The sequence below is a fragment of the Staphylococcus intermedius NCTC 11048 genome (assembly GCF_002902385.1).
Classification (GTDB): Bacteria; Bacillota; Bacilli; order Staphylococcales; family Staphylococcaceae; genus Staphylococcus; species Staphylococcus intermedius.
The window spans coordinates 73,472-131,142 of sequence record NZ_PPQH01000040.1; the positions used below are offsets into that span (position 1 = coordinate 73,472).

The 57,671-nt window shown below is 37.1% G+C and carries 50 protein-coding genes, 1 pseudogene, 1 riboswitch and 1 other annotated feature (1 of these 53 cut by a window edge); of the genes and pseudogenes, 45 read left to right on the top strand and 6 right to left on the bottom strand.

Annotation, left to right across the window (positions count from 1 at the left end):
* The 4 genes and pseudogenes from CD138_RS14675 to CD138_RS14680 form a co-directional block, all read left to right on the top strand.
* Nucleotides 1–247: pseudogene (locus tag CD138_RS14675) on the top strand (minor capsid protein); the annotation flags it as partial.
* Nucleotides 248–251: 4 nt separating this feature from the next.
* On the top strand, nt 252–395 hold the full coding sequence (locus CD138_RS14230) for a hypothetical protein (RefSeq protein WP_019167926.1): 144 nt from the start codon (nt 252–254) through the stop codon (nt 393–395).
* Between the two features lie 184 nt (nt 396–579).
* Nucleotides 580–1,170 carry a DUF4355 domain-containing protein gene (locus CD138_RS09090; RefSeq protein WP_096559676.1) on the top strand — a complete coding sequence of 197 codons (591 nt, stop codon included), beginning with the start codon at nt 580–582 and terminating at the stop codon, nt 1,168–1,170.
* A complete protein-coding gene (locus CD138_RS14680; protein WP_258026501.1) occupies nt 1,149–1,853 on the top strand; it encodes a hypothetical protein in 705 nt (234 codons plus the stop codon). Before CD138_RS09090 ends, CD138_RS14680 begins: the two co-directional genes overlap by 22 nt.
* Nucleotides 1,854–1,982: 129 nt before the next feature.
* Here CD138_RS14680 and rpsD read toward each other — a convergent pair whose 3' ends face one another.
* Nucleotides 1,983–2,585 (bottom strand): 30S ribosomal protein S4, encoded by a 603-nt coding sequence (rpsD, locus tag CD138_RS09100; RefSeq protein ID WP_019169431.1) that lies wholly within the window; start codon nt 2,583–2,585, stop codon nt 1,983–1,985.
* A 231-nt stretch (nt 2,586–2,816) separates the two neighbouring features.
* Nucleotides 2,817–3,272 carry a free L-methionine (R)-S-oxide reductase MsrC gene (gene msrC, locus CD138_RS09105; protein WP_019169432.1) on the bottom strand — a complete coding sequence of 152 codons (456 nt, stop codon included), beginning with the start codon at nt 3,270–3,272 and terminating at the stop codon, nt 2,817–2,819.
* A gap of 182 nt (nt 3,273–3,454) precedes the next feature.
* Between msrC and ezrA the strand changes: the two genes are divergently transcribed.
* From ezrA to CD138_RS09150, 9 genes are all read left to right on the top strand, one after another.
* Nucleotides 3,455–5,155, top strand: a complete 1,701-nt coding sequence (ezrA, locus tag CD138_RS09110; protein WP_026066915.1) for a septation ring formation regulator EzrA — start codon at nt 3,455–3,457, stop codon at nt 5,153–5,155.
* A 225-nt stretch (nt 5,156–5,380) separates the two neighbouring features.
* The gene (locus tag CD138_RS09115; protein ID WP_019169434.1) at nt 5,381–6,517 is read left to right on the top strand and encodes a cysteine desulfurase family protein; all 1,137 of its coding nucleotides are present in this window, start codon (nt 5,381–5,383) and stop codon (nt 6,515–6,517) included.
* Nucleotides 6,514–7,734, top strand: a complete 1,221-nt coding sequence (gene thiI / locus CD138_RS09120; protein WP_019169435.1) for a tRNA uracil 4-sulfurtransferase ThiI — start codon at nt 6,514–6,516, stop codon at nt 7,732–7,734. Before CD138_RS09115 ends, thiI begins: the two co-directional genes overlap by 4 nt.
* A gap of 13 nt (nt 7,735–7,747) precedes the next feature.
* Entirely contained in the window at nt 7,748–8,521 is a 774-nt protein-coding gene (locus tag CD138_RS09125) for a sulfite exporter TauE/SafE family protein (protein WP_096559678.1), read from the top strand.
* A 127-nt stretch (nt 8,522–8,648) separates the two neighbouring features.
* A complete protein-coding gene (gene sppA, locus CD138_RS09130; protein ID WP_019169438.1) occupies nt 8,649–9,641 on the top strand; it encodes a signal peptide peptidase SppA in 993 nt (330 codons plus the stop codon).
* Between the two features lie 9 nt (nt 9,642–9,650).
* Nucleotides 9,651–10,235, top strand: coding sequence for an RDD family protein (locus CD138_RS09135; RefSeq protein ID WP_019169439.1), 585 nt, complete (start codon nt 9,651–9,653; stop codon nt 10,233–10,235).
* Between the two features lie 63 nt (nt 10,236–10,298).
* Nucleotides 10,299–10,793 carry a thiol peroxidase gene (tpx, locus tag CD138_RS09140; RefSeq protein ID WP_019169440.1) on the top strand — a complete coding sequence of 165 codons (495 nt, stop codon included), beginning with the start codon at nt 10,299–10,301 and terminating at the stop codon, nt 10,791–10,793.
* 204 nt (nt 10,794–10,997) lie between these two features.
* A complete protein-coding gene (locus CD138_RS09145) occupies nt 10,998–11,927 on the top strand; it encodes a class I SAM-dependent methyltransferase (protein ID WP_026066917.1) in 930 nt (309 codons plus the stop codon).
* 97 nt (nt 11,928–12,024) lie between these two features.
* Nucleotides 12,025–13,227 (top strand): acetate kinase, encoded by a 1,203-nt coding sequence (locus CD138_RS09150; RefSeq protein ID WP_019169442.1) that lies wholly within the window; start codon nt 12,025–12,027, stop codon nt 13,225–13,227.
* A 225-nt stretch (nt 13,228–13,452) separates the two neighbouring features.
* On the opposite strand, the gene CD138_RS09155 is transcribed toward CD138_RS09150, so the two are convergent.
* The gene (locus tag CD138_RS09155; RefSeq protein WP_019169443.1) at nt 13,453–13,956 is read right to left on the bottom strand and encodes a universal stress protein; all 504 of its coding nucleotides are present in this window, start codon (nt 13,954–13,956) and stop codon (nt 13,453–13,455) included.
* Nucleotides 13,957–14,103: 147 nt separating this feature from the next.
* Here CD138_RS09155 and ald point away from each other — a divergent pair, with 147 nt between their 5' ends.
* Nucleotides 14,104–15,225, top strand: a complete 1,122-nt coding sequence (gene ald / locus CD138_RS09160; RefSeq protein WP_019169444.1) for an alanine dehydrogenase — start codon at nt 14,104–14,106, stop codon at nt 15,223–15,225.
* A gap of 92 nt (nt 15,226–15,317) precedes the next feature.
* Here ald and CD138_RS09165 read toward each other — a convergent pair whose 3' ends face one another.
* Both CD138_RS09165 and CD138_RS09170 read right to left on the bottom strand, forming a co-directional pair.
* On the bottom strand, nt 15,318–15,953 hold the full coding sequence (locus tag CD138_RS09165; protein WP_019169445.1) for a copper homeostasis protein CutC: 636 nt from the start codon (nt 15,951–15,953) through the stop codon (nt 15,318–15,320).
* Nucleotides 15,950–17,005: a M24 family metallopeptidase gene (locus CD138_RS09170; RefSeq protein WP_019169446.1), complete on the bottom strand. Its 1,056-nt coding sequence runs from the start codon at nt 17,003–17,005 to the stop codon at nt 15,950–15,952. The genes CD138_RS09165 and CD138_RS09170 overlap by 4 nt, the downstream gene beginning before the upstream one ends.
* Nucleotides 17,006–17,261: 256 nt before the next feature.
* Between CD138_RS09170 and CD138_RS09175 the strand changes: the two genes are divergently transcribed.
* On the top strand, nt 17,262–17,951 hold the full coding sequence (locus tag CD138_RS09175; protein ID WP_019169447.1) for a metal-dependent hydrolase: 690 nt from the start codon (nt 17,262–17,264) through the stop codon (nt 17,949–17,951).
* A gap of 716 nt (nt 17,952–18,667) precedes the next feature.
* Here CD138_RS09175 and CD138_RS09180 read toward each other — a convergent pair.
* On the bottom strand, nt 18,668–19,081 hold the full coding sequence (locus CD138_RS09180) for a universal stress protein (protein ID WP_019169449.1): 414 nt from the start codon (nt 19,079–19,081) through the stop codon (nt 18,668–18,670).
* 319 nt (nt 19,082–19,400) lie between these two features.
* Here CD138_RS09180 and CD138_RS09185 point away from each other — a divergent pair, with 319 nt between their 5' ends.
* The 30 genes from CD138_RS09185 to hemA all read left to right on the top strand — a co-directional run.
* Nucleotides 19,401–20,696 carry a DRTGG domain-containing protein gene (locus CD138_RS09185; protein WP_019169451.1) on the top strand — a complete coding sequence of 432 codons (1,296 nt, stop codon included), beginning with the start codon at nt 19,401–19,403 and terminating at the stop codon, nt 20,694–20,696.
* Nucleotides 20,697–20,708: 12 nt separating this feature from the next.
* Complete coding sequence (locus CD138_RS09190; protein ID WP_019169452.1) at nt 20,709–21,641, top strand: DHH family phosphoesterase; 933 nt, start codon at nt 20,709–20,711, stop codon at nt 21,639–21,641.
* A 24-nt stretch (nt 21,642–21,665) separates the two neighbouring features.
* On the top strand, nt 21,666–24,857 hold the full coding sequence (locus tag CD138_RS09195; RefSeq protein ID WP_019169453.1) for a DNA polymerase III subunit alpha: 3,192 nt from the start codon (nt 21,666–21,668) through the stop codon (nt 24,855–24,857).
* Between the two features lie 142 nt (nt 24,858–24,999).
* A complete protein-coding gene (gene ystJ / locus CD138_RS09200) occupies nt 25,000–26,232 on the top strand; it encodes an NADP-dependent malic enzyme (RefSeq protein ID WP_019169454.1) in 1,233 nt (410 codons plus the stop codon).
* A 44-nt stretch (nt 26,233–26,276) separates the two neighbouring features.
* Nucleotides 26,277–27,137 (top strand): acetyl-CoA carboxylase, carboxyltransferase subunit beta, encoded by an 861-nt coding sequence (accD, locus tag CD138_RS09205; protein WP_019169455.1) that lies wholly within the window; start codon nt 26,277–26,279, stop codon nt 27,135–27,137.
* Entirely contained in the window at nt 27,137–28,081 is a 945-nt protein-coding gene (locus CD138_RS09210) for an acetyl-CoA carboxylase carboxyltransferase subunit alpha (protein ID WP_019169456.1), read from the top strand. Before accD ends, CD138_RS09210 begins: the two co-directional genes overlap by 1 nt.
* A gap of 644 nt (nt 28,082–28,725) precedes the next feature.
* The gene (gene pfkA / locus CD138_RS09215) at nt 28,726–29,694 is read left to right on the top strand and encodes a 6-phosphofructokinase (protein ID WP_019169457.1); all 969 of its coding nucleotides are present in this window, start codon (nt 28,726–28,728) and stop codon (nt 29,692–29,694) included.
* An 18-nt stretch (nt 29,695–29,712) separates the two neighbouring features.
* Nucleotides 29,713–31,473: a pyruvate kinase gene (gene pyk / locus CD138_RS09220; protein ID WP_019169458.1), complete on the top strand. Its 1,761-nt coding sequence runs from the start codon at nt 29,713–29,715 to the stop codon at nt 31,471–31,473.
* Between the two features lie 419 nt (nt 31,474–31,892).
* On the top strand, nt 31,893–33,011 hold the full coding sequence (locus CD138_RS09225; RefSeq protein WP_019169459.1) for a citrate synthase: 1,119 nt from the start codon (nt 31,893–31,895) through the stop codon (nt 33,009–33,011).
* Between the two features lie 4 nt (nt 33,012–33,015).
* Nucleotides 33,016–34,320: an NADP-dependent isocitrate dehydrogenase gene (gene icd / locus CD138_RS09230; protein ID WP_373364647.1), complete on the top strand. Its 1,305-nt coding sequence runs from the start codon at nt 33,016–33,018 to the stop codon at nt 34,318–34,320.
* Nucleotides 34,321–34,763: 443 nt separating this feature from the next.
* Complete coding sequence (locus tag CD138_RS09235; protein WP_019169461.1) at nt 34,764–35,468, top strand: response regulator transcription factor; 705 nt, start codon at nt 34,764–34,766, stop codon at nt 35,466–35,468.
* A complete protein-coding gene (gene pnpS, locus CD138_RS09240; RefSeq protein ID WP_019169462.1) occupies nt 35,469–37,169 on the top strand; it encodes a two-component system histidine kinase PnpS in 1,701 nt (566 codons plus the stop codon).
* Between the two features lie 238 nt (nt 37,170–37,407).
* Nucleotides 37,408–40,035 (top strand): DNA polymerase I, encoded by a 2,628-nt coding sequence (gene polA / locus CD138_RS09245; RefSeq protein ID WP_096559684.1) that lies wholly within the window; start codon nt 37,408–37,410, stop codon nt 40,033–40,035.
* A gap of 19 nt (nt 40,036–40,054) precedes the next feature.
* Complete coding sequence (gene mutM / locus CD138_RS09250; protein ID WP_019169465.1) at nt 40,055–40,936, top strand: bifunctional DNA-formamidopyrimidine glycosylase/DNA-(apurinic or apyrimidinic site) lyase; 882 nt, start codon at nt 40,055–40,057, stop codon at nt 40,934–40,936.
* Between the two features lie 4 nt (nt 40,937–40,940).
* A complete protein-coding gene (gene coaE / locus CD138_RS09255) occupies nt 40,941–41,564 on the top strand; it encodes a dephospho-CoA kinase (protein ID WP_019169466.1) in 624 nt (207 codons plus the stop codon).
* Between the two features lie 205 nt (nt 41,565–41,769).
* Nucleotides 41,770–42,786: a glyceraldehyde-3-phosphate dehydrogenase gene (locus tag CD138_RS09260; RefSeq protein ID WP_019169467.1), complete on the top strand. Its 1,017-nt coding sequence runs from the start codon at nt 41,770–41,772 to the stop codon at nt 42,784–42,786.
* Between the two features lie 233 nt (nt 42,787–43,019).
* Entirely contained in the window at nt 43,020–43,487 is a 468-nt protein-coding gene (nrdR, locus tag CD138_RS09265; RefSeq protein WP_019165113.1) for a transcriptional regulator NrdR, read from the top strand.
* A 3-nt stretch (nt 43,488–43,490) separates the two neighbouring features.
* Nucleotides 43,491–44,864 carry a replicative helicase loading/DNA remodeling protein DnaB gene (gene dnaB, locus CD138_RS09270; RefSeq protein WP_019169468.1) on the top strand — a complete coding sequence of 458 codons (1,374 nt, stop codon included), beginning with the start codon at nt 43,491–43,493 and terminating at the stop codon, nt 44,862–44,864.
* Entirely contained in the window at nt 44,864–45,787 is a 924-nt protein-coding gene (gene dnaI / locus CD138_RS09275; RefSeq protein WP_019169469.1) for a primosomal protein DnaI, read from the top strand. The genes dnaB and dnaI overlap by 1 nt, the downstream gene beginning before the upstream one ends.
* A 320-nt stretch (nt 45,788–46,107) precedes the next feature.
* The gene (gene thrS / locus CD138_RS09280) at nt 46,108–48,045 is read left to right on the top strand and encodes a threonine--tRNA ligase (RefSeq protein WP_019169470.1); all 1,938 of its coding nucleotides are present in this window, start codon (nt 46,108–46,110) and stop codon (nt 48,043–48,045) included.
* A gap of 60 nt (nt 48,046–48,105) precedes the next feature.
* Nucleotides 48,106–48,277: riboswitch (Lysine riboswitch) on the top strand.
* 135 nt (nt 48,278–48,412) lie between these two features.
* The gene (locus CD138_RS09285) at nt 48,413–49,921 is read left to right on the top strand and encodes an amino acid permease (RefSeq protein WP_019169471.1); all 1,509 of its coding nucleotides are present in this window, start codon (nt 48,413–48,415) and stop codon (nt 49,919–49,921) included.
* A 41-nt stretch (nt 49,922–49,962) separates the two neighbouring features.
* Nucleotides 49,963–50,099 (top strand) — a sequence feature (ribosomal protein L20 leader region).
* Between the two features lie 24 nt (nt 50,100–50,123).
* The gene (gene infC, locus CD138_RS09290; RefSeq protein WP_033193871.1) at nt 50,124–50,651 is read left to right on the top strand and encodes a translation initiation factor IF-3; all 528 of its coding nucleotides are present in this window, start codon (nt 50,124–50,126) and stop codon (nt 50,649–50,651) included.
* Between the two features lie 26 nt (nt 50,652–50,677).
* Nucleotides 50,678–50,878 carry a 50S ribosomal protein L35 gene (rpmI, locus tag CD138_RS09295; protein ID WP_014613694.1) on the top strand — a complete coding sequence of 67 codons (201 nt, stop codon included), beginning with the start codon at nt 50,678–50,680 and terminating at the stop codon, nt 50,876–50,878.
* A gap of 74 nt (nt 50,879–50,952) precedes the next feature.
* Nucleotides 50,953–51,309 carry a 50S ribosomal protein L20 gene (gene rplT / locus CD138_RS09300; RefSeq protein WP_016425302.1) on the top strand — a complete coding sequence of 119 codons (357 nt, stop codon included), beginning with the start codon at nt 50,953–50,955 and terminating at the stop codon, nt 51,307–51,309.
* A 109-nt stretch (nt 51,310–51,418) separates the two neighbouring features.
* The gene (locus tag CD138_RS09305; RefSeq protein ID WP_019169473.1) at nt 51,419–52,030 is read left to right on the top strand and encodes an NUDIX domain-containing protein; all 612 of its coding nucleotides are present in this window, start codon (nt 51,419–51,421) and stop codon (nt 52,028–52,030) included.
* A gap of 9 nt (nt 52,031–52,039) precedes the next feature.
* Nucleotides 52,040–52,963, top strand: coding sequence for a hypothetical protein (locus CD138_RS09310; protein WP_019169474.1), 924 nt, complete (start codon nt 52,040–52,042; stop codon nt 52,961–52,963).
* Nucleotides 52,964–53,050: 87 nt separating this feature from the next.
* Nucleotides 53,051–54,367, top strand: a complete 1,317-nt coding sequence (tig, locus tag CD138_RS09315) for a trigger factor (RefSeq protein WP_019169475.1) — start codon at nt 53,051–53,053, stop codon at nt 54,365–54,367.
* Between the two features lie 580 nt (nt 54,368–54,947).
* Nucleotides 54,948–56,210, top strand: a complete 1,263-nt coding sequence (clpX, locus tag CD138_RS09320; protein WP_019169476.1) for an ATP-dependent Clp protease ATP-binding subunit ClpX — start codon at nt 54,948–54,950, stop codon at nt 56,208–56,210.
* A 236-nt stretch (nt 56,211–56,446) separates the two neighbouring features.
* Entirely contained in the window at nt 56,447–57,043 is a 597-nt protein-coding gene (gene yihA / locus CD138_RS09325; RefSeq protein ID WP_019169477.1) for a ribosome biogenesis GTP-binding protein YihA/YsxC, read from the top strand.
* Nucleotides 57,044–57,196: 153 nt separating this feature from the next.
* A protein-coding gene (gene hemA, locus CD138_RS09330; RefSeq protein ID WP_019169478.1) for a glutamyl-tRNA reductase crosses the window boundary here: on the top strand, nt 57,197–57,671 show its 5' end (the start). The gene runs 866 nt beyond the window's last position; 475 of the gene's 1,341 nt are visible here — the first part of the coding sequence; its start codon is at nt 57,197–57,199; its stop codon lies off the right edge, out of view.

A 57,671-nucleotide genomic window follows, 5' to 3' on the forward strand; every position in this document is an offset into this window, starting at 1 on the left:
CAGTTTTTCAACTTATGATTTGATTATGTTTAATGACCGTGAGACTATAAAAACAATGACTATTGTTACAAATACAGGAAAGGTTAAGTTCATTACAAAAACGAATGATTACGATACAAAAATATTTTCTAGAATTTGTGAAAAAGCGTTTAAAAAGACAGGAAATCAGCCTATTAAGGATGTTAATATTGAAAAAGCATTAAGAAAACTATACAATAAAGGTATTATAGAATATAAGGTTAGGTGATTATATGAAAAGGGAAATGCCGCTAGGGTTAGACCTTCCAATTTCTGCTGAAGAGGCAGCTAAGGCGTTCTCTGCGATATTAGAAAGAGAAGAAAAAAAAGAAAAAGCAGAAAAAGAAAAGCAACGAAAACAAAACAAACGGAAATAAGCACCTGATGAAACAGTAAATCATTCATCCAGGTGCTCTTTTTATACGCATTTTTAAGCGACTGTGCTGCAGTGGCTTTTTTTTATTGCCCAAACCGTGCTTATGGCGTTAAAAGATGCAAGTGTAGTCCACACCATGCAATGACATAAAACTTGCAAGAGTAGATTTAAATGAGGTGCGAAATATGAAAGAACAATGGTTAAAGTTAAGCTTACAGTTTTTTAATGATGCGGGTACTGAAGCAAATGCGGAAGCAGATAATACTATAGAAAATAGCGAATCGGTTGATGAAACGAAAGATACGGAACAGTTGACTGAGGCGCAACTTAAATTAGTGAATGATCGTGTGAATGAAGAGATGCAACGACGTACGAAAGCGATGCGTCAACAGATTCAAGATGAGTTGACAGAGAAACAAAAAGAGGCCGATAAGTTGCGTAAGATGAATGCAGAACAAAAGCATCAATATGAGCTTGAGAAAACAGAAAAAGAGCGTGACGAATATAAAAAGCAACTTGAGACATATAAAATGTGCCAAGAAGCGACGTCGATGTTAACGGATGCGGGGATGCACGTACCTGATGCATTGTTGGATTTAGTCGTGAAAGATACGGCTGAAGACACAAAGGCGACTGTTGACAGTTTTGTAGCATTTGTGAATCAAGAAGTACAACGTCAGTTAGAAAGTAAAGCGACACAAAGCCATGTTGTTGGAAATCATGTGACAACACCGAAGCTTGAAACTGATGAAACGTGGAAAACATTTTTAAATTAAGTAAGGTTGATTTGATGATGAAATTTAATTTAAAATTCAATTTACAATTTTTTGCTGATGCGGCAACGTGTGGAAATGCAACGCCTGCAGCTGCTAAAACAAAAGTACCGATGGGTGAGACAAAATTAAAAGAGAAGCATACTGGTATTGTTAAATCGGTGACTGATGCGAAGTCTTATGCGACACCTGCATTGATTACTGATGATGCGATTTACATGGAGGGGCGCTCATTCACTGTCATGAAAGGTGATGTAGCTGAATTACGTGATTATGACCGCACACAAGCGAATCACATGGACAGCCCGAAAATTACTGAACGCACGTACTTCTTAGACCAAGAGAAGTACTGGGGTCGTTTTATCGATAAGCTCGATAAACGTGATACAGAGGGCAATATTGATGTGAATGATGTGGTTGCGCGTCAATCAGCTGAAGTGGTCGCACCGTACTTAGATAATTTACGTTTTAAAAATATTGCTCAGAATGCGAAAGAACACATTGCGGTTGCTGCTAAAAAAGAATACGATGCGATTTTGTCTGTCACTGAAAAAATGACGGATGATATTGCGCCAACAAATGGAACGTTATTCGTATCGCCTGCATTCTACACTAAAATTAAGCAGCTCGTTATTGCATTGCCACAAGGTGATAACAAGCAACAAGTGTTAAGTCAAGGTGTATGATGAGTAATTAAATAAGATAACTAACCAAAATAGGGGGCAGGTGTTTGACTTAACGTTATTCTAACCTGATTTTGAACGCAAAAAAAACACCAAGTATAAATATATACTTGGTGTCCGAAAAATGACAGATTAACGTGAGTAGTACTCAACGATTAATTGTTCATTGATTTCAGCTGGTAATTCGCTACGTTCTGGAAGGCGAACGAAAGTACCTGTTAAGTTATCAGCATCGAAGTCTAAGTAATCAGGAACGAAATTGTTGATTTCTACTGATTCTTCGATGATTGCTAATTTACGTGATTTTTCACGAACAGAAATCACTTGACCTGGTTTTAATGTGTATGATGGAATGTCAACACGTTTACCGTCAACTTCTACGTGACCGTGACCTACTAATTGACGTGCTTGACGACGTGTACGCGCTAAACCTAAAGCGTATACTACAGCGTCTAAACGGCTAGCAAGTAAGATCATGAAGTTTTCACCGTGAACACCGCCTTGTTTACCAGCGTTTTGGAAAGTGTTACGGAATTGACGTTCAGTCATACCATATAAGTAACGTAATTTTTGTTTTTCACGTAATTGTAATCCATACTCAGATAATTTTTTACGTTGAGTTGGACCGTGTTGTCCTGGTGCGTAAGGACGTTTGTCTAATTCTTTACCAGTACCTGATAATGAGATACCTAAACGACGAGATTTTTTCCAGCTTGAACCTCTGAATCGAGCCATAATGTGACTCCTCCTTTTTCTTTTTTGTTGTTATGAAGAAACAAAAAAGAGTGTTGAATGCCCAATAGGATATAATGTTTTATGTATCCTCACCTCATAGCTCCGGTTACACGACACGTCCGCTTTGGGAACATTATAGCGCCTATCAATATTCAACTGCTATTTTCGTTAATTCACACAAAGGTTATTGTATCATGATATACACAAAAGTCAAACCTTATTTAAAAATGATTAAAGATGTGTTTCTAAAACTTTCACGACATCTTCTAATCCCGCTTCGTCTGTTTCTGAAAAACGTGAAGGAATAGGGGCATCAATATCTAATACGCCAATCACTTCACCGTCTTTATGAATTGGAATGACGATTTCAGATTGACTGTTCGCATCACAAGCAATATGTCCAGGGAAAGCATGAACATCTGCGACACGTTGCGTTTGATTTTCTGCAACAGCTGTCCCACATACGCCTTTTCCGACTTCGATATGCACACATGCAGGTTTACCTTGGAAAGGCCCTAAAATCAATGCACCATCTTTCATTAAATAAAAGCCGACCCAATTAATTTGTGCTAAATTTTCATTTAATAACGCAGACGCATTACTTAAATTTGCAATTAAATCTTTTTCACCCTCTAACATCGCATCGAGTTGACGGGATAAGAGATGATAGTCTGTTGATTCTGTCATGCAATTCACTCACTTTCTTGTCATTTTATTCCATATTATAAGCTAACTCTTGAATGCGACGCAATTTTCTGAGATATTTTGATAGAACTGCAAAAAACTGCAATTTATTTTAAGATTTTATTTTAACGCATCCTTAAATTACGTTATAATAGTTTTATGTATTTAGGAGGAGACGAGTGGACATGGCATTATATATTATACTAGCGATTATCATTGTTATTTTGATTGCAATCGGTGTTTTATTTTACATGCGATCAAACAAAAGGTCGATTATTCAATCTGCTGAAGAGAGAAGAGAAAAATTAAATGCATTGTCGTATGATGATAGTTTGGAGAAATTGAAAACATTACACTTATCTGGTGAAACAAAAAATCAATACGATACATTAAACCAATCATGGACGGACACAACGAATAACTATTTGGCACCTGTAGATGAAAAAATCCATGAAGCAGAAATGAATCTAGATAAATTTAAGTTTTCATTAGCACAAACGGATATTAATGATGCACATGCATTAATGGATCAGTACGAAGCGAAACATCAGGAACTCATTAGTAAGGCGGATGAAGTTTTTGATATGCATCAACAGAGTGACGAAATTTATGAAAGAAGTAAAGATGAACACCGTAAATTGAAGCGCGATGTCCTTGCAAATCGTCATCAATATGGTGAAGCTGCAAGTTTACTGGAAAAAGAAATTGAAGGCTTTGAACCAGAATTCGAAGTGTATGAGACATTGAAGGCGGAAGGAAACTACCGAGAGGCCCACACACATATTCAAGGCTTAGATCAAGATATTACTTATTTAAAAGAGGATATGAGTGAGATTCCTGAATTAATGCGTGAAGCACAAAAAGAACTGCCAGGTCAATTTCAAGACATTAAATATGGCGTACGTGATTTGAAAGTAGAAGGTTATGATTTGGATCATGTGAAGGTCGATAGTACATTACAAGATTTGAAGACAGAGTTGAGTTTTGTTGAACCGATGATCAGTCGCCTAGAGTTAGATGAAGCGAACGATAAATTGGTACAAATAAATGACCGACTCGATGAAATGTATGACTTAATTGAACATGAAGTCAAGTCGAAAAATGCCGTAGAGGAATCTAAAGAACGTATCACAAATGATTTGTTCCATGCCAAAGATATGAATTACACGTTACAAACTGAAATAGAATATGTACGTGAAAACTATTATATCAATGAAAGTGATGTACAAAGTGTGCGTCAATTTGAAAATGAGATTCAAAACTTAATTTCAGTGTATGACGAAATTTTATCTGAAATGGCGAAATCATCTGTACGATACAGTGAAGTCCAAGATAACTTGAAATATATTGAAGACCATGTTGAAGTGATTAATGCGAAACAAGAAAAGTTACAAAATCATCTCGTGTCATTAAGAGAAGATGAAGCAGAGGCAGAAGAACATATTTTACGTGTCCAAAGTAAAAAAGAAGAAATTTATCGTCGTCTACTTGCTTCAAACTTAACGAGTGTGCCAGAGCGCTTTATCATCTTGAAAAATGAAATTGATTATGAAGTGCGTGACGTCAATAAACGTTTCAGTGAGCGACCAATTAATGTGCAACAATTGAAAGATAAAGTGAACAAAGTGGTCCTTCAAATGAACAAATTTGAAGATGAAGCGAACGATGTGCTCATTAATGCGGTGTACGCGGAACGTCTCATTCAATATGGGAACCGTTATCGTAAAGACAATCATGATTTAGATAAAAGTTTGAATGAAGCAGAACGTTTATTCAAAAACAACCGCTACAAACGTTCAAGTGAAATTTCTGAGCAGGCACTAGAACAACTTGAGCCAGGCATCGCGCAACACATTGAACGAGAAGTGTTAGAACAACAATCTTAATATACACATGCAATATTGCAATAACCCATGCATCTATCGTAGTACGCGTAACTATGATAGGTGCATTTTTTATTGTTTGAGATAAAAATTAGCGGTGCATTATTTGCATCAATCCGAAAAGTTGACCGAAGTCATAAAATTTTAGAAAATATCGAATGGATATGACATCAACCCCACGACTTGTAGTACAATGTAAAATGATATTTAAAGAGAGGAAGTCTGCACATGTTATATTTTGATAACGCAGCGACGACGAAACCTGATGCATCCGTGTTATCGAGTTTTATGAAAGTGAACGAAAAGTTTTTTTATAATCCGAATAGTCCGCATGAAAAAGGGCAAGAAGTCGAACGTTTGCTACAAAATGCAAGAGACCAAATCAAATCGACTTTGAAGTTAAATGATGAAACACTCATTTTTACGAGCGGGGCAACAGAGTCGAACAATATGGCTTTAAAAGGGGCAGCGCATCAGAAAAAACATTTTGGACGCACCATCATTACGTCATTACTTGAACATCCTTCTGTATTAGAAGTGATGCGTGAATTAGAGCGTGAAGGTTTTATATTGAAATATGTCAATGTCACAGCTGAGGGCGGCATTGATATCGAACATTTAAAGTCACTGTTATCGAATGATGTGATTTTAGTGACGTGCATGCAAGTGAATAATATTATGGGGCAAATCCAACCCATTGAAGAGATTGTGTCATGCTTAAAAGCTTATCCAAAAGTACATTTTCATGTTGATGCGGTTCAGGCTCTTGGGAAATGGCCGATTCAAATGGCAGGCATTGACAGTTTATCGTTGAGTGGTCACAAATTTAATGGTTTGAAAGGTCAAGGTTTACTTATTTTAAAAAACTTGCATCAAATTTATCCGATCATTCAAGGTGGCGGTCAGGAATTTGGTTTACGTAGTGGAACGGTCAATGTTGCCAGTGATGTGGCGTTGGCGAAAGCGATTCGATTAGCTGAAGATCATCGTGAAGCATTAATGCAAACGTTAACAGATTTTACGCGTGCATTGCGTGAGATGATTCAAGACTATCCAGGTGTTGTGATCAATTCGCCTGTGGATGCCTCCCCACATATTTTAAATATGGCGTTTCCGGGTGTCCGTGGTGAAGTGTTAGTCAATGCCTTTTCGAAACAAGGAATTATGATTTCGACGACGAGTGCTTGTTCATCCAAACATTCCAATGTGAATGAAGTATTAAAAGCGATGAATATTTCGGTGTCAAACATATTAGGGAGTATTAGGTTGTCATTTGATCGACATACAACCATGCAAGATATTGAAACGTTTAAAGCAGCGTTTCATCAAGTATATAGAGAAGTTGAGGAGTTGTTAGAAAAATGATTTATGACCATATATTAGTCCGTTACGGAGAATTGACATTAAAAGGTGGCAATCGTAAGACATTTGTCAGCCAGTTACGTTCAAATGTGAAACGTGCACTCATGCCATTAAAAGGATATGAAGTGAAAGCCAATCGTGATCGTATGTACATTCAATTAACACCAGAAGCAGATATTGAAGAAATGATGACACGTATTTCGAAAGTTTTCGGTGTGCATTCAATTAGTCCAGTTTTAAAATTAGAAAAATCGATGGAAGCAGTGTATGACCATGCGAGATTGTTTGCGCAAGATTATGCAGCGGGGGACAGTTTCAAAATCGAAGTGAAGCGTTCAGACAAGACTTTTGAATACGAAACATTTGCGATTCAACGTATGGTCGGTGGAGAGGTGCTTAAAAGTAATGAATCCCTACATGTCGATGTACGTCAACCCGATCATGAAATCAAAGTAGAAGTGCGTTTAGATGCGATTTACATGTATGACCGTATTGTTCCAGCGATTGGGGGCTTACCTGTTGGAACTGGGGGTAAAACACTCCTCATGTTATCAGGTGGTATTGATTCGCCGGTTGCTGGTATGGAAGTGATGCGTCGTGGCGTGACGATTGAAGCCATCCATTTTCACAGTCCGCCATTTACAAGTGAAAAAGCGAAAGAAAAAGTGATTGAATTGACACGCATTATGGCAGAAAGAGTGGGTTCAATTCGTCTCCACATTGTGCCATTTACAGAAGTGCAAAAGCAAATTCATAAAGTCGTACATGAACGCTATACGATGACTTCAACCCGTCGCATGATGTTAAGAATTGCAGATAAAGTGGTGCATCAAATCGGTGCGGACGCCATCGTTAACGGTGAAAATCTAGGACAAGTGGCCAGTCAAACTTTGAAAAGTATGTATGCCATCAACGCTGTAACGAACACGCCGATTTTACGCCCATTATTGTCATTAGATAAAGAAGAAATCGTGAAAAAGGCAAAAGATATCGGAACATTTGAAACATCTATTCAACCTTATGAAGATTGTTGTACGATTTTCACACCGAAAAATCCAGTGACTGAACCGCAATTTGAAAAAGTATTGCAATATGAATCTGGTTTTGATTTTGAAGAGATGATTGACAGAGCAGTAGCCAATATTGAAACGATGGTGATCGATAAAAACTATCAACTCCATCAAGATGAACAAAACGCATGGGATGACGATTTGTTCTAAAGGGGGATAAACAATGATTTTAGAATGGGATGGGACACTAATTTTAATTATCGTTGGTTTAGGTTTTTTAGCGGCATTTATAGATGCTGTCGTTGGTGGGGGTGGCTTAATATCAATTCCTGCATTGCTTGCTATTGGAATGCCACCCGCTGCTGCATTAGGAACAAATAAATTAGCGAGCGCATTTGGGTCTTTGACGAGTGCGATTCGCTTTATTCGTTCAGGCAAAGTGGACTTACCAATCGTTTTCAAACTGTTTCCTTTATCATTTATCGCTTCGATTCTTGGTGCGATTGTTGCGGTTTATTTACCTGCTGAACTCTTGAAGCCGCTCGTGATTGTCATTTTGTCATTGGTGCTCATCTATACATTATTGAAAAAAGACTGGGGAAGTATTCGTACATATTCTACGTTACCTTTGTATAAACTCATTTTATTTACTTGTCTCATCATTGTGATTGGCTTTTATGATGGTTTTCTTGGCGGTGGGACAGGATCATTTCTGCTCTTCGTATTTTTATTACTCGGCTTTGATTTTTTAAGTGCAGCGGGGAATGCGAAAGTATTGAACTTTGCCTCAAACTTAGGCGCATTGCTCTTGTTTATTTATTTAGGCCGTGTCGATTATGTCTATGGACTCATTATGGGTGTCAGTATGATTGCGGGTTCATATGCCGGCGCGATGTTTGCACTCAAAAAAGGTGTCGGGTACGTCAGAATTTTGTTTGTCGTGGTTACAATTGTTCTGATTTTAAAAAACATCTGGGACTTTATATCCACGCATTAATGAGCGTGTTATCGTTACTGTAAGGAATCAATTGCTAAATTCATATGATTTCTTGCAGTAATTTAACGTAAAAATGATATTTTTTTGTTATGATAAATTTGAAAAACCAATCGAAAGGAAGTTGATTATGTCAAAAAGGATCATAGCGATTATATTAGCGAGCGTCATCGTACTGGGCGGTATTTTAATGAGTGCCATGACATCCGTTGTATCCTCTTTTATGAGTGGTGATTTTAACATCACTGAGGGAGCATCAAGTACAGTGCTTGAAGAAGGAGACAGTGGTAAAAGAATAGCCGAAATCGTCGTACAAGGCGAGATTATCGATACTGGTGCAAGCGGCGGATTGTTCGGTGGAGGCGCAGGTTATAATCATCAAGCTGCTTTAAAACAACTTGAAACGATTAAGAATGATGATTCAATTAAAGGCGTGTTGCTTAGCGTCAACAGTCCAGGTGGCGGTACATATGAAAGTGATGAGTTTTATCAAAAAATAAAAGAAGTAAAAGATTCTGGCAAAAAGATTTACGTACAAATGGAAAATTTAGCAGCTTCTGGTGGTTACTACATTTCAGCACCTGCCGATAAAATCTATGCAGGCCCTCAATCGTTAACAGGTTCAATAGGTGTGATCTCTGAGTCAAAAGATTATTCAGAGCTGTTGGACAAATTAGGTATTAAAACAAACACGATTAAATCTGGTGCACATAAAGATATTTTAAGTAGCTCACGTGAAATGACAGATGAAGAAAGAGAGATTTTACAATCAATCAATAAAGACAGTTTCGATCAATTTGTAAATGTCGTTAAAGAAGGACGACATATGTCCGAATCCAAAGTGCGTAAATTAGCAGATGGGCGTATTTATAGTGCCCAACAAGCGAAAAGTAATGGTTTAATTGACGATATTGGTTATAAAGATCAGACTTTAAAAGACTTAAAGAAAGCGATTAAAGTTGACAACCCAGAAATCATTACTTTCGATCCTGAAGAGAGTAGTTTAACGAGTTTCCTAGGTATGAAATCATTCATGAATGGTTTGCGTGCAGATTTGAAAGATGTTAAATCAATCATTAACAATGAATCACAAACACGACCAATGTACAAATACGAAGGGTAGGTGATTGAGATGCAACGTTCGAATGAGTTTAATTATAATCCGTCTCAACCTCGCCCAGAAAATTCACGACCTATACATGGAAATGATTCAGAGGTGCGTGCAACACAAACTTTAGAAAAGCACCGTTATGAACTCGATGGATTTTTCTACGCAGGATTTGGAAGACGATTTTTCAGTTATATTATCGACCTCGCGATTTTATGGGGGTTCACACAAATCGTGTTAAACCCTATTTATGCTTTGACGGGTATCGATAGTTGGAAGTTATGGATTGATTATTTCAGTGTCGGACATTTGGTAGACGCGTTGATATACTTCGCTTATTTTGTATTGTTGACAAAATACTTTCAACAGACTGTCGGCAAAATGATTTTAGGTATTAAAGTGTTTCGCAGTGATTTTGCCACAATGAACTGGTCTGACGTGTTGTTTAGAGAATGGATAGGCCGCATCATTTCGAATGTCTTTTTAGGAATACCTTATTTAGCCGTACTTTTCACGCCTAAACATATCGGTGTCCATGACTATTTTGCGGATACAGTCGTTGTTAAAAATAAATACCTACATTATATTAAAGAATCTGAAGGTGTCTGACGTGATAACGAATGGTTAACACGATATAATAGTAAAGTAATCTTATTAAGGGAGGCACTTTTAATGGCACAAATTACATTTAAACAAAACCCTGTTGAATTATTAGGTCAAGAGGTTAACGTTGGAGACCAAGCTCCAGATTTCACAGTAGTAGACAATAGTTTACAACCCGTGACACTTGCGAAATATGATGGTAAGAAAAAGTTAATCAACGTTGTTCCATCTCTTGACACAGGTGTATGTGATCAACAAACACGAAAATTCAATGTAGAAGCAAGTGCTGAAGATGGTTATGTATTAACATTGTCAATGGACTTACCATTTGCGCAACAAAGATGGTGTGCATCAAGTGGATTAGACAACGTCATTACATTAAGTGATTATCAAAGTCGTTCATTTGGTGAGAACTATGGTCTTATCATGGACGGTTTACAATTATTAGCACGTTCAGTATTTGTATTAGATGAAAATAATAAAGTGGTATATAAAGAGATTGTACCAGAGGGTACGGATTTCCCTAACTTTGAAGCAGCACTTGAAGCTTATCGCAACATTTAATTGATGATCACTGCCAAGTATAGTGGAGATTCGGAATAGCAGAATTAACTTGCATTTAACAAGTTTTTCAGACATGAAATATCTCTGTGAATAGGTGATTGAATCAATCAATGTTGATGAAGCGAACAGAGGGAGATTCAGAAGTCACATCAATGACATGTGCTTCTGAAGTACTCCCTTATTTTTATGAAAGGACGATGAATAATGACTGAAAGTACCTCTATTATGGAAACATTATTTCATCAACTCGATGAAAGAACACAAAAATTAAACGAAGAAAACGGTCAAAGCTTTATTGAAAATTTAGGTTTGGCAATGGAACAATTGTACACGTCTGAGCGTGATTTATTGGAACAAGCCACATTGCAAGATAGAAGAAAAGCATTTCAATTTGCGTATCTGAATCAGCTTCAAAAAGAGGAAGTGCAAGCGAATCATCAAATTACGCCTGACTCAATCGGTCTCATTTTAGGGTTTTTAGTGTCTCAATTTAAAGAAGGTACAGAAGCTTTGCATATTGCGGATTTAGGCAGTGGTACAGGGCATTTAAGTGCAACCGTTCATGAAGTGATGGCAGATTTTACTATCATGCATCATTTAGTTGAGGTTGACCCCGTACTTTCTAGAGTGAGTGTACATCTCGCTAACTTTTTAGAAATCCCATTTGACGTTTATCCTCAAGATGCCATTATGCCATTACCTTTTGATGGTGCGGATGTTGTGATGGGCGATTTACCAATTGGATATTACCCGAATGATGCACGTAGTGAACAGTTACAGTTAGGTTTTGAAGAGGGACACAGTTTTGCACATCACTTGTTTATTGAACAGGCAATCGAAGCGGTAAAGCCGTCGGGGTACGTTTTCCTCGTTGTACCGAGCCAACTATTTGAAGGTGATCATGTGAAACAGTTGGAAAATTTTATTGCAACAGAAACTGAGATGCAAGCATTTCTGAACTTACCGAAAACATTATTTAAAAGTGAACGCGCACAAAAGTCAATTCTAATTTTGCAACGTAAAGAACAGAATGTGACGAAGCCAGTAGAAGTTTTATTAGCCAACATACCAGATTTTAAAAACCCGCAAAACTTCCAACAATTTTTATCTGAACTTAAAACGTGGTTGTCATAAAAATCAACCTAAAAATTAGGCTGTTACACTCTTGAAATGAAACTGTATTAATGGTTAAATAGATGTGAATAAAATATATATATTGGAGGCCGTTGACATGTCAAAGTTAATTTTGGCGATTAACGCTGGTAGTTCATCATTGAAGTTTCAATTAATTGAAATGCCAGAAGAAAAATTAATCACTAAAGGTTTAATTGAACGTATTGGTTTAAAGGATTCGATTTTTACAATTGAAGTGAATGGTGAGAAAATTAAAGAAGTACAAGACATTAAAGATCACGAACAAGCTGTAAACATGATGTTAGACAGCTTACAAAAACATGGTGTGATTAAAGATATTAATGAAATCGATGGAACAGGTCATCGTGTCGTACATGGTGGTGAATTGTTCCCAGAGTCTGCATTAGTGACAGACGAAGTGATTAAAGATATTGAAAAATTAACAGACTTAGCACCACTTCACAACCCAGCAAACTTAATGGGAATTCAAGCATTTAGAAAACTGCTTCCTGAAATTCCACATGTTGCGATATTCGATACATCATTCCATCAAACAATGCCGGAATCAGCATATTTATATAGCTTACCTTATGAATACTATAAAAAATATGGTATCCGCAAATATGGTTTCCACGGTACAAGTCATAAATATGTGTCACAACGTGCAGCTGAAATGTTAGGAAAACCACTTGAAGAATTACGTATTATTTCATGTCATATTGGTAACGGGGCTTCAATTGCTGCAATCGATGGTGGTAAATCAATCGACACGTCAATGGGCTTTACACCATTAGCGGGTGTAACAATGGGGACACGTTCAGGTAATATTGACCCAGCATTAATTCCATTCTTGATGGAGAAAACAGGTAAAACAGCTGACGAAGTTCTTAACATTTTAAATAAAGAATCAGGTTTATTAGGTATCACTGGAACGTCTTCAGACTTACGTGATATTGAAGAAGATGCCAAAGAAGGAGAAGAACGTGCAGAGTTAGCATTAGAAGTGTTTGCTTCACGTATCCATAAATACATGGGTTCATATGCAACACGTATGCACGGTGTCGATGTGATTATCTTCACTGCGGGTGTAGGTGAAAACTCAGATGCAGTTCGTTCACGTGTATTAGAAGGTTTAGAATTTATGGGCGTTTACTGGGATCCACGTAAAAATGAAGGTTTACGCGGTAAAGAAGCTGAGCTCAACTACCCACATTCACCTGTTAAAGTATTAGTGATTCCTACGAATGAAGAAGTGATGATTGCACGTGATGTCATGACTTATGGTAACTTAGAAGGGTAAATTTGATTTTGCATAAAATAAAAAAACAGTATGAGGTATGATTTTATCGTGCTTCGTACTGTTTTTTAATATTTGTATATGTTGAGAAGGCGACTTCTAAATCGGCATGATTCATTAATGATGTAACAAAAAAGAGGCTTGGACATTAATGATATCCCAGCCCCTTCCTTTAATGAACGACCTATAAGACGCATAGGCAGTTCGTGTTTAATTTTAAGGGTTTCATTAAATGCTGAAATCTTTTAATAACGCATCTGTTGCAACTTTTGGTTCAAAGTTTTCTGGAATTTGCTCAGTACGTACAACTAATACATCACATGCTGAATGACGAACAATCGCTTCAGATACAGAACCAACGATGAAACGTTCTACCGCATTTAGTCCTGAAGTACCGCACATCACTAAATCAACTTCTGAATGTTCATCACTTGCTAATTTTGGAAGTACAGATTTAGGTGATCCAAATTCTAAACGTGTTTCTACATTTTGAATTCCTTCATCTTGTGCCACTTGACGGTAGCCATCTAATAATTTTTCTGCAAATGATTTAGATTTTTCTGTGAAGTGAGAATCGTAAACTTCAAAAGATGTGTAAGTTCTTGAGTCGATCACATTCACAATAATCAGTTTGGCATCATTACGCTTTGCAACCGCAACAGCTTTGTTAAATGCCCATTCTGCTTCATGAGAACCATCAACAGCAATTAAAATATTTTTGTACATATACATGGCCAAAACCCCTTTCTTATTTCATCTTTATTATAACATATCATCTCTCAATTTAAGTGAAATTTATATGAATTAAAAATCCAAAAATTGTTATGATTGCGCTTACATTGTGTATGCGTTATCATAAGTTCTGGAGGTGCAAGGAGTATGAGAATTGGAATTCCGAAAGAGATAAAAAATAATGAAAATCGTGTTGGTTTATCCCCAAGTGGTGTACATGCACTTGTAGAAGCTGGACATGAAGTGTTCGTCGAAACAAAAGCAGGTGAGGGCTCTTATTTCGAAGACGCGGATTACGTTCAAGCAGGTGCAAACATCGTAAATCGTCAAGATGAAGTTTGGGATGTCGACATGGTCATTAAAGTTAAAGAACCATTGAAAGAAGAGTATGGATACTTTAGAGAGGGACTCATTTTATTCACATATCTTCACTTGGCAAATGAACCTGAATTAACGAAAGCGCTCATCGATAAAAAAGTTGTAGCCATCGCATATGAAACAGTACAACTTGGTGATCGCTCGTTACCATTACTTACACCTATGAGCGAAGTAGCAGGACGCATGTCTACACAAATTGGGGCGCAATTTTTACAACGCTTTAATGGGGGTATGGGCATATTACTTGGAGGTATTCCAGGTGTCCAAAAAGGTAAAGTGACGATCATTGGTGGGGGACAAGCAGGTACAAATGCGGCGCGTATTGCACTTGGACTTGGTGCGGATGTGACTATTTTAGATGTAAATCCGAAACGTTTACAAGAATTTGAAGACCTTTTTGACGGTCGTGTGCAAACGATTATGTCTAACCCTTTAAATATAGAATCACATGTCGTAGAAAGCGATCTTGTCATTGGTGCTGTATTAATTCCAGGGGCAAAAGCACCGAAGCTTGTCACTGAAGACATGATTAAGAAGATGAAAGCGGGTTCTGTAGTGGTCGACATTGCGATTGACCAAGGCGGTATTTTCGAAACAACAGATAAAATTTCGACACACAATGATCCAACGTATATTAAACATGGTGTCGTTCATTATGCTGTTGCGAACATGCCAGGCGCAGTGCCGCGTACTTCAACGATTGGTTTAAATAATGCGACATTACCTTATGCATTACAAATTGCGAATAAAGGTTATCAACGTGCGTTAACAGAAAACGTGCCACTGTCACACGGTTTAAATGTGTTCAATGGATACGTGACAAACAAAGCTGTTGCTGAAGCGTTCGACTATGATTATACGCCAGTGACTCAAGTATTAACGGAAGTATAACCAAACATTTTTGAAATTATGAAAAGACGAGTCAGGAGATAAAACGTTTCCTGAAACTCGTCTTTTTTTAAACCCATAAATTTAATGAGTGTTTAAGTTTTAACAATATGTGTCCCGTGAACTTCTTGAAATGGGAATAGTTCTAACAATGCATCTAAATTCTCATAATTCAAGCCGCCACCGGGCATAATTTCAATTTGCCCTTTTGATTGTCGGACCCATTTTGCAAGTTGCGGTAAGTTGTCAAAGAGATTCGACTGTGCAGGCCCTCCATGCGTCAGTAATCGTGTCACACCCAAATCCATCAACTGTTGTAAGGCTTTAGATTGGCCAGCAGGATAAATATGATCAAAGGCCATATGACATACAACGCGTATCGGGGCCGCGAGTTGAATGAGTGTTTGCATTTGAAATTGATGTAACGTATCTTCATCTGTTAAACAACCGAATACGAAATAATCAATCGGCAATGTTTTAAGTTGTCGTATGTCGGCTTGCATCGATTCAAATTCATACCAATTGTAGACAAACGAACCGCCACGAGGTCGAATCATGACAGCTAGTTCAGCGCCATACAGTTGGCACATGTCACTCGCAATTTTAACCATGCCATAACTCGGTGTTGTACCGCTGTCATGCATGTTTTCACATAATTCAATTCGATCGGCGCCTGCTTTCAGTTTAGCTTCAACTTCTATTAAAGATGATGCGACCGCTTCCTTAATCATTTTGCATATCCTGACAATGATTCATAGCCATTTTCAGTGACTAAAATATCATCTTCAATGCGGACGCCTGCTACATTTGGTACATAAATACCAGGTTCAATGGTCAACACCATACCCACTTCAAGTGGATTTTCGTTTGTACTTGAAATATCTTGGTATTCGTGTGCCTCAAGACCTAACCCGTGTCCTAAACGGTGAGGGAAGTATTCACCATATCCTGCTTCTGTAATAATACCTCTCGCAATATCGTCAAGTTCACTAATTGTGACACCTGGTTTGATATGTTGGATGGCTTCTTGCTCTGCTTTTAATACGATATTGTAAATTTCTTGTGCCTTAGCATCAGGTTGTCCAAATGCGACAGTACGCGTAATATCACTGCAGTAATGGTTATAAATTACACCTAAGTCAAACAACACATATTCGTTATTTTTAAGTTGTCGATCTCCAGGTGTGCCATGTGGTGCCGCTGCATGGTCTCCGAATAATACCATCGTGTCAAAGCTCATTTCATTGACACCGTATTTTTTGATTTCATTTTCAATATGATTCACGACTTCACGTTCTGTGACGCCTTCTTTTAAAAATGCTACACCAATTTCCATACATTTGTCCGCTAAATTTGCCGCATGTCTTAAAGTTTCGATTTCATCTACTGTCTTAACGTTTCGCAATGTTCGGATTACTGGGTCAGCGGCTTTAAATGTTTGTACAGAAAAGGCTTTTTGAAGTGCGTGATAACGTTGAACGGTTAAATGATTTTCTTCAATCAACAATTTTTCATACGTTTCTTGATGTTTATCGAAAGGATTTTCTGTGTCTAAGTATCCGATGATATCACCTTTAAATGGAGAGGCTTTGACTTCTTCAACTTCCAATTGAGGACAGAATAAAATTTGTTGACCATCTGCACGAACTAACAATGCAAATAATCGTTCATGGGGTTCAGATTTGTAGCCTGTAAAATAAAAAATGTTAATAGGATTGGACACCCACATTGCATCCGCTTCTTGTTCTTTTAACGTTTGTACGAGTTGTTCTATTTTTGACATAAAAACGCCTCCTTTATTTCTTCATATTTATTTTAAGTCAGTTGTTTTGAGAATGCAAAATGCGCATTCATGAATGTTTAATAGGCAGTTGGGACGTGAATGAAAATAAGAGACGTGATGTTGTTTTTTGACATAAGAATTAGGAGGATTGCTTTAATAGGGTGCTTTTCGTAATGTAAATTTTAGATTTATGACGAAGACCCTGATAATATAAAAGTTAGGAATCTGTATTACACATGATGAAGGAGGATGCGACATGAAATTATCTTTTCATGGTCAATCGACTGTATATTTTGAAGCAAATGGCAAATCAGGTATCATTGATCCATTTATCACAGGAAATGGACAATCAGATCTAAATATTGAGGACTTAAAAGTGGACTACGTGATTTTAACACACGGTCACGAAGACCATTTTGGAGATACTGTTGAAATTGCAAAACGTAATAATGCAACAGTCATTGGTTCTGCTGAAATGGCGAACTATTTATCAACAAATCAAGGTATTGAAAATGTGCACCCAATGAATATCGGCGGAAAATGGACGTTTGATTTTGGTGTTGTCAAATTTGTTCAAGCGTTTCATAGTTCAAGTTTAACAGATGACAATGGTATTCCGATGTACTTAGGGATGCCGATGGGTGTGATTTTAGAATTAGAAGGTAAAACCATTTATCATACAGGGGATACAGGCTTATTCAGTGATATGAAGTTAATTGCTGACCGTCATCCTGTAGATGTATGTTTTGTGCCAATTGGTGATAATTTTACGATGGGGATTGAAGATGCAAGTTATGCGATTAATGAATTGATTCAGCCAAAAATTACTGTGCCGATTCATTACAATACGTTCCCATTAATTGAACAAGATCCGGAAGCGTTTAAGCAGCTTGTGAATGTAGGGGAAGTTCAAATTGTAAAACCTGGTGAGACAGTAGAACTTTAGAATTGTTTTTGATTGTTTTTACACAGCTGTATTGATATGGCGTGTTAAATTAAAAGATTGTGGTACTATTCTTCATTAAGGGAATGAATTGTTTGACTTATGGTTTGGCTTATTTGGGCTCCCGTTCCTAGGCGCCTCACTTCAACTAACCAACGCTATGATTTTACTGTTACATTTTTTAGTAGAAGCGTTGGTGGATTTTCAGTTTCGGCTCAATGCCTCAGGAGTGTCGCCCATGCGCCCACCTTAAGTCAAACATTCGATTAAAAGTGAAGAATCGTTCTGACAATCTTTTTTATATGCGGTTTATCGATAAATCATGTTCTAAAAGACTTCAGTTACAAAATACAATTCTAAAATGTGCTAATTTGGATAGGTGGTACTATTAGAAGGGGTTTTAATGGATACAGGTCAATGGTTGGGCTGTGGTGTGATTTTACATGCAATTCCAAAGTATGGCATCATATTTGAGGCTGAAACGCATTGGGTAGTTACAACATATAGGAAGGAGCTGGGACACAGTTGAGTTTCCCAGCTCCTTTGCTACAACGAGCGAAATCGTCATATAGAAATGTATAATCAATAAGGTTAATAGAACTTGAAATGTTTGATTTCCGAGCTCCTTAATTCATGGCGATTTCTATAATCAAAATGAATATGATTCAAATTGTGTCGACTCAGTTGATTTACTTTGTACTTTGTCGACGATTTTTCATTTATTTCACAATGAGTACAGGGATTTTGGCACGTTTTGCTACTTTATGGCTCACGCTACCTAATACGAATTTTTTAGACGCTTCTGCTTTACGGTTACTTAACACGACGATATCGTATTTCCCACTGTTCGCATAGTTTACGATTTTTTCTTTTGGATTGCCCCGTTCGATAATTTCTTCATATTGCAAACCATTTTGTTCTAACGTGTCTCGAGTAGCTTGCATTTGTGTGTGACGAATTTCTTTAAGCTCCTCATAATGCGTACCCATTTTGACAGAAGCTTGGACGTCTTGTTCTCCGATGATATTGAGCAAAGTCACAACGGAGCTGTCGCCAGAAATTTTAACAACTTCTTGGAGCGCTTTTGCATTTTTTAAATCTGTATCCACTGCAAGTAAAATATTTTGATGCATCTCTATCATCCTCCTTAAAACTAGTGTAACAAAAAAATTGGTAAAAGTGATTCAATACATTTTTGATATTTCTTTTGACATCAAATACCTTAAACCGACACTATTTTAACCGGTTTAAAAAGGACTTAAACATTTATGACTTATCACTTCGCATTACAATTTGAAAAACGTTATAATAAAAGAAATAAAATGGATGATATGGGGATTGAAACGAAACTTACCAGACAATCGAGGGGTATTTATTTTAAGTTGAATGGCAAACTTTTACATAAAGGCATCATATATTTTTATGACATGACATAACAATAGAGGGAGATACATGACAAAGCACGAACAAATCATTAAACATATTGAATCATTATCTGTAGGGCAAAAAATTTCGGTCCGTAAAATTGCGAAAGATTTGGACGTCTCAGAAGGTACAGCATATCGCGCGATAAAAGATGCGAGTCAACGTGGGCTAGTAGCAACTATTGATCGTGTCGGTACCGTTCGTATCGAAAAGAAAACGCGTACCAAAATGGATCATCTTACCTTTGGAGAAGTAGCAAAAATCGTGGATGGTCACTTGATTGGCGGTAAAGGAGGGCAATTTAATTCACTCACTAAATTTGCGATAGGGGCGATGGAAGTCGATAATGTCGTTAACTATGTCTCTAAAAATACATTACTGATTGTGGGAAACCGTCTTGATGTACAAAAGGCAGCGCTAGAACGTGGCAGTGCCGTCTTGATTACAGGTGGTTTTGATACCACTGATGAAATTAAGAAAATGGCAGATGAACAAAACCTACCCATCATTTCTTCCAATTATGATACATTTATGGTTGCCAATATTATCAATAGAGCAATGTACAATCAAATGATTAAAAAAGAGATATTAGTTGTTGAAGATATCGTGATTCCAATCGAACAAACGTCTTACTTATACGACGACATGACAGTTGCAGATGTGGGCAAAAAATCACGTGAAACGTCACATTCACGTTTTCCGATTGTGGATCGTGAAAACAAGTTGGCAGGGTTAATCACGAGTAAAGACATTATTGGTAAAGATTTAGACGAAAAACTTTCTCGTGTGATGACGAAACCCGCAATTAATGTCCAGTTAAATACGACAGTCGCAAGTTGTGCGCATTTGATGATTTGGGAAGGCATTGAGTTGTTGCCAGTCACAGGAAATCAAAAGCAACTTGTCGGCGTCATTTCACGTGAAGATGTTTTAAAAGCAATGCAAATAGTAGGGCGCCAACCACAAGTGGGTGAAACGATTAATGATCAAGTGGCGAAACATATTGAGATTCGTAATCAGCACATCATCGTCGAAGTCACACCACAACTAACGAATCAATTCGGGACATTGAGTAAATCTGTATCAGTAGCGATTATCGAAGAAACGATTAAATCAGTGATGCGAAAATATAAAAAATTAGAGGTCATGATTGAAAGCTTAAATATTTTTTATATTCGAACTGTACAAATTGAAAGTGAAGTAGAAGTGGATTACACCATTTTAGATATGGGACGTAATTTTGCGAAGTTAGAAGTAACGATGTTCAGTGGGAAACATCCTGTTGCGAAAGCATTAATTATGTGCCAATTATTAGATCATTAAGGAGCGTTAAGTATGCAATTTATTCAAGAAATTCAAAAACAAATTCAACAATATGACACCATTATTATTCACCGTCATGTACGACCTGACCCGGATGCGTTAGGCTCACAGTTTGGATTAAAAGAATACCTTAAAGTGAAATATCCGACTAAAAATATATATGCTGTTGGAACGGAAGAACCCACGCTTGCATTTATGGGAACATTGGATACGATTGATGATGAGCGATATGATGAGGCACTTGTCATTGTGTGTGACACGGCCAATGCTGCACGTATTGATGATGTCCGTTACGATTTCGGCAAGGCACTCATTAAAATTGACCATCATCCTCCAGTAGATGCGTATGCAGAAATCAATGATGTTGATGTAACGGCTTCATCTACAAGTGAGATGATTTTCGATTTCATACAAGGTTCTAACGACTTGGCGTTAATGAATGAAAAAATCGCGAGTGCATTATATTTAGGAATTGTCGGTGATACTGGACGCTTTTTCTTCAATAATACGTCGCCTAAAACGATGACGATTGCAAGTCAGTTATTACAGTATGACATTCATCACAATCGATTATTGAATCAACTTGGTGAGAAAGATCCAAGGTTAATGCCGTTTCATGGCTATGTACTGCAAAATTTCCAACTTTTTGATGATGGCTTTTGCCAAGTGAAAATTACGCATGATGTATTAAAGCAATTCAACATTAAGCCCAATGAAGCGTCGTTATATGTCAATGCAGTGGCTGATTTGAAAGGCTTGAAAATATGGGTGTTTGCAGTAGATGAAGGTGAAGATATTCGCTGTCGCATTCGTTCAAAAGAAATTACAATTAATGACGTTGCAGCTGATTTTGGTGGTGGGGGTCATCCAAATGCTTCGGGTGTGTCCGTCAGTACATGGGATGAATTTGAATTATTGACCCAAGCACTACGTCAAAAACTATAACAGGTTAAAGAAGGTGACTTAACGATGGTTGCACATTTAAATATTCATACGGCTTATGACCTTTTAAATTCAAGTATTACAATCGAAGGCGCCGTTCAACGTACTATGGAATTAGGATATTCAGCCATCGCGATTACCGACTTGAATGTCATGTATGGGGTACCTCAGTTTTACGATGCGTGTATCGCGCATGGCATGAAACCTTTATTAGGGATGACCGTTTATCTCACTGATCAATTGAATGTATTAGAAGCTGTCGTCATCGCTAAAAATAATGAAGGATTGAAAAATTTATTTAAATTGTCCTCTGACATTAAAGTGAATCGTATGAAACATGTGTCGATTTATGAAAAGAAAGATTTGTTTAATGATACAGTGGTCATTTTTAAAAATATGACGAATCAAGAAAAGCATTGGCAAGATGAGATGCCGAACGGTGCCACGTGTTATATTGATCATCAATCTGCCGTAGATGGTGCATTGCCAAAAGTATTGATGCAAGCAGCTTACTATGAAAAAGCGGAAGACAAAAATACATTAAAAGTACTACATGCGATTCGTGATAATACGAAAGTAAATTTGGTGGATTCATACGAAACACCCACTGAACATATTTATGATATTGATGCCTTATATGAACAACAGTATGCGGAAGAATGGCTCGCACGGACAGATGAAATTGCGAATATGTGTGATGCAAAACTGGAGTATCATCAAGCATTGTTACCTGAATTTGTGACACCAGATGGCAGTTCAGCTAATGCCTACTTATGGGCTGAGTTAGAGCGCGCACTGGTCAATTTTGACTTAACAGAACCACAGTACCGTGAGCGTTTAAAATATGAATACGACGTCATTACACAAATGGGCTATGCGGATTATTTTTTAATCGTTAGTGACTTGATTCGTTATGCAAAATCAAACGGCGTCATGGTCGGTCCTGGACGGGGCTCTTCAGCGGGTTCATTAGTGAGTTATTTATTAAATATCACGACCATTGATCCGCTTCAATATGATTTGCTGTTTGAACGATTTTTGAACCCTGAGCGTGTGACGATGCCGGATATCGATATCGACTTTGAAGATACGCAGCGTGAAAAAGTCATTCAATATGTACAACAAAAATATGGTGATTATCGCGTTGCTGGCATTGTGACGTTTGGCCATTTACTTACGAAAGCTGTTGCACGCGATGTCGGTCGGGTGATGGGTTTTGATGAAGCGACTTTAAGTGAAGCATCTAAATTAATTCCAAGTAAGCTTGGGGTCACATTAGATGAAGCTTATCAAGAGGAACGTTTCAAAGCATTTGTACATCGAAATCATCGTCATGAACGATGGTTTGAATACTGTAAAAAATTAGAAGGGTTACCTCGTAATACGTCGACACATGCGGCAGGTGTGATAGTCAACGACCAACCGCTTTATCGGTCTATTCCGCTCACTGAGGGGGAGACGGGATTACTGACACAATGGACGATGACTGAGGCAGAACGTATTGGTCTATTAAAAATCGACTTTTTAGGCTTGCGGAACTTAACCATCATACATCAAATCATTAAACAAGTGGCACGTGATTTGAAAGTCGACATCGATATTGAACAAATTCCTTTTGATGATGCGCACGTATTTGAGTTGTTGTCTCGTGGTGATACGACAGGTATTTTCCAACTCGAATCTGAAGGGGTACGGCGTGTATTACAAAAATTACAGCCCGAACATTTTGAAGATATTGTTGCGGTGACGTCGCTTTATCGCCCGGGGCCAATGGAAGAAATTCCAACGTACATTCGTCGTTGTCATGATCCAAGCCAAGTGACGTATTTACATCCAGATTTGGAGCCGATTTTAAAACGTACATACGGGGTGATTATTTACCAAGAACAAATCATGCAGATTGCGAGTCAGTTTGCAGGGTTTTCTTATGGTGAAGCGGACATTTTACGTCGTGCGATGAGTAAAAAAAATAGAGAAGTCCTTGAAAATGAGCGTCAACATTTCATTGATGGTGCCAAAGAAAAAGGGTATGCAGAAGCTTTGAGCGGTCAGATTTTTGATTTGATCTTAAAGTTTGCGGACTATGGTTTTCCACGTGCGCATGCAGTCAGTTATTCAAAAATTGCCTACATCATGACTTATTTAAAAGTGCATTATCCTGCTTATTTTTATGCCAATATTTTAAGTAACGTGATCGGTAATGAAACGAAAACGAATATGATGATTCAAGAAGCCAAACAGCAACAGATTACAATTCATGGTCCTCATATTAATAAAAGTCAATGGCGGTATGTCGCAACACGTGAAGGCGTCTATATTTCATTAGGTGCAATTAAAGGTGTTGGTTATCAAACTGTTCAAACAATTATGAGTGAGAGACGTGAACAAGGTCCATTTAAAGACTTTTTTGATTTTTGTGATCGTATTCCTGGACGATTAAGAACACGTCGTACATTAGAAGCACTGATCTTAACGGGGGCAATGGATTGTTTTGGGAAAAATCGTGCAACATTATTACAATCGATTGATAAGGTGTCGGATACAGATTTCAGTATCGATACTGATCTCCTAGCAAGTGTCGCAACGATTAAACAAGAATATGCAGAAACTGAAGAAATGCCAAGTCAACAGTTAAGTGATTATGAAAAACAATATTTAGGCTTTTATGTCACAGCACACCCAGTTGAAAAAGCATTTAACGAAAAGCAATATCTTGGTATTTTTCAACTTCATGCTCAAGCAACGCAGCAACCGATACTCGTTACTTTAGATGCTGTGCGGGTGATTCGAACAAAGCAAGGTCAGCAAATGGCTTTTGTTGAGCTGAATGATGGAATATCAACAATAGATGGTGTCCTATTTCCAAAAACGTATCAGCAGTTAACTGGCACTTTAGAGACATCAAAGTTCTATATCATTTGGGGCAAGTTTGAAAAAAGGCATGATAAACTGCAATTGATTATTGACCGATTGACCACTTTAGAAGCCTTTGAAACAGAGAAAAGACAGCAAACACGTAAAATTGTGATTCGAGAAGGTATGACAGATGTGCTACAACAACAGTTTTTAACTCAAACGCCAATCAACAATGGTGTTGCAGTGTATCAATATCAAGAAAGTGATCATACATTTCTATTTAAAGGATATTTATTACAACCAAATACCCATTTAGATGCACTTTTATCAATGATTGAACCTGAACATATCCGTTTGTTATAATGAGGTGGTATTTTGCGCAGGTAAGCGATAATATAAGGATTAAAGCTGACTTTGATATGCGTATATAATGTGCTATAGTATAATGGCGATTAAAAGAGGACTTAACATAAAGTTGGAATTTGAATATGGGAGATGATTATCAATGTCCTTAAGAGATGATGCACTGCAAATGCATAAAGAAAATCATGGCAAATTAGCCGTTAGTCCAAAAGTTAAGGTAACGAATAAAGAGGAACTAAGCTTAGCCTATTCTCCAGGTGTAGCGGAACCTTGTAAGGACATACATGAAAGACCGAGTCGTGTATACGATTATACAATGAAAAGTAATATGGTTGCTGTTATTTCTGATGGTACTGCCGTTTTAGGGCTTGGAAATATCGGTGCTGAAGCGAGTATCCCAGTAATGGAGGGGAAAGCGGTACTTTTTAAAAGTTTTGCAGGCGTCGATGCATTTCCATTGTCACTCGCAACAAATGACACAGAAGAAATTATTCGTACTGTGAAACTCGTGGAACCTAACTTTGGTGGCGTTAATTTAGAGGACATTTCTGCACCGCGCTGTTTTGAAATTGAAGAGCGTTTGAAAAAAGAAACAAAAATTCCTGTTTTTCATGATGATCAACACGGGACTGCGATTGTAACTGTGGCAGGTTTGGTCAATGCGTTACGTATCGTTGATAAAGACTTAGCAGACATTAAAGTCGTCCTTAACGGTGCAGGTGCTGCTGGTATTGCGATTGTGAAATTACTGTATTCATATGGCGTCCGTCATATGATTATGTGCGATTCGAAAGGTGCGATTTATGAAGGTCGTCCATATGGTATGAATGAAACGAAAGATACTGTAGCAAAATGGACGAATAAAGATAAAGTCGAAGGGAAATTGGTCGATGTCATTGAAGGTGCAGATGTTTTCATTGGTGTTTCTGTTGCAGACGCACTCTCTGAAGAAATGGTGAAATCTATGAATGATGACGCTATTATTTTTGCAATGGCAAATCCAAATCCTGAAATTACACCAGATAAGGCGAAACATGCTGGTGCTAAAGTGATCGGAACAGGGCGTTCTGACTTTCCAAACCAAATTAATAATGTTTTAGCATTCCCAGGTATTTTCCGTGGTGCATTAGATGTGCGTGCGACACATATTAACGAAGAGATGAAACGTGCAGCAGTTGAAGCAATTGCTAACTTAATTACAGATGAAGAGCGTAACCCAGATTATGTCATTCCTGGTCCATTTGATTACCGTGTCGCGCCGTCTGTTGCAAGAGAAGTGGCACGTGCTGCGATGGAATCAGGTGTCGCACGTATAGAAGTCGATCCAGATGATGTATACGAGAAGACGTTATCACTCACTGACTTGAAGAAATAACACAAACTTGATTGATAGCCGATGGAAAAGTGGAGGTAATAAAGATGTTTAAAGACTTTTTTAACCGTAATTCTAAAAAGAAAAAATATGTTACGGTTCAAGATTCGAAACAAAATGATGTTCCTGAAGGCATAATGACCAAATGTCCAAACTGTAAAAAAATTATGTACACAAAAGAGCTCACTGAAAATTTGAATGTATGTTTTAATTGTGATCATCATATTCAATTATCAGCTTATGGTCGTATTGAAGCCATTGCCGATAATGGAACTTTTGAAGAATTTGATAAAGGGATGACCTCTGCAAATCCATTAAACTTTCCTGGCTATGAAGAGAAGGTTGAAAAAGACCAAGAGAAAACAGGATTAAATGAAGCCATCATCACAGGAACTGCAGAACTCAATGGCATTAAATTTGGTATCGGTGTGATGGATCCAAGATTTAGAATGGGCAGTATGGGATCCGTTGTGGGTGAAAAAATTTGTCGCATTGTTGACCATTGTACAGAGGAACGCTTGCCATTCGTCTTGTTTACTGCATCAGGTGGTGCGCGTATGCAAGAAGGGATTATTTCACTCATGCAAATGGCTAAAACAAGTGTATCATTAGAAAGACATTCTGATGCAGGTTTATTATTCATTTCCTATATGACGCATCCAACAACAGGCGGTGTGTCTGCAAGTTTTGCATCTGTCGGTGATATTAACTTAGCAGAACCGAAAGCATTAATAGGTTTTGCAGGACGACGTGTGATTGAGCAAACCATTAATGAAAAATTACCAGATGATTTCCAAACAGCTGAATTTTTATTAGAACATGGGCAGCTCGATAAAGTTGTGCATCGAAGCGAAATGAAAAAAACATTAGCGACGTTATTTGATATGCATCGTGAGGTGGAAAAGTAATGCTTGATTTTGAAAAGCCAATCCAAGATATAAAAACTAAAATTGAATCATTGAAAGAAACACAAGCCAAAAATGATGTCGATTTATCAGACGAAATCGAAATACTTGAAGCCGCATTGCAAACAGAAAAAGAAAAGATTTATACGTCCTTAAAACCGTGGGATCGTGTTCAAATTGCAAGATTGCCAGAAAGACCGACTGTATTAGACTACATTCCATACATTTTTGATGATTTTATCGAATTGCATGGTGATCGAAACTTTAGAGATGATCCTGCCATTGTAGGAGGGTTAGCGTATTTCAATGGTAAACCCGTGACAGTTATTGGTCAACAACGTGGAAAAGATACGAAAGATAATATTTACCGTAACTTTGGTATGGCACATCCTGAAGGTTATCGAAAAGCGTTAAGATTGATGAAGGAAGCTGAAAAGTTTAACCGTCCTATTTTTACATTTATCGATACAAAAGGTGCATATCCTGGTAAAGCTGCTGAAGAACGTGGTCAAAGTGAATCAATTGCACGTAACCTCGTTTCAATGGCTGGGCTAACAGTACCTGTAATTTCTATTGTTATCGGTGAAGGTGGAAGCGGCGGCGCACTTGGTCTTGGTGTGAGCAATCGATTATTGATGTTAGAAAACAGTACATATTCTGTTATTTCACCTGAAGGCGCGGCAGGTATTTTATGGAAAGATAGTTCTCTCGCTAAAATTGCAGCAGAGACAATGAAAATTACAGCTTATGATTTATTAGAATTGAACATTATTGATGAAGTGGTGAAAGAGCCTTTAGGAGGTGCGCATCACGACGTTGAAATGTTGGCGAAACGTATTAAGCAAAAGTTTACCAAACATTTAGCATCGTTTGAAAATATGACACCTGCTGATATTAAAGAAGATCGTTTTGAGAAATTCCGAAATATTGGTTCGTATGTTGAATAGTTTTGAGTGAAAAAAGTATGAGTGCCTTGGTATGATCGAGGTACCCATACTTTTTTGATTTGTAGAATTAAGTTAATGTGTACAAAACCTTTTTTATTGCATCGTTTTTAGATTGCAGAACTCATCCTTGTGTTCTCAACAGATCCCGAAAGAAACGCGAGTCCAAGATTGCAATTGTGAAAATATATCAAGGTAGGCCAATTAAAGATTTTTATGTCCCATTACTAGACAATTACTGCGTTAAAAAATAATCTCATTCAAAATTATTTGTTGTCAATAGTGTTATTTTGTAGTTGTATACAAAAACAATTGTGGCAACTATAATGAATAGTGGAGTAAAAAGCAAAGTTGTATGTTGAAAATCACTATGGAAGACCTGTGAGTAATCCATAATTCAATATTGACAAAAAATATTAAAAAGCTTATTTTTGGGTATAACAAATATACACCCATGAGAGAGCGAAGTGTGATTGAAATTGCTTTTTCAATGGTATGAAAGTGCTATGAAAACATGAAATATGGCGGATTGATGAATTCATTTAATTAAACCGTTTTCATTCATTTTTGTATCTTTTTTTGATGGAATGCGCAATGAAATTGTGGTATTTTTAACTTAACAACTATGCAAGAAAGGGTATGTCTACATGAAAAAAATTGCAGTTTTAACAAGTGGCGGAGATTCTCCGGGGATGAATGCAGCAATTCGAGCAGTTGTAAGAAAAGCGCTTTATCACAATATTGAAGTCTATGGTGTGTATCAAGGGTATTTAGGGTTAATCAATGATGATATTCGCAAACTAGAGTTAGGTTCAGTGGGTGATATTATCCAACGCGGTGGTACTTTCTTATATTCAGCACGTTGCCCAGAATTTAAGGAAAAAGAAGTGCGCCAAAAAGGGATTGAAAACCTTAGAAAGCGTGGTATTGAAGGCTTAGTCGTTATTGGTGGCGACGGAAGTTACCGCGGTGCACAACGCATTAGTGAAGAATGTAAAGAAATTCAAACGATTGGTATTCCAGGTACAATTGATAATGATATTAATGGTACTGATTTTACAATTGGTTTTGATACGGCGCTCAATACAATTATTGAATCTGTGGACAAAATCCGAGATACTGCTTCAAGCCACGCACGTACTTTTATCATTGAAGTGATGGGTCGTGACTGCGGAGATTTAGCATTATGGTCAGGTTTAGCTGTAGGCGCTGAAACAATTATTTTACCCGAAACAGAGACAGATATTAAAGATATCGCTGAAAAAATTCAACACGGTATCGATAGAGGTAAAAAACATTCTATCATCATCGTTGCAGAAGGATGTATGACTGGTGATATGTGTGCATCAGAACTAACGAAATATATTAATGTTGATGCACGTGTATCTGTTCTCGGTCATATTCAACGTGGTGGAAGCCCAACTGGTGCAGACCGTGTACTTGCATCACGTTTAGGTGGCTACGCTGTTGAGCTTTTACTTAACGGCGAAACGGCTAAAGGTGTCGGAATTAAAGATAACCGCTTAGTAGCGACAAATTTTGATGATATTTTCAAAACATCAGAACGTCAAATTAACCAACGTATGTTAGGTTTAACAGAAGAATTATCGATATAATTTTAGGAGGCATTTCCAATGAAAAAAACTAAAATCGTTTGTACGATTGGACCAGCATCAGAATCAGAAGATATGTTAGAAAAGTTAATGAAAGCAGGTATGAACGTTGCGCGATTAAACTTTTCACATGGTTCACATGATGAACATGCAGCACGTATTCGTTCAATTCGTAAAATAGCGAAAAAGTTAGAGAAAAATATTGGTATCTTACTTGATACAAAAGGACCTGAAATCCGTACACATGACATGAAAGATGGTATTATTACACTTGAAAAAGGTTCACATGTCATCGTGAGTATGCATGAAGTTGAAGGTACAGCGGAAAAGTTCTCTGTCACATACGAAAATTTAATTAATGATGTTGAAGTAGGCTCATTTATTCTCTTAGATGATGGATTGATTGAACTTGAAGTGGAATCTATTGATCACGCAGCAGGCGAAGTACACTGTAAGGTATTAAATACAGGTGAACTTAAAAATAAAAAAGGTGTAAACTTACCAGGTGTTCGTGTAAATTTACCTGGTATTACTGATAAAGACGCGCAAGATATTCGTTTTGGTATTGAACAAGACGTTGACTTTATTGCAGCAAGTTTCGTGCGTCGTGCAAGTGACGTTTTAGAAATCCGTAAAATTTTAGAAGAAGTGGGCAACCGCACGATTAGCATTATCCCTAAAATTGAAAACCAAGAAGGTATTGATAATATTGATGAAATTCTTGAAGTTTCTGACGGCTTAATGGTAGCCAGAGGGGATATGGGTGTTGAAATTCCACCAGAAGCAGTGCCGATTGTTCAAAAAGAATTAATTCGTAAATGTAATAAACTTGGTAAACCAGTGATTACTGCGACACAAATGTTAGACTCTATGCAACGTAATCCTCGTGCGACACGTGCAGAAGCATCAGACGTTGCCAATGCAATTTACGATGGTACTGATGCAGTCATGCTTTCAGGGGAAACTGCTGCAGGGGCTTATCCTGAAGAAGCAGTTAAAGCAATGCATGATATCGCAGTTGCTGCTGAACAAGCACAAAACTATAAGCAACTGTTATCAGATCGCACAAAACTTGTTGAAACATCACTTGTGAACGCGATAGGTGTGTCTGCAGCTCATACGGCTTTAAACTTAAGTGTTAAAGCAATCGTCGCTGCAACAGAAAGTGGTAAAACTGCGCGTACGATTTCTAAATACAGACCAAAATCTGATATTATCGCGGTGACTCCATTTGAAACAACAGCACGTCAATGTACACTTGTATGGGGTGTTTATCCAGTTGTTCGTGAAGGTAACTTTACGACAGATGAATTATTAAACAATTCTGTAGCCACTGCGATTGAATCTGAACGTGTTGAAAATGGTGATTTACTCATTATCATTGCAGGTGTACCTACAGGTGAATCGGGTACAACTAACTTAATGAAATTACATCTTGTTGGTGAAGATTTAGCAAGTGGACAAGGTATTGGACGTAACTCAGCAGTAGGTCGCACAGTAGTTGTGAACAATGCTTCTGAATTAAAAGGTCGCGACTTAGAGCAAGCCGTGATCGTTACACCATCTATTGACGAAAGTATTATTCCGTATTTAGATCAAGCTATTGCATTAGTGACTGAAGAAGCTGGATTAACGTCTTCAAGTGCAATTATTGGACTTGAAAAAGGTATTCCAACTGTTGTGGGAGTTGACAATGTCGTCGATACAATTCCAGACAACGCATTAGTGACAGTAGATGCGACACAAGGTAAAGTTTATGAAGGTTATGCGAACGTACTATAATTTTTAAATCGATGAAATGCAATAAAATAAAGGTTGGTAAGGTCAATATACCTTACCGACCTTTTTTACATTTGCTGTTTATTCATGTATGTCCTCTCATACACTACAATGACTATAAAAGAGTTTAATTACACTTTAATTTATATTTCTACATTTATACTCTGTCATCAAATCTTTTTATTATTAATGATAATGAATGCAAATGATTCAATGTTTTTTCTAAAATTAGTGATGAAAACATAACAGAAAACGCTTTATATCAGTGTTTTAGAAATTAAGGAAATCATTTTAACCCAATTATTATAAGATTATTCTGACATATGTCAGTTCTTAAAAAGTTCACAAAACGTATCATATTGGCTATAATAGTTATTGAAAGCCATTACAAAGAACGAATATAAAGTAAAGGGGAAATTCATATGGCAGAATTAATGAGAGGTTTAGAAGGGGTAATCGCAGCTGAAACAAAAATCAGTTCAATTATCGATAGCCAACTTACATATGCGGGCTATGATATCGATGACTTAACTGAAAATGCACAATTTGAAGAGATTGTATTCTTATTGTGGAATTATCGATTACCGACAAAGCAAGAATTATCTGAATTAAAAGAAAAATTATTTGGATATATGACTTTAAATCCAAGAATGTATAGTCATTTTGAAGAATATACAACTGATAAAGTTCATCCTATGACGGCTTTACGTACATCTGTTTCTTATTTGGCACACTTCGACGAAAATGCCGATGATAATGATGAAGAAGCATTACAAGAACGTGCGATACGTATTCAAGCAAAAATCGCATCACTCGTCGCTTCGTTTGCAAGAGTAAGAGAAGGGAAAGAACCGGTTAAACCTGATCCTTCTTTAAGCTATGCAGCGAACTTCTTATATATGCTTAGAGGGGAAAAACCATCTGATGTCGAAGTAGAAGGTTTTAATAAAGCATTGATTTTACATGCCGATCACGAATTAAATGCTTCAGCATTTACAGCGCGTTGTGCGGTATCTTCATTATCAGATATGTATTCAGGTGTAACAGCTGCTGTTTCATCATTAAAAGGGCCGTTACATGGTGGCGCAAACGAGCGTGTAATGAAAATGTTAACTGAAATTGGTTCAGTTGATAACGTTGAAAGCTACCTACAAAAAGCGTTCGCAAACAAAGATAAAGTGATGGGCTTTGGACACCGTGTTTATAAAAATGGAGATCCACGTGCAAAATACTTGAAAGAAATGAGCCAAAAAATTACAAATGAAACTGGACAAAGTGAATTGTTCGATGTTTCTGTTAAAATTGCAGAAATCATGAAAGAAGAAAAAGGTCTATTGCCTAACGTTGATTTCTATAGTGCAACGGTTTACCACAGCATGGGTATTGAACATGATCTCTTTACACCAATTTTTGCAGTAAGTCGTACATCTGGCTGGACTGCACACATCTTAGAACAGTTAAGAGATAACAGAATTATGCGCCCACGTGCAACTTATATCGGTGATGTTAATCGTAAATATGTGCCGATTGAAGAGCGCTAATCTCATTAATAAATCATTAAAGTTTCAAAATTCGGAGGTATTAAACATGAGTGAAAAGATCGTAAAAACGGACAGCGGATTACAAGTGCCAAATCAACCTATCGTACCATTTATTATCGGTGACGGTATCGGACCAGATATTTGGAAAGCAGCAAGTCGTGTCATTGATGCTGCCGTAGAAAAAGCTTATGACGGTGAGAAAAAAATTGACTGGAAAGAAGTTTTAGCGGGTCAAAAAGCATTCGACCAAACAGGTGAATGGTTACCAAAAGAAACGTTAGATACAATTAAAGAATATTTAATTGCGATTAAAGGACCATTAACAACGCCAATTGGTGGTGGGATTCGTTCATTGAATGTAGCGTTACGTCAAGAGTTAGACTTGTTTAACTGTTTACGTCCAGTTCGTTGGTTTAAAGGTGTACCTTCACCAGTAAAACATCCGGAACAAACAGATATGGTCATCTTCCGTGAAAATACTGAAGATATTTACGCGGGTATCGAATTTAAAGAAGGTAGCGAAGAAGTTAAAAAAGTCATTGATTTCTTACAAAATGAAATGGGTGCTAAAAACATTCGCTTCCCTGAAACATCAGGTATCGGTATTAAGCCAGTCTCTAAAGAAGGGACAGAACGTTTAGTCCGTGCTGCAATTCAATACGCTATCGACAACAACCGCAAATCAGTGACACTTGTTCATAAAGGTAACATTATGAAGTTTACTGAAGGTGCGTTCAAACAATGGGGTTACGATTTAGCTGAAAATGAATTTGCTGATCAAGTATTCACATGGCAACAATATGATCGTCTTGTGGAAGAAAAGGGTAAAGACGAAGCGAACAAAATTCAAGATCAAGCGGAAAAAGACGGTAAAATTATTATTAAAGATTCAATTGCTGATATCTTCTTACAACAAATTTTAACACGTCCAGCTGATCATGATGTGGTAGCAACAATGAACCTGAACGGTGACTATATTTCAGATGCATTGGCTGCACAAGTGGGCGGTATCGGTATTGCTCCAGGTGCGAACATCAACTCTGAAACAGGTCACGCAATTTTCGAAGCGACACACGGTACAGCGCCGAAATATGCTGACTTAGATAAAGTTAACCCATCATCAGTATTACTTTCAGGTGTAATGTTATTAGAACACATCGGTTGGCAAGAAGCTGCTGATTTAATTACAAATTCTGTAGAAAAAACAATTGCTTCAAAAGTGGTCACTTATGACTTTGCACGTTTAATGGACGGTGCAACTGAAGTGAAAACATCAGAATTTGCAGATGAATTAATCAAAAACTTATAATCATATCACTCAACACGCGAGGCTGGGCATATCATTGTTCCGGCCTCGTTTCTTATTTGCAATGCCTGTGCATATGAGAAGTCAAGTCAACCTTGCGGGAGCGGTACGATGACCTCTTTGTTACACAGGAGATATCTATACGGCTCCTGAAAATTCAATTCGGTAACCTTTATGTGAGGACTATAATCAAGCTGAAATAAGTTAATGCAAGTCACCTAGGAATACGAGCACTGACAGCAATTGTGGAAATTTAACAACTAATACATAAGGCCAATTTGTTGGAAATATATCGAAATAAGACTATTAAAATTTATGTCCTACCACAACCTCAATTTTGATTTTATTAATCAAAAGTTAAGTTATTGTAAAGATGCTAAATGATATATTATTTTTAAACGTATTTTAAGGTATAATGAACTTAATCATAATAAGGAGGTACATATATGGCTCAAAGAGTACTTGTCGTTGATGACGAACAATCCATTGTCACTTTGCTCAAATACAACCTCGAACAATCGGGTTATATCGTTGAGGTGGCCCAAGATGGAGAAGAAGCTTTACAAAAAGAAAAAGAAACGAAACCAGACTTGATTGTATTGGATGTAATGTTACCGAAAAAGGATGGTATCGAAGTATGTAAAACGATTCGCTCTGATAAAAACCAAGTACCTATTTTAATGTTAACAGCAAAAGATGACGAATTTGATCGTGTGCTTGGTCTAGAGTTGGGGGCAGACGATTATATGACGAAACCATTTTCACCTAGAGAAGTCGTAGCGCGTGTGAAAGCCATCCTTCGCCGCTCATCATTAGTTGATCAAGTGCGACATGAAGAAGAGGATGAAGATATCGTCATCGGCAGTATTCGAATTCGTCCTGACTTTTTTGAAGTATATAGAAATGATGAGTTATTAGAGTTAACGCCGAAAGAATTTGAGTTGTTACTGTATTTAGTAGAACGCCAAGGTCGTGTCATTACACGTGAACATATGTTGAATTCAGTTTGGAACTATGAATTTGCGGGTGATTCTCGAATTGTCGATGTACATATTAGTCATTTACGTGACAAATTAGAAGAAAATCCAAAACAACCTCAATTTATTAAAACCGTTCGTGGACTCGGTTACAAATTGGAGCGCCCTAAATAAATGATTAAATTTTATCACAAACTTTTAATCATACTTACAACAATTACTGTTGTAAGTTTTCTCTTATTAGGCTTCATTGTACATAATAGTATTTATACGAAAACCGTTGAATACGAAAAGAAATCTCTTCTTAAAGATGCTGAACAAATTCTTGCCTTTTATAAAGAAGGGAACAAACGACACATTCAAGAACTTGCTAATCATTATCAAAGCAATATTAAAATTATTGAAAACAATCAAACAACGACATATAAAGGTGACAGAAATCTTTCTATCGCAGGACGTCAAGATAGTTTGTTACGTAAACTTCAATTGTCAGACCCGGTTTATCAATTAGATGGCAAACATGGCTATTATTGGTTCGGTCATCAACAAGGGGATACGACGATATTAATGACGGGCCATTTTGATATGGTTTACGAACTTCAACTTCAATTTTGGAAATATTTAATACTCGTGGGAATGATTATTTTAGCGCTAATCTTCTTTACAGTACGTTATATTAACCGAACTTATATTCAGCCCATTAATGAAGTATCCTACGCAGCCTCTCTCCTTACTGAAGGCAATTTCCGAGTGAGGCTCCCTGAAAGTAGTGTAAAAGAGCTTCGAGAACTGTATGTCACAATCAATGTGCTCGCAAGACGTTTAGAGCAATTAAAAAGTGAACAAAAAATCCAACGTAATCGTCTTGTCACTACACTTGAAAATATTCCAAGTGCAATATTGATGATTGATAAAAATGGTAAAATCGTGATCGCAAATAAGACGTTTTATGAAATTTTCAATGTATCAACAAATGTAGAAAATCAAAACTATGAACACTATTTACATCCAACGATCAAACAGCTTGTCGTTGAAGGGTTTCGAACAGAAAAGGCGATGTACAAGCAAGTTGAAATTTCAATCAACCATATTCATCAGAAATTTTTTGATACATCATGCGTACCGATTTTATCGCGAACGAAAAAGTCTTTACAAGGCATGGTCATCGTATTGCACGATATTACACAATTGAAAAAACTGGAAAACTTGCGCAGTGAATTTGTAGCGAATGTATCTCACGAGTTGAAAACACCGATTACATCGATGAAAGGCTTTACCGAAACATTAATTGATGGTGCGAAAAATGATGAAGCCTCTCTTGATATGTTCTTAAATATCATTTTAAAAGAGTCCAATCGTATCCAAACATTAGTGGAAGATTTATTGGATTTATCGAAAATTGAGCAGAATACAACGTTAGAAAAGCATATGATTGATTTATCAGACGTGGCCAAATCTTCATTTTCAGTGATTCAACCGCTTGCGAATGAAAAGTCGATTCAATTGATTGATCAAATTGAACCGAATGTGATAGCGATGGCTGACGAAAATAAAATCTCCCAAGTTATAGTGAATTTAATGTCAAACGCGGTAAACTATTCCCCTGAAAATCGCACGGTCACTTTAGCAGTATATCGAGAAAATCAGCATCCGATTATTGAGGTGATCGATCAAGGTATTGGTATAAGCGAAGAGGAAAAGTATCGTATTTTTGAAAGATTTTATCGCGTAGACAAGGCGAGAAGTCGTGACTCAGGAGGGACTGGATTAGGATTGTCCATTACTAAACACATTATAGAAGCATATCAAGGTAATATTGAAGTAGAATCGGAACTCGGAAAAGGTTCAAAATTTAAAGTGGTGTTACCAGAATAATATGACGTTCACAAAACGGGAACAGTGATTACGTATAGCCCATACGTGAGATACTATTCTCGTTTTTTATAAGCAAATCTATTCGTGGCTTTAAAATACCGAAAAGGTCATATCGTATGAACTATGGTACAATAAGCATTCCATTTCTTGTTGTGAAGTGAAATGTGATGCGCGCTTTATCGACATGATACATACGGATTATGATAAAATAGATACAAATCACGATGGAGGGAATAACGTGGACAAACTGATATTAATTGATGGTAATAGTTTAAGTTTTAGAGCTTTTTATGCATTGCCGTTATTAAAAAATAAAGCAGGGATTCATACAAATGCCGTTTATGGTTTTGCGCGTTTGTTAGAAAAGATTATCAAAGAAGAACAACCGACACATTTTCTTGTGGCATTCGATGCAGGAAAAACGACTTTTAGACATGAAACGTATCAAGATTATAAAGGGGGACGTCAAAAAACGCCTCCTGAATTAAGTGAGCAGTTCCCTTACATTCGCCAATTGATTGATGTATATCAAATTCAACGATATGAACTGGAAAACTATGAAGCAGATGACATTATTGGAACACTCAGTCGTGAAGCGGATCAAGCGGGTATGCAAACGATCATTATTACTGGGGATCGAGATTTAACGCAACTCGCGACAGAGCAAGTGACAATTTATTATACAAAAAAAGGTGTGACAGATGTTGATCATTACACGCCTGCGTTTATTGCCGAAAAATATAATGGACTGACACCGCCACAAATTATTGATTTAAAGGGCTTAATGGGCGATAGTTCAGATAATATTCCAGGTGTAGCCGGCGTTGGTGAAAAAACAGCGATGAAATTGTTGAATCAATTCGAAACTGTTGAAGGTGTTTATGACCATATCGACGAAGTGTCAGGTAAAAAACTGAAAGAAAAATTAGAAAATAGTCGTGAGGATGCGTTAATGAGCAAAACATTAGCGACAATTAATTGCGATAGTCCGATTACAGTGTCTTTGAAAGATACACGTATACCTCAAAATATCGATGAAAGTGCTAAAATTGAACTGTTTAAGTCGCTAGAATTTCGTCAATTGCTAGATGGCATTGATGTTGAGTCGGATCATTCAACGGGGAGTCGGGATTTTGCGCCGATTACAGACATGTCAAAAGTTGATTTTAAACAATTGTCAGAAGCGGCGATTCACGTTGAAGTTGCAGGTCCAAACTATTTGAAAGATAATCTATTAAAATTCGGCTTGTATGACGGTGAACATTATGTGGTGATTCCATTTGATCAAGTCACTGACCATCCAGATTTAGTCGCTTGGCTGAAAGATGATCAGACACAAAAATGGGTTCATGATGCAAAGAAAACGTATATTGCGATGAAACGTTCAGACATTGCGATTCAAAATATTGTTTTTGATACGATGTTAGCAAGTTATATCATCGATCCATCACGGACAATTGATGATGTACAATCAGTCATGACACACTTTGATGAGACATTCGTACAAGATGATGTGTCGATTTATGGTAAAGGCAAGACTTTTCACATACCTGAAGATGACGTGCTCGACAAGCATATCGCTACCATTTTAGATGCCATTCATGTCGTGCAACCGCAAATGATGACGATTTTAGAAAACCATGAACAGGCATCATTACTTTCGGAAATCGAGTTACCATTGGCTTTAATTTTAAGTGAAATGGAGTATATTGGAATTCATACCGATATCGATACATTAAAAGAGATGGAAACTGTTATTCAAACAGAGCTCGATCAATTAATAGAACAAATACACGAACAAGCTGGTGAAACGTTTAATATTAACTCACCTAAACAATTGGGTGTTATTTTATTTGAAAAACTAGAATTGCCAGTCATTAAAAAGACGAAAACAGGTTATTCTACAGCGGTCGATGTGCTTGAAAAATTACAAAACGAACATCCGATTATCGACTATATTTTAACGTATCGTACGTTATCGAAACTTCAATCAACTTATGTTGAAGGTTTACAAAAAGTGATTTGGGATGACGGCCGTATTCATACGCGCTTTAATCAAACACTTGCACAAACAGGACGCTTGTCTTCTGTCGATCCGAACTTACAAAATATTCCAATCCGTTTAGAGGAAGGGCGTAAAATTCGTAAAGCGTTTAAATCTACGCACGATGATTACGTCATTCTTGCGGCGGATTACTCGCAAATCGAATTACGTGTTTTAGCGCATATTACAGGGGACCCTACGTTACAACAAGCGTTTAATGACAATGAAGATGTCCATACAACTACAGCAATGAAAGTGTTCAATGTTGAGGCAGATGAAGTAACGTCCTTAATGCGACGTCAAGCAAAAGCAGTCAACTTTGGTATTGTATATGGGATTAGTGATTATGGACTCAGCCAAAGTTTAGGTATTACACGTAAAGAAGCGCAACAGTTCATTGACGACTACTTGAACCATTTTCCGGGTGTCAAAGATTATATGGATAATATTGTGCAAGATGCCAAACAACAAGGTTATGTTGAGACATTGTTAAAACGTCGTCGTTACATTCCAGACATTACGAGTCGTAATTTTAACCTACGCGGATTTGCTGAACGAACGGCGATGAACTCACCTATTCAAGGAAGTGCTGCAGATATTATTAAATTGGCAATGGTTCATTTTCATCGTGAAGTCCAGCAGACATCGTTTAAAGCGAAATTATTATTACAAGTACACGATGAATTGATTTTTGAAGTGCCAAAAGATGAAGTAGAAGCATTTAGCAAATTTGTTGAGAAAATTATGGCACATGCATTACAATTAGATGTCCCATTAAGTGTGGAGTCTGATTATGGAAAAACGTGGTATGATGCAAAATAGAAAGTAGGTATGACAATCAATGCCAGAATTACCAGAAGTCGAACATGTCAAGCGTGGCATTACGCCTCACATTATGCAACAAAAAATTACGGATGTGACGTTTTCCGAACCAGTCAAACGAGGTAAGTTAGAAGGGAAAGAAACGATCATTAAAGGCATAGACCTTGATGATTTCGTGAAACATACGGTTGGTTTTGAAATCACTGATGTGCAACGTCGCAGTAAATATATATTATTTCATATCCAAAAAGAGGATGCCGAACGTACATTGATTTCTCATTTAGGAATGGCAGGTGCATTTTTTGTTGTCCAATCTTTAGACGACATTTCGATACCGAATTTCCGAAAGCATTGGCAAGTTGTTTTTCATTTAGAAAATGGTGTCAAATTAGTCTATTCTGATATTCGCCGGTTTGGTGAAATTCGTAACGTTGAAAGTTTAGAGGCATATCCATCAATTTTAGATATTGCACCTGAACCTTTTGAACAAGAAGCATTGGCCCATTTCTTAGCCAAAAGTGACGAAAAGAAATATTTAAATAAAGCGATTAAGCCCTTTATATTGGATCATCGTATCATTTCGGGATGTGGAAATATTTACGCTTGTGAAGCATTATTTGATGCACAAATTCATCCCGAGAGAAAAGTGAAAGATTTGTCCGTCGCGCAAAAGACAAAGGTATTTAACAGTGTGGTAAAAGTTTTAGAAATGGGTATTTTAAATGGTGGGACAAGTGTGTCGGATTATGTACATGCGGATGGTCAAAGAGGTACCATGCAAGATCATTTAAAAGTATACAAACAAAAACGCTGTACCATTTGTGATACAGCGATTGAAACAATGATTATTTCAGGACGAAATACGCATTTTTGTCCAAATTGCCAAAGTGAGGAAAGGTGAAATTATGCCCAAAGTCATTGGATTAACAGGTGGAATTGCTACTGGAAAATCAACAGTGGCAGAATTACTCGCAATACATGGTTTTAAAATCGTTGATGCGGATATTGCTGCACGAAAAGCAGTTGCCAAAGGGACAGAAGGATTAAAAAAAGTTCAGGAATTATTTGGCGATGAAGCTATCAATGAAGACGGGGAAATGAATCGTGCTTACGTAGGTCAACAAGTGTTTTATGATGATGAAAAAAGAAAGCAACTCAATGCAATCGTTCACCCAATCGTCGGAAAAATGATGAATCAAGAACGTGACCAATATTTAGCAGAAGGTCATCATGTCATTATGGATATTCCACTATTGTTTGAAAATCAACTTGAAGATACAGTAGATGAAGTTTGGCTCGTTTATGCATCTGAACCGATTCAACTCGATCGTTTAATGGCGCGTAATGACTTATCTATTGAAGATGCAAAAGCAAGAATTTATAGTCAAATTTCTATCGATAAAAAGAGTCGAATGGCAGATGTGGTGATTGATAATTTAGGCACTAAATTGGAATTAAAGCAAAATTTAGAACAGATTTTGATGGACAAAGGATTTTTAGAATCTTATCAGAGCGACTCGGAAGCATAATAATGAAGAACGGATATCCATAATAAAATAGATTCAGGAGTTTGGACATGCATTTGTCTAGGCTCCTGATTTTTTTCGTTTGATGATTGTGTTAACTGATAGCAAGCAATAACAAAAATTAATGGTGGAAAACGGTTTCATTTTAACGCAAATGTGATATACTGTTAAATATAAGTATAACACATTGATAAGGAGTGCTTTAAACATGACGACAAAGATTGCGATTAACGGTCTAGGGCGTATTGGCCGTATGGTTTTGAGAGTGGCATTAAATAGAGAAGATGTAGAGGTTGTAGCAATAAATGCAAGCTATCCACCCGAAACAATTGCACATCTCATTAAATATGACACAACACACGGGCGCTTTGATCAGACAGTTGAACCGGTTGAAGACGGTATACAAGTAAATGGTAAAAAAATCAAACTTGTGTCAGATCGTAATCCCGAAAATTTACCTTGGGCAGCATTAGATATCGATATTGTGGTAGAGGCAACAGGTAAATTCAACCATGGAGATAAAGCGGATGCACATATTCGAGCAGGTGCAAAAAAAGTGATTTTAACAGGACCTTCAAAAGGTGGAGACGTACAAACAATTGTGAAAGGTGTAAATGATCAAGACATCGATACAGAACGTTATGACATCTTTAGTAATGCCTCTTGTACAACAAACTGTTTAGCACCTATTGCAAAGTTATTAAATGATCGTTTTGGAATCGAAAATGGCTTAATGACAACTGTACATGCGGTCACAAATGATCAAAATAATTTAGATAATCCACATAAAGATTTACGTCGTGCACGTGCAGCTTTTGAAAGCATCATTCCAACATCTACAGGCGCAGCAAAAGCACTCGCACTTGTGTTACCTGAACTTGAAGGCAAAATGCACGGAATGGCATTACGTGTGCCGACAAAAAACGTTTCACTCGTTGACTTGGTTGTAGATTTAAAACAATCTGTAACGAAAGAAGAAGTGAATCAATTATTTAAAGACAATGATTTAAATGGTGTTGTCGCTGTATCAGATGAACCGTTAGTGTCTGATGATTTTACAACCGATGCACATTCAGCAATTGTCGATACACCTTCTACAATTGTTATGGGAGACCGCAAAGTCAAAGTGCTTGCTTGGTACGACAATGAATGGGGTTATTCAACAAGAGTCGTCGATGTGTTACAACAAATCGCTGCTCAAATCCCAAGTACAGTAACACAATAAATCGTTAATAAAGAAGTCGATGAACAATGAATCATCGACTTTTTTAGTTGTCTTGAAATCTTTTCGCCTATCATTCAATAAGTGTAATAGGCGTGTTCTTTATAAAAGTTTTTTAGGTTCAAGAACTGATTGGTATACATATTGATAGTTGGACTTATGCATGCTAACTTTTGAAATCGTGTCGTTTCATAGTATAATGGAACAAAAACTATGACTAAGAAGGTGACAAAGTCGTGAAATGTCCAAAATGCAATCATACGCAATCTCGAGTTGTGGATTCGAGACATGCAGATGATATGAATGCAATTAGAAGAAGGCGTGAATGTGACAATTGTGGTACACGTTTCACTACTTTTGAACATATAGAAATGAGTCCGCTCATTGTCGTTAAAAAAGATGGGACCCGCGAACAGTTCAATCGAGAAAAAATATTAAATGGCTTAGTGCGTTCATGTGAAAAGCGACCGGTTCGTTTCCAACAATTAGAAGAAATTACGAATCAAGTCGAATGGAAGTTGCGAGAAGAAGGCATTGCGGAAGTGTCTTCGAGAGATATCGGAGAATATGTGATGGATTTATTGATGCATGTCGATCAAGTATCTTATGTTCGTTTTGCATCTGTATATCGAGAGTTTAAAGATGTCGATCAATTATTACAATCCATGCAAGGGATATTGAAAGAAAACAAGCGGAGTGAATAACGAATGAATCAATTTATGTATCAGAATCAGTTGAGTCCGCACGACGGATTTATCGTCATGCGTCCATTTCAATATCATGCAGTACATTATGATATTTTGAATCGGTTATTTACGCCGCTCATTGGTGCTGAAGCGATCGGTGTGTACCAATTTTTGAACCAGTTTGAGTCAGCTACATTCGATCAAGGGTTTACACATTATACAATTATGTCGGAATTAAAATTGAGTCTCGCTCGTTTTAGAGAGTTTTTAGATTTGTTGGAAGGTATCGGGTTACTCAAAACGTTCGTTCGTCAATCCGAAAATACGACGCAATTTGTGTATGAGCTTATACCACCACCTACACCAGAACGCTTTTTTAATGATCCGATGTTGTCGATTTATTTTTATGAAGTTGTCGGACAAGAACGGTATCATACATTGAAAAACTATTTTATGCCCGTTCAACAAGATTTGGCAGGATTTTCTAATGTGACGAAAAAGTTTACGGATGTTTTTAAAGTACCTAAGCAACATAAGGTGACCTCAGATGAAACACTCAAAACTTCACAATATCATGGCGTTGATTTAACTGATGTGACATTTGATTTTGAATTGTTGGCAGATATGTTGCAAACGCATTATGTAAGCCAGGCCATCTTATCAGAGCCGACAAAATCTCTTATCGTTCAATTGGCCACACTCTATCGTTTATCGCCGGATGTTATGAAAACCATCATATTGAAATCGCTCAATGCAGACCAATCTTTATCGGTTAAAGATTTACGTAAACAAGCACAGAGTTACTATTTAATGGAACATCAACAACAATTACCATCTTTGCAACCACAAGTGACGGCGACCACTTCAGAACAATCAACTCAGGCACATGAAGAAACAGTGTCGAATTGGGATGAGTGGTTTGCTTTAATGGATCAAACGAGTCCCATCGTCATGCTTACGGAATATGGAGGTTCTGAGCCGCCACGTTACCAAAAAGACATGGTGGAAGAATTGGTGCAACGTGAAGGCTTTAATTTTGGTGTCATTAATATATTATTGCAATATGTGATGCAAAAAACGGATAATAACTTACCAGAAAAATATGTCTATTCTGTTGCTTCAACATGGAAAAAAAGTGGTGTGACAGACGCACGTACTGCCTATGAAAAAGCGATGGAAATTCAAAAAAATCAAGAGAAATCGAAGCAAAAACGATTAGAAGGCTATTCTCAAAATACAAATGGTAGCTATTATAACAAAAAAGAAAAAGTACCACGTTGGGTGACGCACCCAGAAGAATATGCGCAGAAGGAAGAAGATCAAGAAGCGTTAGAAAAAGATCGTGCAGCTTTCTTAAAAAGATTAGAACAAAAGAGAAGGGCGGGTGAAGATTAATGAAAAGTTTTAATAGTATCGTAGGTAGCAATCATGCTTTTGAACAAAAAATAGAACAAATCAAAAAACAAGTGTTAGCAGATCCAGATGTCAAAGCATTTTTAGAGGCACATCAATCCGAAGTCACGAATCGCATGATTGAGGAAGATCTGAATATTTTGCAGGAATATAAAGATCAACAAAAGCGTTACGATGGGACACATACGTATGAAAATTGTCCTAATTTCGTGAAAGGCCACATTCCAGAACTTTATATCGATCAACAGCATATTAAAATACGTTACAAACCTTGCCCATGTAAAATTCGACACGACGAGGAACAGAACGCGAAAAGTATGATTACCTCATTCCACATGCATCCAGATACGTTAAATGCCAAAATTAAAGATATTTATATGACACGACGCAATCGTTTAGACTTAGCCATGCAATTAGATGATTTAATTGATGCAATGATTGAGAAGCGTCCGGTCAAAGGCTTTTATTTATATGGTGAGTTTGGTACAGGGAAATCGTTTATTCTAGGTGCGATTGCAAATGAATTAAAAAATAATCGTGTTCCTTCCATGATTATTTATGTGCCAGAGTTTATTCGGACATTAAAAAATGGTTTTAAAGATGGTACGACTGCAAAACGGATTGAGCAAGTTCGTGAAGCGCGCGTATTATTTTTAGATGATTTGGGTGCTGAAGATATGACGCCGTGGGTGCGTGATGAAGTGCTCGGTCCGATTTTACATTATCGTATGATTCAAGAACTGCCAACATTTTTCAGCTCAAATATGAATTTAGAAGAGTTGGAAGCCCATTTAGCGGATACGAAAAATGGTGTGGATCGTATGAAAGCGAAACGTATTATGGAACGTGTGAAAACTTTGAGTACGCCTTATTTACTTGAAGGAGAAAATTATCGTAAGCATTGAAAAATTTAAAATTAGCGTTATAATATGTATATAAATCAATAATGATGCTAAAGTTTGAGGATATGATATCGGTATCGCTATGGTACAGGGAACTACTGTGAATGAGAATGTAGTGCATAGTCATCGATGTTACTCCCTCTATAGATAAATGGTGTTTGTAATGAACACCCGGCTCAAGACCGTTATCTTATGTAGAGATGTCACAGGATAGGTATGTGACGAATTAGGGTGGTAACACGAAAACCTCGTCCCTTTTGTTGGGATGGGGTTTTTTATTTTCTTCAATTTTAAGCAAAAATGATGTGAAATGGAGGATTATTATGGCAGAAATTAATGTGAAGTTCCCAGATGGTAATGAAAAGGCGTTTGAAAAGGGTACAACAACAGAAGAAATTGCGCAATCGATTAGTCCGGGATTACGAAAAAAAGCTGTTGCGGGTAAATTTAATCAACAAATGGTTGACTTAACACGTCCGTTAGAAGAAGATGGTGCACTAGAAATTATTACACCTGGTAGTGATGAAGCGTTAGAAGTATTACGTCATTCAACAGCACATTTAATGGCACAAGCGTTGAAACGTTTGTACGGCGATGTGAAATTTGGTGTCGGTCCAGTCATTGATGGCGGTTTCTATTATGACTTTGATATGGACGAAAAGGTTTCAAGTGATGACTTTGAAAAAATTGAAAAAACAATGAAACAGATCATTGAAGAAAACCATAAAATTGAACGTCAAGTCGTATCAAGAGATGAAGCAAAATCTATTTTTGCAAATGATCCATATAAAATGGAATTGATTGATGCGATTCCTGAAGATGAACAAGTGACATTGTACAGCCAAGGTGAGTTTACTGATTTATGTCGTGGTGTACACGTGCCGAGCACTTCTAAAATTAAGGCGTTTAAATTATTATCAACTGCCGGTGCTTATTGGCGTGGCGACAGCAATAATAAAATGTTGCAACGTATATACGGTACTGCCTTCTTTGACAAAAAAGACTTAAAAGCACATCTTCAATTATTAGAAGAGCGAAAAGAGCGCGACCACCGTCGTATCGGTAAGGAAATGGAATTGTTTACAAATAACCAACTTGTCGGGGCAGGTTTACCTTTATGGTTGCCTAATGGTGCGACAATTCGCCGTGAAATCGAACGTTATATTGTCGATAAAGAAATTAGCCTTGGTTATGACCATGTATACACTCCTGTATTGGCTAATGTAGATTTGTATAAAACATCAGGTCACTGGGATCATTACCAAGAAGATATGTTCCCTACAATGGAAATGGATGCAGATGAAGCAATGGTACTCAGACCAATGAACTGTCCACACCATATGATGATTTATGCAAACAAACCACACTCTTATCGTGAGTTGCCAATTCGTATTGCAGAGCTTGGTACAATGCACCGTTATGAAGCGAGTGGTGCTGTATCTGGTTTGCAGCGTGTTCGTGGGATGACTTTAAATGATGCACATATTTTCGTGCGACCAGATCAAATTAAAGAAGAGTTCAAACGCGTTGTTGAAATGATTTTAGATGTATATGAAGACTTTGGCTTTGAAGACTATAAATTCCGTTTAAGCTATCGTGACAAAGAGGATAAAGAAAAATATTATGACGACGATGATATGTGGAACACTGCTGAAGCGATGTTAAAAGAAGCTGTCGATGAACTCGGCTTACCATATGAAGAAGCGATTGGTGAAGCGGCATTCTACGGTCCTAAATTGGATGTTCAAGTGAAAACGGCGATGGGCAAAGAAGAAACATTGTCAACAGCACAACTCGACTTCTTATTACCGAAAAAATTTGAACTTACTTACATTGGTAAAGATGGAGAACACCATCAACCTGTAGTTATCCACCGCGGTGTCGTGTCAACAATGGAACGTTTTGTGGCCTTTTTAACTGAAGAAACAAAAGGCGCATTCCCAACTTGGTTAGCACCGCAACAAGTTGAGATTATTCCAGTTAATAACGATCTGCATTACGATTATGCGCGACAAATCCATGACGAATTAAAATCTCAAGGTGTGCGTGTGCATATTGATGATCGAAATGAAAAAATGGGTTATAAAATCCGTGAAGCACAAATGAAAAAAATTCCATATCAACTGGTTGTCGGGGACAAAGAACTTGAAAATAATGAAGTTAATGTTCGTCAATACGGTTCAAAAGATCAAAAAACAGTTGAAAAAGATACATTCATTTGGGACTTAGTTGACGAAATTCGTTTGAAAAAGCAAAGATAATGTTGATAGGTCCATAGCTATCATGTATAGTAATAATTGAAACAATTTATAATACGATTTGATTGAGTTAGAGGCGCAACTTTGATGAGTAGCAGTTGGGTTGTAGGATGGTACAAAGCCCCAATATGTGAAAGGTAAAGTTGCCGAAACGAAAATGGACCATCGCCATTTTTCGTTGGGCTAGCGTTCGAAAGGCGTTAGACTGTCACAAATGTGATGTGCTACCGATTCATAAAGTATGAGCAGGGGTGACATCAACTGAGGTGTCATCACTGCTTTTATTTTTTAATAGGTTCAATGATTGAAAATTTGTTTAGCTTCACACAATTTGTCTTAACCTCTAAGCAATTAGGAAAGGATTAAGAACATGAGTAATGAAAAAACGGAAAATCAACATGCAGTTCAACGTCATCTTAAAGACCGCCATATTTCAATGATTGCGATAGGTGGTGCCATTGGAACTGGACTGTTTATGACATCAGGAGGCGCCATTCACGATGCAGGGCCATTAGGTGCACTATTAGGTTATGCGATTATCGGTTTGATGGTATTCTTCTTAATGACATCACTCGGAGAAATGGCAACATACCTCCCAGTTACAGGGTCATTTAGTACATATGCCACACGCTTTGTCGATCCATCTTTGGGATTCGCTTTAGGATGGAATTATTGGTTTAACTGGGTGATTACAGTAGCGGCTGACGTAACAATTGCTGCTCAAGTGATTCAATACTGGGCACCACTCCAATTTTTACCGGCTTGGGCATGGAGTTGTATCTTCATGGTAATCATTTTTAGCCTTAATGCACTATCTGTGAAAGTGTATGGTGAAAGTGAGTATTGGTTTGCATTTATTAAGGTAGCAACTGTGATTGTCTTTATTATTGTCGGTTTACTCACTATTTTAGGTATTATGGGTGGTCAAGCAGTGGGCTTTGACACATTTACAACTGGAGATGCACCGATTTTAGGTGACGGCTTTGGTGGTAGCTTACTCGTCGTATTCGGCGTATTCTTAGTGGCTGGATTCTCTTTCCAAGGTACAGAGTTAGTAGGGATTACAGCAGGTGAGTCTGAAAATCCTCAGCGTGCCGTACCGAAAGCGATTAAGCAAGTGTTTTGGAGAATTTTACTCTTTTACATTTTAGCGATTTTTATTATTGGGATGCTCATTCCATACAATTCTTCTGCTTTAATGGGTGGCGGCGATGATATTGCGACTTCCCCATTTACACTTGTCTTTAAAAATGCAGGACTCGCGTTTGCTGCCTCATTTATGAATGCTGTGATTTTAACATCTGTACTATCAGCTGGTAACTCTGGTATGTATGCTAGTACACGTATGTTGTATTCAATGGGGAAAGATGGTCTTGCATCTAACGTATTTAGCCGTACGAACAAAAATGGTACACCGATATTATCTATGCTATCTACAGCATTAGTCGTTGTATTGATTTTCGTATTGCAACATGTCAGTGGCGATGCATATGAATATATCGTTGCAGCAAGTGGTTTAACAGGCTTTATTGCTTGGGTTGGTATTGCGGTGAGCCATTATCGTTTCCGTAAAGCTTTTGCCGCGCAGGATTACGATGTGCATAAGTTAAAATATCAAGCAAAGTGGTTCCCATTCGGTCCAATTCTTGCTGCTGTACTTTGTATTATTGTTATTATCGGTCAGGATGTCGACTTGATTCAGGGTGGCGATTTTGAACTCAATCGTTTCTTAATTACGTATATGGGTATCCCAGTATTTTTAGCGTTCTTCATCTATCATAAAGTCCGCTATAAAACGAAATTAATTCCATTAAAAGAGGTCAACTTAGATCCAAATGTGGAAACAGTTGAAAAAAACTTTCAAAAAAGCATTGACTAATATACACTAAGTTGGTATGATTGTATCTGTTGAATACGAAACGGACCAAGTAGAAGCTACCCGCTTCTCACCTGTAGCGACGCAGCAAGCTGTTGGCAGGTTAACGATTAAACATGTAGTGTATGTTCATGTTGACGTGAGAAGCGGGGGTTAAAAACCCTCGCTTTTTTTCGTACTTGGACCATTCGTAAACTTTTTGGAGGTGTCAACCATAGCTAAAGATCAAACGCAAGTTAACGAAAAGATTCGCGCAAAAGAATTACGTGTCATCGGACAAAATGGTGACCAATTGGGATTGAAATCTAAAAATGAAGCATTGGAAATGGCAGATCGACTTGGTTTGGATGTAGTCGTTGTCGCGCCAAATGCTAAACCACCCGTTGCTCGTATTATGGATTACGGCAAATACAAATTCGAGCAACAGAAAAAAGAAAAAGAAATGAAGAAGAAACAAAAAATCATCAACGTTAAAGAAATTCGTTTAAGCCCAACTATTGAAGAACACGACTTCAATACGAAGCTGAAAAACGGACGCAAGTTCTTAACGAAAGGTGACAAAGTTAAAGTTTCAATTCGTTTTAGAGGGCGTGCGATTACGCATAAAGAAATTGGACAACGCGTGTTAGAGCGATATACTGAAGCGTGTCAAGATCTTGCAACAATCGAGCAAAAGCCGAAAATGGAAGGTCGTCAAATGTTCCTTATGTTAGCCCCAATCAATGAAAAATAAAAAAGTGATAATAGGAGGAAAACATCATGCCTAAAATGAAAACCCACCGCGGAGCTGCGAAACGTGTAAAAAGAACTGGATCTGGTCAACTTAAACGTTCTAGAGCTTACACTTCACACTTATTCGCTAACAAATCAACAAAGCAAAAGCGTCAATTACGTAAAGCTTCATTAGTATCAAAAAGTGATGCAAAACGCGTAAAACAATTATTAACATACGTTAAATAATCATTCTAAAGTACGAAAATATGTGAGAGGTATGACAGAAACGCATACCGTAGAGATAAAAGGAGGAATTTATTATGCCACGTGTTAAAGGTGGAACAGTAACAAGAGCGCGTCGTAAAAAGACAATCAAATTAGCTAAAGGTTACTTCGGTGCGAAAAGCACATTATATAAAGTTGCAAAACAACAAGTTATGAAATCAGGTCAATATGCATTCCGTGACCGTCGTCAAAGAAAACGTGATTTCCGTAAATTATGGATTACACGTATCAATGCGGCTGCACGTCAACATGACATGAGTTATTCTCGTTTAATGAACGGTTTAAAACAAGCGGGTATCGACATCAACCGTAAAATGTTATCAGAAATCGCTATCTCAGATGAGAAAGCATTTGCTGAATTAGTAAACCAAGCTAAAGCAGCTTTAAAATAGTAGAGAAAGAGTTGGGGTCTATTGTGACGCGCCAACTCTTTTTCATTATGACTTTACCATCATTCGTTTCTTTTGTTACGATATAAAAAACGAATAAAAGGAGCTCACAATGTCAAAATTTGATGAACAAATTACTGTAGTCCCACGTCGTCTATTATTTGAAGAAGAGGCGCTCGCATTTAATGGGTTTTTAGATCAATCCGAAGAGAACGGTCAAAAAATATATGAAAAGCTCTCTCAATATGAAGTGAAAAGACGCGGTGATATGGAAGAAGATCCGAGTTTTAAACAATTGATTAGTTATTGCTTGATTGAAAACGAGCATGATGAATTACTTGTCTATGAACGATTATCCGGTGGCGGAGAGGCACGACTTCATGGCAACGCATCTATCGGTGTTGGCGGCCATATGAATGATGTACCTGAAGCGCGCAATATTGATGAAGTAATTAAAACGAATGCAAGTCGAGAACTTGAAGAAGAAATTGGTATTAAAATTGACGATGAAACACCGCTTGAATTTATTGGCTTTATTAATGATGATCATAATGAAGTAGGTCAAGTCCATATCGGTGTTGTTTTTAAAGTGAAAGTTCAACAACAAGATGTCGAAGTACGTGAAACAGATACGCTAAAGATTCAATGGCAGCCAATAAGCCAAATCAATGATACCAGCGTATTCGAATCATGGAGCGCGTTAATATTAGAACAGTTGAAATAGGTGAGTTTGATGACTGATATCATTCCGTTTCCTAAGCTCAAAGAAAAATTAATACAGGATATTACAGAAGCATTCGACAAAGAACAATACGAACATGTCTATGACCATTTCAATGCGTACGAACGCCATTTTGAATTAACTTCTGAACTGGCAGTATTAAAATGCGATGTATTATGGCAACTCGGTGCTTATCTTGAACTAAAAGAAGAAGCTAACATTTTAATGATGCAAGGTTTTCCGCCGTATGATACTTTTATCGTGTATTACATTAAAAGCTTATATGCCTTAGAGCAATATAAAGCAACGGTTGAAATGGTGGAACAAGTGCTCGATGAAGTTGATGCGCATGAAACACGAATGATATTGTTGCCTTTTAAAAATCAAGCGCAATCTAAATTGGATGAACGACAAGATTATATGCTGCACCGATTACAGCGTTTTACTGAGCTAAGTCATTATGATCAAACGCAATTAGTGCTGACATTAATTGATGATCGTGCCTATCAATTTGGTGAAACAATGGCCTACTTGTTAGTTCATGAGCCTATCGTATCAAGTGTTCAAAGTTTAATGCTAGAATATTTGCGTTTTGCTGAATACAATCAGCGTATTACAGTAGATAAAAACTTCCGTCAAATACAAGTGATACCAGCAACGCTACCGGGTATTGAAGAAACAGTCTTTAGAAGTCAATTGTTGCCAACAGTAATTGATGCATTAGAAGTCGAGATACCCGCTCTTGCACAAGAAGCCTATATTTTACTCAATACAAATAACGTGATGCTTTATCCAGTCAATATTTTAGACTATGGGACTGTAGAGATGTGGCGTGAAGCTTATATTGCATATTTCCATCAGCTCATGGGTAACGAAGTCAGTGTAGATTCATCACACATAGAGATATTTAAACTCATAAAATCGTTAAATACATAGGTCTCATTATTTCAAACAAAGTCAACCTATGTTATAATAAAGAAGTTGAAAAATTTTAAAAATGATAAATCATGGAGGTTTTTATACATGACAGCAACTTGGGAAAAAAAAGAAGGTAACGAAGGATTATTACAAGTATCCGTACCTGCAGAAGAAGTAGATAAAGCTTTAGATCAAGCTTTCAAAAAAGTGGTAAAACAACTTAATGTACCTGGTTTCCGTAAAGGGAAAGTACCGCGTCAAATTTTTGAACAACGTTTTGGCGTAGAAGCTTTGTATCAAGATGCAGTAGACATCTTATTACCAAAAGCTTACAGTGAGGCTGTTCTAGAAGCGGGTATTAATCCAGTAGATCAACCTGAAATTGAAGTGACACAAATTGAAAAAGGTCAACCATTTACATTTGATGCAACTGTCATCGTTGAACCTGAAGTACAATTAGGTGACTACAAAGGTTTAGAAATCGAAAAACAAGACACTGAAGTAACTGAAGAAGAATTCAACAATGCAGTAGAACAACGTCTTGACGCAATGACTGATATGGTTGTTAAAGAAGACGGTCAAGTTGAAGAAGGCGACACAGTGAACTTAGACTTCGATGGTTATGTTGATGGTGAACAATTCGAAGGCGGTCAAGCTGAAGGATACGACTTAGAAATCGGTTCAGGTATGTTCATTCCTGGTTTCGAAGCACAACTTGTAGGCTTAAAAGTTGGAGAAGAAAAAGATGTCGAAGTGACATTCCCAGAAGAATACCATGCAGAAGAATTAGCTGGTAAACCTGCAGTATTTAAAACAAAAATTAACGAAATTAAAGCTAAAGAAGTACCAGAATTAGATGATGAGCTTGCAAGTGAATTAGATTCTAATGCAAACAATGTAGAAGAATTCAAAGCAAACTTACGTCAACAACTTGAAGAACAAAAGAAAACAGATGCTGAAAATGCACAAAAAGAGGAAGCAATTACTTTAGCAACTGACAATGCGACAATCGATATTCCAGAAGCTATGGTACGTACAGAACAAGATCGTATGATGAGCGAATTTGCACAACGTATCCAACAACAAGGTTTAGATTTAAACACTTACTTCCAAATTTCAGGTCAATCAGAAGATGATTTACGTGAACAAATGAAAGAAGATGCTGAGTTACGTGTGAAAACAAACTTAACTTTAGCTGCAATTGCAGATGCAGAAAATATTGAAGTAACTGATGAAGATGTTGATAAAGAGCTAGAAACAATGAGCGAACAATTTAACATCTCTGTAGAAGATATTAAACAAACACTTGGTAACACTGACATTGTTAAAAACGATGTTCGCGTGAAAAAAGTGATTGACTTATTAGTAAACGAAGCGAAATTAGTTGAAAGTACTTCAGAAGACAACAAAGAAGAAGCTTAAGCACGCATATGATGATAATGCGTCATATTGTAAACTTTCATATTAATTTTGAATGATAAAATTTAATGAAAGTTTTGCAGTGGGACCGCACATCAATCGAAAGTGATGTGTGGTTCTGCTACACAACGCTCAATGAACCGTTTCGTCATGATGTATTTTAATATGATGTGAACTCAACCGGGGTGGGTTGTTGAAGTCAAATGTTAGTCGTTTGATAACAACCGCACTCCGCTTAGTATTTATGACAACATCTTATCAAACGGCTGTGCTAATGTATCTTTGCATATGATTTGATTTTTATCTCTCTAGCACTTAGTATATTAACGGCAAGCTTGGGGAAGTTCATTCAACAAGTTTGAGTGTATCTTTTGTTGGATGAAGCGTTGGTATGAAACTTTATGAAGACACTACAAATTAAAATAGATGAGATACAGAAGTTGAGGATGACTTTTACTGGAGCGAACAAAACTCACATTTTTTGTGTTGAATTGTGTAAAATGCAAAAAACTTGAAATAGTCTCTATTTGCGTAATAGAATGCTTTCTAGTATAGTCGTAAAAGAACAGGGGTGTAATAAAGTATGTTTAAATTCAATGATGATGAAGAAAACTTAAAATGTTCTTTCTGTGGTAAAGATCAAGACCAAGTTAAAAAATTGGTAGCAGGTAGCGGTGTTTATATTTGTAATGAATGTATTGAGCTATGTGCAGAAATCGTTGAAGAAGAATTAAATCAACAACAAGCAGAAGAACTCACTGAATTACCAACACCAAAAGAAATTATGGACCAATTAAATAGTTATGTCATTGGTCAAGAAAAAGCGAAAAAATCATTGGCAGTAGCGGTTTATAATCACTACAAACGTGTGCAACAACTTGGGCCTAAAGACGATGATGTTGAACTACAAAAAAGTAACGTCGCTTTAATTGGACCAACAGGTAGTGGTAAGACATTGCTCGCACAAACGCTAGCACGTACGTTAAATGTGCCTTTCGCTATTGCGGATGCAACAAGTCTTACAGAGGCAGGCTACGTGGGTGAAGACGTTGAAAACATCTTACTGCGTTTAATCCAAGCTGCTGATTTTGACATTGATAAAGCAGAAAAAGGCATTATCTATGTCGATGAAATTGATAAAATTGCCCGCAAGTCAGAAAACACGTCAATTACACGTGACGTTTCAGGTGAAGGTGTACAACAAGCGCTGCTTAAAATTTTAGAAGGTACAACAGCAAGTGTGCCGCCACAAGGTGGACGTAAACATCCGAACCAAGAGTTTATTCAAATCGATACGACAAATATCTTATTTATTCTTGGTGGTGCGTTTGATGGTATTAATGAAGTCATTAAACGTCGTCTCGGTGAAAAAGTGATTGGTTTTGCTAGTAATGAAGCGTCTAATTATGACGAAGCAAGTTTATTAGAGCAAATCCGTCCAGAAGATTTACAAACTTATGGCTTAATCCCTGAGTTTATTGGACGTGTACCAATCGTTGCAAACCTTGAAACACTCGATGTTGAGGCCTTGAAAAATATTTTAACGCAACCTAAAAATGCATTAGTTAAACAGTACACTAAGATGCTTGAGTTAGACGATGTTGCACTAGAATTCACTGACGAAGCATTAGAAGCAATTAGCGAAAAAGCTATCGAAAGAAAAACGGGTGCACGTGGATTGCGTTCAATTATTGAAGAAGCTTTAATTGATATTATGTATGACATTCCTTCTACAGAAAACGTCGCTAAAGTTGTCATTACAAAAGATACTATTGTAAATGAAACAGAACCTGAACTCTACGACGCTGAAGGTAATCTTGTGAATACAACTAAAACATCTGCATAAAATCACGGTTCAGTCATCGAACGATTGAGCGTGATTAATTAAAAAAGGCTGAGTTACGTAATCAGGTCGGATTATGACTCAGCCTTTTTATTTTTTATGACGATAAAATAACAAATGTGAAAAAAATTAAATCATCATTATTTTAAGCGCGTATAACCGAACATTTGTTGAAAAACTTCGAGCATTTAAGGTAATCTAAAAAGAGTATGATGATACATAAAAGAGGTGCAAAATTGATGAAAATCAACCCAAATGAAGTAGACATTTTAATAAGTGCTGTTAAACCAGAGCAATATCCAGAATTAGGTTTGCCTGAAGTTGCATTAAGTGGCCGTTCAAATGTTGGCAAGTCGACATTCATTAATAGTATGATTGGTCGAAAAAATATGGCGAGAACGTCTCAACAACCTGGTAAAACACAAACTTTAAACTTTTTTAACATTGATAACCAATTGATTTTTGTCGATGTTCCGGGCTACGGTTATGCAAAAGTAAGTAAAAAGCAACGTGAAGCTTTCGGTAAAATGATCGAAACGTATATCACTTCACGAGAAGCATTAAAACTTGTAATTCAATTAGTCGATTTACGTCATCCACCGACGGAAGATGATGTGTTAATGTATGACTTTTTGAAATACTATGATATACCTACGCTCATTATTGCAACGAAAGAAGACAAAATCCCTAAAGGTAAAGTGCAAAAACATATAAAAGTCATTAAAGAGAAACTAGAATTAGACCCAGGCGATCAAATTATTAGTTACTCATCAATTGAGAAAAAGAAACAAGATCAAATTTGGGCAGCTATTAGTGCATTTATTGAGCAAGATTAACCCATTTCACTAGATGAAAATCATGCACGATGCTAATTATGTCAAAAATTTGGAAAGTCGTTTAAAATTCTCATCATGATTATGCATTTTTAATTAGAATGACTCTAATCTATGTTATAATGTAGTCATTGTAGAATATATGGGGGCATAAGCATGTACTTAATAGCAGTTAGTGTGAATCATCGAACAGCTGATGTGGCATGTCGTGAAAAACTTTCATTTCAAGAAGAGAATATGACACACGTACACGAAGCATTGTTCGAGACGAAATCCATTTTAGAAAACGTGATTTTATCAACGTGTAACCGTACTGAAGTGTATGCGGTCGTTGATCAAATTCATACGGGTCGTTACTATATTCAAAGATTTCTAGCACGACAATTTAATTTTGAAGTAGATGACATTAAAACAATCTCTGAAGTGAAGACTGAAGATGAAGCGATTGAACATCTGTTCAGAGTCACTGCTGGCTTAGACTCGATTGTATTAGGTGAAACGCAAATTTTAGGTCAAATGAGAGATGCATTTTTCACAGCACAAGAAGCGGGGACAACAGGTGCGATTTTTAATGAATTGTTTAAACAAGCCATTACATTTAGTAAAAAGGCACATCATGAAACCGATATTG

Bases quoted from the DNA above. Each gene is read 5' to 3' on its own strand.
- rplT (WP_016425302.1), top strand. From the start codon at position 50,953: ATGCCACGTGTTAAAGGTGGAACAGTAACAAGAGCGCGTCGTAAAAAG.
- CD138_RS09090 (WP_096559676.1), top strand. From the start codon at position 580: ATGAAAGAACAATGGTTAAAGTTAAGCTTACAGTTTTTTAATGATGCG.
- dnaB (WP_019169468.1), top strand. From the start codon at position 43,491: ATGAATCAATTTATGTATCAGAATCAGTTGAGTCCGCACGACGGATTT.
- CD138_RS09210 (WP_019169456.1), top strand. From the start codon at position 27,137: ATGCTTGATTTTGAAAAGCCAATCCAAGATATAAAAACTAAAATTGAA.
- CD138_RS09150 (WP_019169442.1), top strand. From the start codon at position 12,025: ATGTCAAAGTTAATTTTGGCGATTAACGCTGGTAGTTCATCATTGAAG.
- thiI (WP_019169435.1), top strand. From the start codon at position 6,514: ATGATTTATGACCATATATTAGTCCGTTACGGAGAATTGACATTAAAA.
- CD138_RS09115 (WP_019169434.1), top strand. From the start codon at position 5,381: ATGTTATATTTTGATAACGCAGCGACGACGAAACCTGATGCATCCGTG.
- CD138_RS09145 (WP_026066917.1), top strand. From the start codon at position 10,998: ATGACTGAAAGTACCTCTATTATGGAAACATTATTTCATCAACTCGAT.
- CD138_RS09235 (WP_019169461.1), top strand. From the start codon at position 34,764: ATGGCTCAAAGAGTACTTGTCGTTGATGACGAACAATCCATTGTCACT.
- CD138_RS09125 (WP_096559678.1), top strand. From the start codon at position 7,748: ATGATTTTAGAATGGGATGGGACACTAATTTTAATTATCGTTGGTTTA.
- sppA (WP_019169438.1), top strand. From the start codon at position 8,649: ATGTCAAAAAGGATCATAGCGATTATATTAGCGAGCGTCATCGTACTG.
- CD138_RS09165 (WP_019169445.1), bottom strand. From the start codon at position 15,953: ATGATTAAGGAAGCGGTCGCATCATCTTTAATAGAAGTTGAAGCTAAA.
- mutM (WP_019169465.1), top strand. From the start codon at position 40,055: ATGCCAGAATTACCAGAAGTCGAACATGTCAAGCGTGGCATTACGCCT.
- CD138_RS09180 (WP_019169449.1), bottom strand. From the start codon at position 19,081: ATGCATCAAAATATTTTACTTGCAGTGGATACAGATTTAAAAAATGCA.
- CD138_RS09185 (WP_019169451.1), top strand. From the start codon at position 19,401: ATGACAAAGCACGAACAAATCATTAAACATATTGAATCATTATCTGTA.
- pfkA (WP_019169457.1), top strand. From the start codon at position 28,726: ATGAAAAAAATTGCAGTTTTAACAAGTGGCGGAGATTCTCCGGGGATG.
- msrC (WP_019169432.1), bottom strand. From the start codon at position 3,272: ATGACAGAATCAACAGACTATCATCTCTTATCCCGTCAACTCGATGCG.
- CD138_RS09135 (WP_019169439.1), top strand. From the start codon at position 9,651: ATGCAACGTTCGAATGAGTTTAATTATAATCCGTCTCAACCTCGCCCA.
- pyk (WP_019169458.1), top strand. From the start codon at position 29,713: ATGAAAAAAACTAAAATCGTTTGTACGATTGGACCAGCATCAGAATCA.
- rpmI (WP_014613694.1), top strand. From the start codon at position 50,678: ATGCCTAAAATGAAAACCCACCGCGGAGCTGCGAAACGTGTAAAAAGA.
- CD138_RS09225 (WP_019169459.1), top strand. From the start codon at position 31,893: ATGGCAGAATTAATGAGAGGTTTAGAAGGGGTAATCGCAGCTGAAACA.
- CD138_RS09310 (WP_019169474.1), top strand. From the start codon at position 52,040: ATGACTGATATCATTCCGTTTCCTAAGCTCAAAGAAAAATTAATACAG.
- ystJ (WP_019169454.1), top strand. From the start codon at position 25,000: ATGTCCTTAAGAGATGATGCACTGCAAATGCATAAAGAAAATCATGGC.
- ald (WP_019169444.1), top strand. From the start codon at position 14,104: ATGAGAATTGGAATTCCGAAAGAGATAAAAAATAATGAAAATCGTGTT.
- CD138_RS09175 (WP_019169447.1), top strand. From the start codon at position 17,262: ATGAAATTATCTTTTCATGGTCAATCGACTGTATATTTTGAAGCAAAT.
- accD (WP_019169455.1), top strand. From the start codon at position 26,277: ATGTTTAAAGACTTTTTTAACCGTAATTCTAAAAAGAAAAAATATGTT.
- yihA (WP_019169477.1), top strand. From the start codon at position 56,447: ATGAAAATCAACCCAAATGAAGTAGACATTTTAATAAGTGCTGTTAAA.
- rpsD (WP_019169431.1), bottom strand. From the start codon at position 2,585: ATGGCTCGATTCAGAGGTTCAAGCTGGAAAAAATCTCGTCGTTTAGGT.
- coaE (WP_019169466.1), top strand. From the start codon at position 40,941: ATGCCCAAAGTCATTGGATTAACAGGTGGAATTGCTACTGGAAAATCA.
- CD138_RS14230 (WP_019167926.1), top strand. From the start codon at position 252: ATGAAAAGGGAAATGCCGCTAGGGTTAGACCTTCCAATTTCTGCTGAA.
- thrS (WP_019169470.1), top strand. From the start codon at position 46,108: ATGGCAGAAATTAATGTGAAGTTCCCAGATGGTAATGAAAAGGCGTTT.
- CD138_RS09285 (WP_019169471.1), top strand. From the start codon at position 48,413: ATGAGTAATGAAAAAACGGAAAATCAACATGCAGTTCAACGTCATCTT.
- CD138_RS09195 (WP_019169453.1), top strand. From the start codon at position 21,666: ATGGTTGCACATTTAAATATTCATACGGCTTATGACCTTTTAAATTCA.
- CD138_RS09260 (WP_019169467.1), top strand. From the start codon at position 41,770: ATGACGACAAAGATTGCGATTAACGGTCTAGGGCGTATTGGCCGTATG.
- CD138_RS09155 (WP_019169443.1), bottom strand. From the start codon at position 13,956: ATGTATATGTACAAAAATATTTTAATTGCTGTTGATGGTTCTCATGAA.
- dnaI (WP_019169469.1), top strand. From the start codon at position 44,864: ATGAAAAGTTTTAATAGTATCGTAGGTAGCAATCATGCTTTTGAACAA.
- ezrA (WP_026066915.1), top strand. From the start codon at position 3,455: ATGGCATTATATATTATACTAGCGATTATCATTGTTATTTTGATTGCA.
- tpx (WP_019169440.1), top strand. From the start codon at position 10,299: ATGGCACAAATTACATTTAAACAAAACCCTGTTGAATTATTAGGTCAA.
- CD138_RS09305 (WP_019169473.1), top strand. From the start codon at position 51,419: ATGTCAAAATTTGATGAACAAATTACTGTAGTCCCACGTCGTCTATTA.
- CD138_RS09170 (WP_019169446.1), bottom strand. From the start codon at position 17,005: ATGTCAAAAATAGAACAACTCGTACAAACGTTAAAAGAACAAGAAGCG.
- pnpS (WP_019169462.1), top strand. From the start codon at position 35,469: ATGATTAAATTTTATCACAAACTTTTAATCATACTTACAACAATTACT.
- clpX (WP_019169476.1), top strand. From the start codon at position 54,948: ATGTTTAAATTCAATGATGATGAAGAAAACTTAAAATGTTCTTTCTGT.
- tig (WP_019169475.1), top strand. From the start codon at position 53,051: ATGACAGCAACTTGGGAAAAAAAAGAAGGTAACGAAGGATTATTACAA.
- CD138_RS09190 (WP_019169452.1), top strand. From the start codon at position 20,709: ATGCAATTTATTCAAGAAATTCAAAAACAAATTCAACAATATGACACC.